This window comes from Methylobacterium sp. yr668 (assembly GCF_900116245.1).
Lineage (GTDB): Bacteria > Pseudomonadota > Alphaproteobacteria > Rhizobiales > Beijerinckiaceae > Methylobacterium.
This window is the reverse complement of sequence record NZ_FOZY01000009.1, coordinates 1-56458: the sequence shown is the minus strand read 5'-3', so window position 1 is coordinate 56458 and position 56458 is coordinate 1. Positions and strand designations below refer to the sequence as shown.

Sequence of the window (56458 nt, the reverse complement as noted above, 5' to 3'; positions counted from 1 at the left end):
TCGACACAGCCAGGGTCGCTACCGGAACGGCGGCATGGAGTGGTCTAGAGACGATCTGCTTCTACCACAGATTGGGCCATCCTGCTGGTTCGGCGTCGGGAGCCGATCAACGCGTTGCTTCTCCCGCGCAGTAGAAGGCTCGGGGATTCTCCGAAGATGGTCCGGTCTGTGCTTGCCCGTGCTGGCCACCCGATCGTGCCGGTTTCTGTCGTCGCTGGACGCGGACAGACGACGGGATCGCCCCAGTGGAAGGGCGGCGCCCCTTCTTGTTCCACCCCGGTTCCCCCATGCCCGAATGCCTCGTCTTCCGCGTGCCCGCGCAGCATCCCGCCGACGTCTCCGAGGTGATGGGCCTCGTCGCCTCCGGGGCGGTGGACGCGACCGAGATCGTCGCGATCTTCGGCAAGACCGAGGGCAACGGCTGCGTGAATGACTTCACCCGGCAGCTCGCGGTGATGGCTCTGGAGACGGCGCTCGCCACCGCCCTCGGCTGTACGGCGGCGGAGGTCGGAGCGCGGATCGCCCTCGTCATGTCCGGCGGCACCGAAGGCGGGCTGTCGCCGCACTTCCTCGTCCTCGCCCGGCGTGAAGGCCCCGCGGTGCCGGAGGGCAAGGCGCTCGCCATCGGCACGGCCTTCACCCAGGAGTTCCGGGCGGAGGAGATCGGCCGGATGGCGCAGGTCGAGGCGACTGCGGCGGCGGTCGGCCGGGCCATGGCAGAGGCGGGGCTCACCGATCCCGCGGACGTGCATTTCGTGCAGGTGAAGTGCCCGCTCCTGACGAGCGCTCGGATCGCCGAGGCGGCCGCCCGGGGCCACGGCGTCGCCACACACGACACCTACGCCTCGATGGGCTTATCCCGCGGCGCCTCGGCGCTCGGCATCGCGCTCGCCCTCGGAGAGGTCGACCGCGAACATCTCGCGGATTCCGCCATCGGCACCCGACGCGATCTCTTCTCCGGCCGCGCCAGTTGCTCGGCGGGGATCGAGCTGATGCGCAACGAGATCATCGTGCTCGGCAACGCCCAGGGCTGGACCGGCCCGCTCGCCATCGCCCACCGGGTCATGGACGACGGCATCGACCTGTCCGCGATTCGGCGGGTGCTCACCGACCTCGGCTTCCTGGAGGCGGGGCAGTTGCCGCCTCCTGAGGCGGAGCGCGTGATCGCTCTGCTCGCCAAAGCGGAGCCCTCCCATGACGGCCTGATCCGGGGACGGCGCCACATCATGAACGATGACAGCGACATCAACGCCACCCGGCACGCCCGCGCCCTGGTCGGCGGCGTGGCCGCCGCGGCGATCGGCCGGACGGACCTCTTCGTCTCCGGCGGCGCTGAGCATCAGGGGCCGGATGGCGGCGGCCCGGTAGCGGTCATCGCCCGCGTGAGGGACTGAAGCCGGGGACGGGGAAGCAGAAGTGCGTCCGCATTGCCGAGAGTCAGGGACAAAGCGGTTCGACCTGTGCCCTGCACCGGCCCTCTGCAACCGCCGGTTGGTGAAAATCAGGCTGCGAGAGTGGGCGCAAGGCCGCAACAGCGAAATCGGCCTGCGCATCAAAGAGCGATGAGGAACAGGCCAAGCCACGGGGACACGGCAGGAGCCATTTCGCCGCGAATTTTTCCCAAGAGAAGCTAGGCAGGCCGCCAGATGCAGCCAAGCGCTTGATTTTATTGGCGCGCCCTACGGGAATCGAACCCGTGTTTTCGCCGTGAAAGGGCGACGTCCTGGACCGCTAGACGAAGGGCGCTCTGGCTGGGCCGGGGTTCTATAGTCGGACCGGAGACGCCCGGCAACCGTCCAGGCGCGGCACAGGTGCCACAGGTCCCGAGTTTGCAGGTCCTGAGGTCACAGACCCTTACTCTGTCGGTCCTGGGTTTGACCGCGCACCGGGTTGGGGCGATGGAGAGCCATGCCCCAGCCCACCCCTCGCATGACCCTCGTCCTCGGCGGGGCGCGGTCCGGCAAGAGCGCCTACGCGGAGGGGCTGATCGAAGCCTGCCCCGGCCCGTGGCTCTATCTCGCCACCGCCCAGGCCTTCGACGACGAGATGGTCGACCGCATCGCCCAGCACCGCGCGCGGCGCGGCGGCGCCTGGCGCACCCGCGACGTGCCGCTCGCGCTGCCGGAGGCGGTCGCCGAGGCCGAGGGACCGGCCCTGGTCGACTGCCTCACGCTCTGGCTCACCAACCTGATCCTGGCGGAGGCCGACGTGGCGGAGGCGACGGCGCGGCTCCTCGCCGCCTGCGCCGACGTCCCGGGCCCGCTCGTGCTGGTCGGCAACGAGGTCGGGCTCGGGATCGTCCCCGACAACGCCCTCGCCCGGCGATTCCGCGACGCCGCCGGCCGCCTCCACCAGCAGCTCGCCGCGCGGGCCGACCAGGTCGTCCTGACCGTGGCCGGCCTGCCGCTGGTCGTGAAGCCGCGAACCTCTGAGACAGGAGCCTCCGCATGAGCGACGACGCCGCGCGCCACCGCGAGAAGATGGAGAAGCGCAAGGCCGTCCAGGACGCCGAGGTCGCGGGCAAAACCCTCGAGAAGGGCCTGCTCCTCGTCCATACCGGCCCCGGCAAGGGCAAGAGCACGGCGGCTCTGGGGCTGATGCTGCGGGCGCTCGGCCGCGGCTGGCGGGTCGGCATGGTGCAGTTCATCAAGGGCGGCTGGGACACCGGCGAGCGCCACGCCGTGGCGGCCTTCGGCGAGAGGGTCGTGTGGCACACCCTCGGGGAGGGCTTCACCTGGGAGACCCAGGACAAGGCGCGCGACATCGCCGCCTGCCGCCACGCCTGGACAGTCGCCGAGGGCCTGATGGCCGATCCCGCGATCCGCCTGCTCGTCCTCGACGAGCTCAACATCGCGCTGCGCTACGACTATCTCGACCTCGACGCGGTGCTGGCCGCCCTGCGCGCGCGCCGGCCGGACCTGCACGTCGTCGTCACCGGCCGCAACGCCAAGCCCGCCCTGATCGAGGCCGCCGACCTCGTCACCGAGATGGGCAGCGTCAAGCACCACTTCGCCGCCGGCGTGAAGGCACAGGAAGGGATCGAGTTCTGAGCCCGCCGCGCGCGAAGGCGCCCAGGAAGGCCCTGATGATCCAGGGCACCGGCTCCGACGTCGGCAAGTCCCTGATCGTGGCGGGGCTGGCGCGCGCCTTCACGGAGCGGGGCCTGAGGGTCCGGCCGTTCAAGCCGCAGAACATGTCGAACAACGCCGCCGTCACCGCCGACGGCGGCGAGATCGGCCGGGCGCAGGCGCTCCAGGCCCGGGCCGCCCGGGTGGCGCCCTCCGTGCACATGAACCCGGTCCTGCTGAAGCCGCAGAGCGAGGTCGGCTCTCAGGTGGTCGTGCAGGGCCGGATGGTCGCCACCGTGAAGGCGCGCGACTACCAGGCCTGGAAGCCCCGGCTGATGTCCGCCGTCCTCGACAGCTTCTCCCAGCTCGCGGACGAGGCCGACTTGGTTCTGGTCGAAGGCGCGGGCTCGGCGTCGGAAATAAACCTGCGCGCGGGCGACATCGCCAATATGGGCTTCGCCCGGGCCACCGACACGCCGGTGGTGCTGGTCGGCGACATCGACCGGGGCGGGGTGATCGCGAGCCTCGTCGGCACGAAGGCGGTGATCGACCCGGCGGACGCCGCGATGGTCGCCGGCTTCCTCGTCAACCGGTTCCGCGGCGATCCGAGCCTGTTCGCCGACGGGATGCGGCTGATCGCCGAGCGGACCGGCTGGCCGGCGCTCGGCCTCGTGCCGCACTTCCCCGACGCCGCGCGCCTGCCGGCCGAGGACGTGCTGGGCCTCGCCGGCTCGGACTCGCGCGGGGCCGGCTCCGTCACGGTGGCGGTGCCGGTGCTGCCGCGCATCGCCAATTTCGACGATCTCGACCCGCTGCGGGCGGAGCCGAACGTGTCGGTGGTGCTGGTCCGGCCCGGAACGCCGATCCCCGCCGGGGCCGCCCTCGTGCTGCTGCCGGGGTCGAAGACCACGATCGACGACCTGGAGGCTTTCCGCCGAGAGGGCTGGGACGTCGACCTGCGCGCCCATGTCCGCCGGGGCGGACGGGTGCTCGGCCTGTGCGGCGGCTACCAGATGCTGGGCCACAGCCTCGCCGACCCGCACGGGATCGAGGGGGCGCCCCGGACGGTGCCGGGCCTCGGGCTCCTCGCCGTCGACACCGTGATGACGCCGGAGAAGCGCCTCGCCGCCGTCACCGGCACGAGCCTGCCCGACGGCGTGCCGTTCGCCGGCTACGAGATGCATATCGGCGCGACGGAGGGCCCCGACGCGGACCGGCCGCTGCTGCGCCTCGCCGACGGGCGCCCGGACGGGGCGGTCTCGGCGGACGGGCGCGTGGCCGGGACCTACGTGCACGGCCTCTTCGCGCAGGATGCCCAGCGGGCGGCCTGGCTCGCGCGCCTCGGCACCGTCTCGGAGGGCACCGGCTACGAGGCCGGGGTCGAGGCGGCGCTGGACGGCCTCGCGCGACACATCGCGGCCCATGTTGACTGCGACCGCCTCCTGGCGCTTGCCCGGTAGGCGGGGCGCGGGCCAGGGATTACTCTGTGTTATGCCGGCCCCGCCACGAAGGGCCGCACGCCCCCGGAGGAACGCCCCATGCCGCCCACGCCGTCCCCCGCCGGGGAGGATCTCGCCGCGAGCACCGTCCGGACCGTGACCCTGCGGCTCATGCCGCTCCTCGGCCTGCTCTACCTGATCGCCTATATCGACCGGCAGAACGTCTCCTACGCCAAGCTGGAGATGGTCGGCAGCCTCGGCCTCTCCGAGACCGCATACGGGCTCGGGGCCTCGCTGTTCTTTCTCGGCTACTTCCTGTTCGAGGTGCCGGCCAACGTCTTCCTGGAGCGGGTCGGCGCGCGGATCTGGTTCGCCCGGATCATGATCACCTGGGGGATCGTCACCGTCCTGCTGGGCTTCACCCAGGGCACGGCGATGTTCTACGTGCTGCGCTTCCTGCTCGGCGCCGCCGAGGCCGGCTTCTTCCCCGGCGTGCTGTTCGCGCTGACCCTGTGGTTCCCGCAAGCGCACCGGGCGCGGATGATCGGCTGGTTCATGATCGCCAGCGCCATCGCCAACGCGGTCGGTGCGGCGATCGGCGGCGCGCTGCTGGGCCTCGATGGGCTCCTCGGCCTCCAGGGCTGGCAGTGGGTGTTCCTGGCCACCGGCGCGCCGGCGATCCTCATGGCCGCGGTGGTGCTGTTCGTCCTGCCGGACGGCCCCGAGACCGCCCCCTGGCTGTCGCAGGCCCAGCGCGACTGGCTCGCCCGCACGCTCCGGGCCGAGCGCGAGGACGGCGGCCACGTCGACCACGGCAACCCGTTCGCGGCGCTCCTCGACCGGCGGGTGCTGATGCTCGCCGGGGTCTACGTCTCCCTGCCGCTCGCCGCCTACGGCCTGGGCTACTGGCTCCCCACCGTGGTCAAGGGCTTCGGCGTCTCGAACCTCACCAACGGCTTCCTCAACATCATCCCGTGGCTCGCCACGGCCTTCGCCCTGTGGTGGGTGCCGCGCCACGCCGCCCGCACGGGGGCGCAGGGCAACGCCCTGACCTGGCACGTGGTCGGGCCGGCGCTGGTCGGGGCGGCGGGCCTCGCGCTCTCCGTCGTCCTGCCGGGCAACGCCGTGAAGTTCGCCTGCCTGTGCGTGGCTGCGGCCGGGACCTTCGCCGCCCAGCCGGTCTTCTGGTCGATGCCCGGGACGTTCCTGCGCGGTGCCTCGGCGGCCGCCGGGATCGCGGCGATCAATTCGGTCGGCAATCTCGGCGGCTTCGTCGCCCAGAACGCCGTACCGTTCATCCGCGACCAGACCCAGAGCGACCTCGTGCCGATGCTGTTCCTGGCCGCCTGCCTCGCCGTGGGGGCCGGCCTCATGTTCGTGGTGCTCTCTGCCCTGCGCCGCGACGCGGCGCGGCGGGCGATGCCGACGGCCGCGAGACCGGCCTGAACACGGTCCGGATTCGTGCGTTATCCTTCCTCAGGCCGGCACGACCGGCAGGATGATGCAGACCCGCAAGCCCGCGGGCCATCGTCGAGGAGGGCACCGCGATGAGTCAGGGATTTCCGCTCATGATCCTCGCCTTCGGGACGCTCGGCGGCATCTGGTTCCTGGCCGCCGCGGCCCGGAAGCAGGTCGCCGACGCGAAGGGGAGCCCGGAGCGCTCCAGCGTGATCCACCACCACGGCGGCGAGCCGCGCCCGAACATGCAGGGCACCGAGCACTAGGAGAGCCGGGCACCGGGGCGGCCGCTCCCGCGGCGCAGCTGTCAGCCGGCGGCGATCCGCCGGCAATGGTCGAGGGCGGCGCCGATCAGGTTGTCGCTCGCCTCGGGCGTGCGGAATGCCGAGTGCGCCGACAGGGTGACGCTGGGCAGGTGCGCCAGCGGGTGATCCGGCGGCAGGGGCTCGACGGTGAACACGTCGAGCCCGGCCCGCGCCACGTGGCCGGTGCGCAGGGCCGCGACCAGGGCGTCCTCGTCGAGCACCGCCCCGCGGGCGGTGTTGATCAGCATCGCGCCGGGCTTCATCGCGGCGATCCGCGCGGCCGACAGGAAGCCGCGCGTCGCGTCGGTCAGGAGCAGGTGGAGCGAGACCACGTCGCTCTCGGCGAGCAGGCGGTCGAGCGGGACGAAGTCGACGCCGGGATGGGTCTTCGGGGTCCGGTTCCAGGCGAGCACCCGCATGCCCGCGCCCCGGCAGAGGCGCGCCATCTCGGCCGCGATCCCGCCGAACCCGACGAGGCCGACGGTCTTGCCGGTGAGCTGGATCCCCTCGGTGCGCAGCCAGGATCCGGCGCGCATCGCCCGGTCCATCTCGGGCAGGCCGCGGGCGGCGGCCCACATCAGCGCGAAGGCGCACTCGGCGACCGCCGTGTCGCCGTAGCCCTTGATGGTGTGGACGGTGACGCCGAGGGCGTCCCGGAGCGCCTCCGGGTCCATGTAGCTGCGGGCGCCGGTGCCGAGGAACACGACGTGCTTCAGGCCCGCGCAGGCCCGGGCCACGTCGAGGGGGAGGGCGGTGTGGTCGATCACCGCGGTCTCGGCGCCGTCGAGGATCGCGGGCAGGTCCTGCGGCGCGATTCCGGGATCCGCGTGGATCGCGAAGGGCGGATCGTCCGGCCGCAGCAGCCGCCGGGCCACCGCCGCCAGGGTCTCGCTGGCATCCACGAACACGGCACGCATCGGCGTCTCCCTCATCCTGCCCCGTCCGGCCACGATGCGTCCGGTGCGCGGGCCGTGCCAAGGCCCGATCGGGAATTGCCGCCGTCTCTGCGAGCGGAGCGAAGCGATCCCGTCGGCGCCACGATCTCAGAGGTCGCGCGGCCCTGGCGCGCTTCGCTCCGCTCGCGAGGACGGCTCAGCCGGTGAGCGACAGGCAGAGCGCGAGGAGCGCCAGCACGAGCCCGCCCTGCAGCCAGCAGGCGGTGCGGTAGAGGGCCAGCGCCCGGGCGATGTCGTCGGCCGTGGCGGCGTCCCGGCCGTCGCCCATATGGGCGTCCGGGACGAGGGTGCCGTCGTAGACCCGCGGCCCCGCGAGCCGCAGGCCGAGCGCCCCCGCCATGGCGGATTCGGGCCAGCCGGCATTGGGCGAGCGGTGCCGGCGCGCGTCCCGGGCCATGGCCCGGAGCGCCCCGCGCGCGTCGGCGCCGCGCAGGGCCGCCGCCCCGGCGATCAGCAGGCCCGCGAGCCGGGAGGCCGGCAGGTTCACGCCGTCGTCGAGCCGGGCCGCCGCCCAGCCGAAGGCGGCGTAGCGCGGGCTGCGGTGGCCGATCATGCTGTCGGCGGTGTTGACCGCCTTGTAGAGGGCACCCCCCGGCAGGCCGAGGCAGCCGATCCAGAAGGCCGGCGCCACGATCCCGTCGGAGAAGTTCTCCGCTAGGCTCTCGATCGCGGCCCGGCAGACAGCCGCCTCGTCGAGGCGGTCGGGGTCGCGCCCCACGATCATCGCCACGGCCCGGCGCCCGGCCTCCAGGCCGCCCGCGCGCAGGGCCGTCTCCACGGCGGCGACGTGCTGGTGCAGGCTGCGCTGCGCCGGCAGGCTCGCGCCGAGCAGGCCGAGGAGGAGCAGAGCGGGGAGGGGGCCGGCGAGCCCCGCCAGCGCCGTGACGGCGAGGGCGGCCGAGCCGACCGCGGCGAGGAGCAGCGCCAGCGCGGCGCAGCCGGCGACCCGCCGCCGGCGCGCCGAGCCGCGGTTGAGGCCGCGCTCCAGGGCGGCGATCAGCCGGCCGATCCAGGTGACAGGGTGACCGGCCGCCCTGTAGAGCGCGTCGGGATAGCCGGCCGCCGCCTCGATCCCGAGGGCGACGGCGAGGACGGCGAGCGTGTCGGCGAACGTACCGGGCAGATGGACCATTCGGTGTGGAGCGTTCCCGCGCGTGAGGCCGCCCCGATCGCGCATGGCGGCGATCTCGGCGGGCTCCGACAAGCCTTTCCCGACGCGCCGGAGCCCTGGCTCGACCTCTCGACGGGGATCAACCCGGTCCCCTATCCCGTGCCCGCGCTGGAGGCCAGCGCCTGGGCGCGCCTGCCCGAGGCCGCCGAGGTCCGCGCGCTCCGGGAGGCCGCCGCCGCGGCCTACGGCGCGCCGGACGCCGACCACGTCGTGCCCGCGCCCGGCACGCAGGTCCTGATCGAGACCCTGCCCCGGCTCCTGGCCCCGACCCGGGTCGCGGTTCTCGGGCCGACCTACGCCGAGCACGCCGCCGCCTGGGCGCGGGCCGGGCACGCGGTGGCGGAGGTCTCGAGCGTCGACGCCCTCGGCGCGGCCCGGGTGGCGGTGATCGTCGATCCCAACAACCCGGACGGGCGGACCCATCCCCTGGCCGAGCGCCGGGCGCTCGCCGCGGCGCTCGGCCGGCGCGGCGGCCTGCTGGTCGCCGACGAGGCCTTCGCCGACCTCGAGCCGGTGGAGAGCCTGTGCCCGCACGTCTCCGCACCGGACTCGGGGCCCGGCACCGTGGTGCTGCGCTCCTTCGGCAAGACCTACGGGCTCGCCGGCCTGCGCCTCGGCTTCGCGGTCGCCGAGCCCGGCACGGCGGCCCGGATCGCCGCGGCGCTCGGACCCTGGGCGGTGTCGGGCCCGGCCCTGGCGATCGGGCGCGCGGCCCTGTCGGACGCGGGCTGGCGCGCTGAGGCCGCCCGCGCCCGGGCCGCGGATGCGGGCCGCCTCGACCGGATGATCGCCCGGGCCGGAGGCCGGACCGTCGGCGGCACCTGCCTGTTCCGGACCGCCGATTTCCCCGACGGGCCGGACCTCTACCGGCGGCTCGCGGCGTCCGGGATCGCGGTGCGGCGCTTCGCCGGGCGCCCGGAGCGCCTGCGCTTCGGACTTCCGCCCGACAGGGTGGGCTGGTGCCGGCTGTCGCGGGTGCTCAGGTAGCCCGGGCCCCCGGTGGGTGCGGGTCGCGGGCCGCCACGAGCACGGCCAGCGCCGAGAAGGCGAGGCCGACCGCGCAGACGCCCGGCCAGCCCACGAGCAGGAAGGCCTGCGAACCGGCATAGGCGCCGAGCGCCCCGAACACGAACAGGGTCGTGAACAGCACGGTGTTGATGCGGCCCCGCGCGCCCGGAACCAGCGCGTAGGCGCGGGTCTGGTTGGCGATGAGCGCGCCGTTCATGCCGATGTCGATGAGCAGCACGCCGAGCGCCACCGCGGCGAGCGACCACGTGCCCCCCGCCCAGAGCACCACGAAGGACAGCGCGACCAGCAGGCTGCCGCCGAGGACGACGGGCTTCGCCCCCCGCCGGTCAGTGAAGCGGCCCGAGATCGGCGCCACGAAGGCCCCGCAGACGCCGATCACGCCGAACAGCCCGGCCCCGGCGGCGGTGAGGCCGAAGGGCGGCGCCTCGACCAGCAGGGCCAGGGTCGCCCAGAAGGCGTTGAAGCCGGCGAACAGCAGCGCCTGCGACAGGCTCGCCGTGCGCAGCACCGGCTGCGTGCGGGCGAGGTGGAGGATCGACAGCATCAGGGCGCGGTAGCGCAGCGGGTGCGTCTGCACCGTGTGGGGGAGGGTGGCCCGCGCGATGCCCGCCATGGCGAGCGCCACCACGGACGCGACGAGGAAGACGGGCCGCCAGCCGAGATGCGCCCCCAGGAAGCCGCTCGCCGTGCGGGCGAGCAGGATGCCGGTGAGGAGCCCGGTCATGACCTGGCCGACGATCCGCCCGCGGCTCGCGTCCGGGGCGAGCTCGGCCGCGAACGGGACCGCCTGCTGGGCCGCGCAGGACAGCACGCCGACCACCAGATGGGCGAGCGCGAGGCAGGCGAGGTTCGGCGCGAGGCCCACGGCGAGCAGGGCCAGGGCGAGGCCGAGGCACTGCCCTACGATCAGGGCGCGGCGCGGCAGGGCGTCGCCGAGCGGCACGAGCCCGACGATGCCGAGCCCGTAGCCGACCAGGGCCGTGGTCGGCACCCACAGGGCGGCGCGGTCGCCGAACTCGGCCACGATCAGGCCGAGCAGCGGCTGGTTGTAGTAGATGTTGGCCACGGCCCCGCCGGCGATCAGCGTCAGGCCGAGCCGGGCCTTCGCGTCGAGGGGTGCGGTCACGGCCGGGTCGGGGGCAGGCGGGTGGGCCGCCGCGGGAGAGCCATGGTCGGGTCCGTGTCGGGAGGGCGATCGGAGCGGCGAGCGATACGGGCGGAGCGCGCCGCCGGGCAAGCTGCGGCGATGCATCCCTGCCGGGACGCCCCGGGCCCCTTCACCGGAGCCGGCGGCGCACCATATGCAACAGACGCAGCCGGCGCCGCCCCCATGCCAGCGGGCGCCGCGACCGATGCGCCGGGCGCCGGGCCTCGCGAGGTTTACGGACCGGACTACGAACGAGAGGGCGGTTTCGTTCCGTGCGAACGGCGCCGGGGCCGCCGCAGCAGGGAGTACGGGATGCCGAACTACCGCGTCGACTTCGCCAAGGAGATCCTCGGGGTGCCGTTCACAATCGGCTCGGTCGCGATCGCGCGGGCCCGCGATCCCGAGCGCGCCCGCCGCGCCGCGGAGCTGCGCTTCGCCCGCCAGCACGGCGTCGGCGACTGGCGCGAGCGGGCGGACCTCGCCACCGTGGCCGAGCGGCTCTGACGGCCGGCCGGATCCACCGCACCACCCCCGTCACACGATGGTCGTGCCGCGCCCGCACACGGGGAGCCCCGTGGGGAGCCCCGCGTCGGCGACCGGTCAAGCTCTGGTCGCGGCGGCCGCGGCGCCGTAGAATGGCGGGCGGATCGGGACGCCCGCCGGCGTCCGGATCCGGTTCCGCCCGCGCCCGACCGACGAGCCGGCGTCGCGGGACCGGACACGTCTCGAATCCGGGTCGACAGGGGTCAGTGCGAAGGTCATGGCGGCGATCTCCTTCTTCGGCGACCTGCTTCAGACCATCAGCGAGCGCGGCCGCGACCTGATCGGGATCGGGCGCGGCGACATCGCGTCCCGGGCGAGTGCCGGCGACCTCGTCAAGCTCTGCGAGGACCTGATCTCCCGGCGCGGCGAGGCCTCCGGGGTGGCGCTGGCCCGCCTGATCCTCGACCGCTACGCGAGCTTCGGCCAGGCGGAGCGCCACGCCTTCCTGCGGGCTATCGCCCTCGACTTCGACGCGGACCACGCCGCCGTCGACGAGGCCATCGCCGCCTACCGCGCCGCCCCCTCCCGCGCCCGCTTGGGCAGCCTGCACGAGGCCGCCGAGCCGCGCAGCCAGGAGCTGATTCGCCGCCTCAACCTCGCCCGCGGCGGCACGCTCAGCCTCGTGCGGATGCGCGAGGACCTGTTCGACCTGCGCCAGGCCCTGCGCGCCGGCGACGAGGCCGACCCCGCCCTGATGGACGCCGTCGACAGCCTCGACTGCGACTTCGAGCACCTGTTCGCGTCGTGGTTCAACCGCGGCTTCCTCGTGCTGCGCCACATCGACTGGACGACGCCGGCGCACATCCTGGAGAAGATCATCCGCTACGAGGCGGTCCATGCCATTTCCGGCTGGGACGACCTGCGCGCCCGCATCGAGCCGCCGGACCGGCGCTGCTTCGCGTTCTTCCACCCGGCGCTCGCCGACGAGCCGCTGATCTTCGTCGAGGTCGCGCTCACCGACCAGATCGCCCCGGCGATCGCCCCGATCCTGTCGCAGGAGCGCAAGCCGCTGCAGCCGCAGGCGGCCACCACGGCGGTGTTCTACTCGATCTCGAACTGCCAGAAGGGCCTCGCCGGCGTCACCTTCGGCAACTTCCTGATCAAGCAGGTGGTCGAGGACCTGACCCGCGAGGTCCCCACGCTCAAGACCTTCGTGACGCTCTCGCCGGTGCCGGGCTTCGCCGCGTGGCTGGCGCGGGAGCGCCGGGCCGACAGCCCGCAGGGCCTGCTGCCCGAGGATGTCGAGACCCTGCGGGCGCTGGACGACCCGGCCTGGCCGGCCGACAAGGCCCGGGCCGAGACGGTGCGCCGGGCGCTGATCCCGGCGGCGGCCGCCTATTTCCTGCGCGCCAAGAACGAGCGCGGGCGCCCCCTCGATCCGGTGGCCCGGTTCCATCTCGGCAACGGCGCGCGCCTCGACCGGATCAACTTCCTGGGCGACACCTCCAAGAAGGGGCTGGCCCAGTCCCACGGGCTGATGGTCAACTACCTCTACGACCTCGCCGCCATCGAGCGGAACCACGAGACCTACGCCAATCTCGGCACCGTGGTGGCGGCTCCGGCGGTGACTCGGGAGCTGCGCGCCAAGCTGCCGCCGCCCCGGGCCGTGGTGCTCGCCGAGGCGTAGGCGTCGCGACTCACCGGACCGCGCGGACGACGCGCCGCCGGAAAGGGCTCGCCGAGGGGGCCTCCGGGCGGCTATGGGTGCGCGCGACCCATAGCCCGTGATAGCCCAGCCTCACGATGACGAACCACCTCTTCTCCCTGGTGCGGGACGGCGCCGCCGATCCCGCCAAGACCGTGATCGAGACGCCGGACGGGCGCCGCTACGCGTACGCGGACCTGATCGCCCGCTCCGGCGCCTACGCGGCGGCCCTGCGGGCGGCGGGCGTCGCACCCGGCGACCGGGTGGCCGTGCAGGTCGAGAAGAGCCCCGAGGTGATCTTCCTGTATCTCGGCGCGGTCCGGGCCGGCGCCGTGTTCCTGCCGCTCAACACCGCCTACACCCCGGCGGAGATCGGCTACTTCCTCGGCGACGCCGAGCCGACCGTGTTCGTCTGCGACCCGGGCCGGCGCGACGCGCTCGCCGAGGCCGCCGCCGGCGTCCGACAGGTCTGGACCCTCGACGCGGCGGGCGGCGGCAGCGCCGCGGAGGCCGCTGACCGGGCCGCCGATGCGGGGGCCGCCTTCGCGGACGTGCCCCGCGGTCCGGAGGATCTCGCGGCGATCCTCTACACCTCGGGCACGACCGGGCGCTCCAAGGGCGCCATGCTGACCCACGACAACCTCGCGTCGAATGCCCGGACGCTGGTCGCGTACTGGCGCTTCACCGCCGACGACGTGCTGATCCACGCCCTGCCGGTGTTCCACACCCACGGCCTGTTCGTGGCGACCAACACGGTGCTGGCGAGCGGCGGCTCCATGCTGTTCCTGCCCCGGCTCGACCCGAAGCTGATCCTGAGCCTGATGCCGCGGGCGACCGCCCTAATGGGCGTCCCGACCTTCTACACCCGGCTCCTCAAGGAGCCGGGCCTGACGCCGGAGGCGGCCCGGGGCATGCGCCTGTTCGTGTCGGGCTCGGCGCCGCTGCTCGCCGAGACGCACCGGGAATGGCAGGCCCGCACGGGTCACGCCATCCTCGAGCGCTACGGCATGACCGAGACCAACATGAGCACCTCGAACCCCTACGCGGGGGACCGGGTCGCCGGCACGGTGGGCTTCCCCCTGCCGGGCGTGTCCCTGCGGGTGGTCGATCCCGAGACCGGCGCGGCCCTCGGGCCCGACGCGGTCGGCATGATCGAGGTGAAGGGCCCGAACGTGTTCCAGGGCTACTGGCGCATGCCCGAGAAGACCGCCGCCGAGTTCCGGGCCGACGGGTTCTTCATCACCGGCGACCTCGGCAAGGTCGACGGCCGGGGCTACGTCCACATCGTCGGGCGCGGCAAGGACCTGATCATCTCGGGGGGCTTCAACGTCTACCCGAAGGAGGTCGAGACCGAGATCGACGCCCTGCCGGGCGTGGTCGAATCCGCCGTGATCGGCCTGGCGCACCCGGATTTCGGCGAGGCCGTCACCGCCGTGGTGGTGGGCGGCGCCGGCTGCCCGGACGAGGCCGGCGTGCAGGCCGCCCTGGAGGGGCGCCTCGCCCGGTTCAAGTGCCCCAAGCGCGTCCTGTTCGTGGACGAGCTGCCGCGCAACACGATGGGCAAGGTCCAGAAGAATCTGCTCCGCGAGGCGCATGCGGGGCTGTACCGGGACTGACGCGCCGTCCTGTCAGAAGGGTCGACGGAGCGAGGATCCGGCCACCGCGTCGCTGCGAGCGGAGCAATCCAGGCGGCGCCACGCTGCTCGACGTCGCGCAACTCCGGGGCACGTCGCCTCGCCCGGGATGACGGCGCCGAGGCCCCCACGGAGGGGCCCCGGCCACCGAATCAGAGATTGTGCTGCGTGCGCTCGCCAGCGGGCGGCGTGTGGCTCTCCGGATCGACCACCTTGCGGGCGGCGGCGTTGAGGTTGTCCGGGTCGAGGGCGGTCTGGACGAACTCGCGGCCGATATTGGTCACCTCGCGGGCGTAGCGCAGGCCCTGGTCGCGGACCTCGTCGGCCCAGGGACCGATGCTCCGGTCCTCCTGGCGGGTGCGCGGCAGCAGCGCGCCGAGGAGCAGGCCCGCGGCCACGCCGACGACGCCGACGAGGAGCGGGTTGTCGTCCACGAAGCGCTCGACGGCGGTGCGCCCGCGGTTGATCCCCTCGATCCCCTGGTTGGTCAGGTCGTCCAGCGCCCGCATGTTGCGGCGATGGAGGGCGCCGGCCCGCTCCCGGGCCTCGTCGTAGGCCGCGGTGGCGCGGTCGCGCGCCTGATCGGCCGCCCCGCCGAGGCGGTCGTTGATGTCGTCGGCGAGGCCCGAGACAGTGCGGCGCGCCTGCCCGGCGAACTCGGTGGCCCGGTCGCCCGCCGCCCGGATGCCGTCCTTCGCGGCCGAAGCGGCGTCCTGGGCTGCGTCCTGGGCAGTGTCACGGGCGGCGTCGTGCGAGCCCGTCGCCGCGCCGGGCCGGAGCGGGTCGTGCAGGCCGCGCGGATCCGGCCGGAGGGTGAAGTCGCCCGCGGCGGTGCCGGGCGCGCCCGGGTCGCCGAGGCCGGCCGGATCCGGCCGCAGGCTCTTGTCGTCGGCGCCGTGCGGCATCCCCGCCGCGGCGGCGAGCTGCTCGGGGGTGCTGGAGGGGATACCCGGCTTGTCGGTCATGGCGCTGTCCTCAGATGTCGGTCTCGCCGGCCCGCCTTCGGCGCCGGTCTGCCCGGTCGTCCGGCCGGGCGGCACGGTGTCTCGTCCCGGACCCGGCCGGACCCGGACGGGTCCGGTCCTCAGATCTCGGTCGTGTCCAGCGGATCGCGGGCCGGGCGGACCGTCGGGCGGTCGGGGTCGTAGCCGCGGGCCGCGCCGGTGTTCAGGGTGGGCACGCGCTCGGCCGAGACCTCGGTGCGGCGGCGCTGGGCGTCGCGGGCCATCCGGTTGAACAGCAGGCCGACGCCCGCCGCGATCAGCAGCACCGGCACGGGATTGCGGCGCACCGCCTCCAGGGCCGAATCGTAGGTCGTGTTCAGCGCCGGCACCCGCCGGGCATTGCCCAGCATCTCGTCCACGAGATTCGGCACCGAGAGCCGGCCCTGGATGCGGTCGATCGTGTCGTCGAGCCGGGCGCGGCTCTCCTCGATCTCCTTCTCGAGGTCGTTCATCGTACTCATCCGGACACGCGCTCCGAGAGGGCTTGGGCATCCTGGCGGACCTGGCGCGTCGTGCGCTTCGGGGCCAGGGTCGAGAGGGAGAGGACGCTGCGCGCCCACAGGGCCATCCCGAGGGCGAGGAGCAGCAGAACGCCGCCGACGATCAGGGCCGAGAGCCACTCGGAGCCCACGATGGTGGCGAGCCACTTCACGAAGGCGCCGATCAGGACCAGCAGGGCGACCACGGCGAACACCGCCGAGCCGACCATGCAGGCGAGGCCGACGATGAGCTGGCGGACGTTGCCGGCCATCTCGGCCCGGAACAGCGCGATCTCCTTGCGGGCGAGCTCGTTGGTCTCCCGCAGGGCGTCGCCGATCAGGCTCTGGATGCTGGAGGGGCCCGTGGCTGGGCCCGTGGAGGAACCCGTGGAGGGGCCCGCCTGGCGCGGGTCGGAGCCGTAGGTCATGGCGTCAGGCCCGGAAGCTGTCGCGGGCGTCGCCGTCCGGCGCCTCCGGCGGCAGGCTGGACGACTTGATGAAGCGGGCGGCGATCAGGCCGGCCACGAAGGTCCCCACAGCGACCGCCACCGGCGCGCGCCGGGCGAAGGACTCGGCCTCGCTGTAGAACTCGCCGAGGCTGCGGCGCTCGATCGAGGAGCCGAGCTGCTCCAGCCCGTCCGCGGCGCTGTCGAAGAAGGCGCGGACATTCGGCTTGTCGCCGAGATCGCGGCCGGAATTGCGGATCGTCTGCGCCAGGTCGTGGACCGATTGCGCGGCGTCGCTCTTGCGCTGCTCGACGTAGCTCTGCGCCTGCAGCCGGGCCGCGTCGAGCAGACCGCGCCCGCGCTCGGCCGCCACGTCGGCGAGCCCCTCGACGTCGCCCTGGAGGGCCCGCCACTGCGCGCGCTCCTCCGCGGCGGTGTGGGGCGCGTCGTGCGGCGCGGCGTGCGGCCCCTCGCGGTGCGGATCCGCGATCGGATCCGCGGGGGTGCCTTGCGGTAACTCGTTGCCGGCCATCTCGAAAACACTCCTCGCGGCGCGGGGACGGGGCCGCTCGCGGCGACCGCGGGCCCCGCGATGGCTGAGTAACCGACTCGGCTGTCGCGGGTTCCGGTCCCTGTGCGCCCTTCCGATGCGTGCGCGGGGTCCAGCGCGACGGGCGGCACCGCTCACGCGCCGTTCAGGCAAGATCTGCCAGAACCGCCACGCTTGTACAACGCTCGCATGGGGCGCCCGACCGGGGCGCCCGACCGGGGCGCCCGACCGGGGCGCCCGACCGGGACGGAGCGGCCGCCCTGTCCCGGAACGGCAGGGCCTCGACTTGACCCGCGCCCGGCTTCACGCTTGGGTTGCGGGACGACCGACAAAGGATCGCGCAGGGCCTCCGCGCGTTCTGACATAATAGTGACGTCCCGATGCAGGCGCGGCGAGATCCTCGACCCGACCCGCGCCCCTGATCCGGAGCCGACCCGCGTGGCACGCCTTGTGATCGTATCGAACCGCGTCGCCGTCCCGGAGGAGGGCGGCAAGGCGGTGGCGGCGGGCGGCCTCGCCGTCGCGGTCAAGGAGGCCTTCACGGCCTACGAAGGTCTGTGGTTCGGCTGGAGCGGCACCATCACGGACGAGCCGTCCGAGGAGCCGACGCTGATCGACCGGGGCCGGGTCCAGTACGCCGTCGTCGACCTCTCGCCGCAGGATCACCTGGAATACTACGCCGGCTTCGCGAATCGCGCCCTGTGGCCGATCATGCATTACCGGCTCGGGCTCGGCGCCTTCTCGCGCTCGGACTATGCCGGCTACAGCCGCGTGAACCGGACCTTCGCGCGGGCGCTGGCCAAGCTGGTCGAGCCCGACGACATCATCTGGGTCCACGATTACCACCTGCTGCCGCTCGCCGCCGAGCTGCGCGGACTCGGGCTCGACAACCCGATCGGCTACTTCCACCACATCCCCTGGCCCGCCGCCGACGTGTTCAACTCGCTGCCGGCGAGCGGCGAGCTCCTGCGCGCCATCGTCGACTACGACCTGATCGGCCTGCAGACCGAGGCGGACGTCCAGAACCTGCAGCGCAACCTCGTCGATACCCAGCGGGCGATCCCGCTCGGCGGCGGCTCGCTGATGGTCGACGGCCGCCGGACCCGGATCCGCGCCTTCCCGATCGGCATCGACGTCGCGGGCTTCAAGGAGGCCGCCGAGAAGGCCAATTCCAACAAGGTCGTGCGCGAGACCATCGCGGGCCTGCGCACCCGCAAGCTGCTGATCGGCGTCGACCGGCTCGACTATTCCAAGGGCGTGCCCGAGCGGATGGAGGCGGTGGAGAGCTTCTTCGCCTCGAATCCCGACCAGCGCGGCAACGTCACCTACATCCAGATCACGCCGAAATCCCGCAGCGAGGTGCCGGAATACGAGCAGCTCGCCCGCGAGGTGAACGAGAAGGTCGGCGAGATCAACGGCTCGCTCGGCGACCCGGCCTGGACGCCGATCCAGTACATCACCAAGGCCTATCCGCGGCCCGTGCTGGCCGGCCTCTACCGGGCCGCCCGGGTCGGGCTCGTCACGCCGATGCGCGACGGCATGAACCTCGTCGCCAAGGAGTACGTCGTCGCCCAGAGCGAGGACGATCCGGGGGTGCTGGTCCTGTCGAAATTCGCCGGCGCCGCCCGGCAGCTGCCCGAGGCGCTGCTGATCAACCCCTACGACCGGTTCGAGGTCGCCGAGGCGATCCGCGCGGCCCTCTACATGCCGAAGGCCGAGCGGCTGGCGCGCTGGAAGCCGATGGTCGAGCGCATGACCCGCGAGGACGTCGACTGGTGGGCGCGCAACTTCCTGGCGGAGCTCGAGAACTTCCGCACGGTCGAGCGCGAGCCGCCCACCGCCGCCGCGGCCGCCGAATAGCCGGCGCCTCCCGCTGCTCCCGCCCGCCGCCATCCGTGTGACCGGACGCCCCGCATGATCGCCGTCGACGACGGGGTGCCGGCACCGCTCGGCGCCCATTTCGACGGGCGCGGCGTCAACTTCGCCCTGTTCTCCGAGCACGCCACCGCGGTCGACATCTGCCTGTTCGAGCCGGGGGAGCGGCACGAGACCCGCACGGTGCGGCTGCCCTGCCGGACCGACGACGTCTGGCACGGCTACCTGCGCGGCGTGCTGCCGGGCCAGCTCTACGGCTACCGGGTGCACGGCCCCTGGGACCCGGCGGCGGGCCACCGGTTCAACGCCTCGAAGCTCGTCCTCGACCCCTACGCGCGGGAGATCCGCGGCCGGATCCGCTGGCACGACGCGCTCTACGGCCACCGCCGGGGCGGCGGGCGCGAGGACCGGATCGACCGGCGCGACAGCGCGGTCTACATGCCGCGCTGCGTGGTCACCGCGCCGGAGGTGCCCGACCTCGCCCTCAACCCGGTCCGCCGGCCGCTCGCCGAGACGGTGGTGTACGAGGCGCACGTCAAGGCGCTGACCCGCACCCATCCCGACATTCCCGAGGCGGAGCGCGGCACCTACGGGGCGCTCGCCCACCCGGCGATCATCGAGCACCTCGTCAAGCTCGGCGTCACCGCCCTGGAGCTGCTGCCGATCCAGGCCTTCGCGGACGACCGCTTCCTGGTGGAGAAGGGGCTCGTCAATTTCTGGGGCTATCAGCCCCTGGGCTACTTCGCCCCGGAGCCGCGCTACCTGGGGGAGGGCGGCCTCGGCGGCCTGAAGGCGGCGATCCGGGAGCTGAACGCCGCCGGGATCGAGACCTGGCTCGACGTGGTCTACAACCACACCGCCGAGGGCGACCATACCGGCCCGACCCTGTCGTTCCGCGGCATCGACAACGCCAGCTACTACAAGCTCGACCCCGCCGACCCGCGCCGCAACCGCGACTGCACCGGCTGCGGCAACACCTTCGACGCGAGCCACCCGCGGGTGATGCAGCTCGTGCTCGATTCGCTGCGCCACTGGGTCACCGCCTACGGCATCGCGGGCTTCCGCTTCGACCTCGCCTCGAGCCTCGGGCGCGCGCCCTTCGCCTTCACCCCGCAGGCGGCGTTCTTCCAGGCCGTGGCGCAGGACCCAGTGCTGGCGCGGGTCAAGATGGTGGCCGAGCCGTGGGATGTCGGGGAGGGCGGCTACCAGCTCGGCGGCTACCCGCGCGGCTGGAGCGAGTGGAACGACAAGTTCCGCGACGCCGCCCGGGGCTTCTGGAAGGGCGATTCCGCCACGCTCGCCAAGGTCACGCAGGGGCTGACCGGCTCGCGCGAGGTGTTCGCCCCGTCCGGGCGCTCGCCGCTGGCCAGCGTCAACTTCATCGCCAGCCACGACGGCTACACGCTCGCCGACACGGTGTCGTACGAGGAGAAGCACAACGAGGCCAACGGCGAGGACAACCGCGACGGCCATAACCACAACGTCAGCCGCAACTACGGCGTCGAGGGCGACACCGACGACGCGGCGATCCTGGCGCTCCGCGCCCGCCAGAAGCGCAACATGCTGGCGACGGTGATGCTGGCCCAGGGCGTCCCGATGCTGCTCATGGGCGACGAGCGCTCCCGCAGCCAGGGCGGCAACAACAACGCCTACGCCCAGGACAACCCGACGAGCTGGATGGACTGGAGCGTCGATCCGGATCCGGCCCTCACGGACTTCGTGGCCAACCTGCTGGCCCTGCGCCGGGCCCAACCGGCCCTGCGGCGGCGGCGCTTCTTCACGGGCGCGCTGATCGACCCCGACGAGCCCCTGCGCGACGTGCACTGGCTCTCCCCCGAGGGCATCGAGATGGAGGTCCGGCACTGGTCCGACGACGGGCTCCAGGTGTTCGGCATGCAGATCGGCAACGACGGCGACCCGGGCGAGCGCCTGCTGATGCTGTTCAATGCCGGGGCGGAGGCCGTCAGCTTCCGCCTCGCCCCGGTGATCGGCGGCCCGTGGACGCCGGCCTTCGACACGGGCGAGCCCGCGGGCGCCCGCGCCCCCGGCGCGCCGGCGATCGCGGCCGGGACCGCCGTGCCGCTGCCGGGCCGCACGGTCCTGGTGCTCACCGCGCCGGGCACCGAGACCGGCAACCGGGGCGGCTGGGTGCCGGGCCGGTAGGGGCGGGGCGCCTCAGGACCGGCCAGAATCGGCCGGACGGCGCCGTCAGTCGAACAGGCTGGAGACGCTGGATTCGGTCGCGGTCCGGCCGATCGCCTCGCCGAGCAGCGGCGCGATCGTCGCCACCCGGATGTTGCGGGCGAGCTTGACGGCCTGCGTCGGCTGGATCGAGTCGGTGATCACCAGCTCCTTCATCCGCGAGGCGGCGATGCGCGAGACCGCGCCGCCCGACAGCACGCCGTGCGTGATGTAGGCCGAGACGTCCTTGGCACCGGCGTTGAGCAGGGCCTCGGCGGCGTTGACCAGGGTGCCGCCCGAATCGACGATGTCGTCCACGAGGATGCAGGAGCGGCCCTCGACCTCGCCGATGATGTTCATCACCTCGGACTCGCCGGGGCGCTCGCGGCGCTTGTCGACGATGGCCAGCGGGCAGTCGATCCGCTTGGCGATGGCGCGCGCCCGGACCACGCCGCCGACGTCCGGCGAGACCACCATCCGGTCGGCGCTCGGCAGCCGCTCCTTGATGTCGCGCACCATCACGGGGGCGGCGAACAGGTTGTCGGTGGGGATGTCGAAGAAGCCCTGGATCTGGCCGGCGTGGAGGTCGAGGGTCAGGACGCGGTCGGCGCCGGCCTCCGTGATCAGGTTCGCCACCAGCTTGGCCGAGATCGGGGTGCGGCCGGAGGTGCGCCGGTCCTGCCGCGCGTAGCCGAAATACGGGATCACCGCCGTGATGCGCCGGGCCGAGGACCGGCGCGCGGCGTCGATCATGATCAGCAGCTCCATCAGGTGGTCGTTCGCCGGGAACGAGGTCGACTGGACGATGAACACGTCCTCGCCGCGCACGTTCTCCTGGAGCTCGACGAAGATCTCCATGTCGGCGAAGCGCCGGACCATGCACTTGGCGAGCGGCAATTCGAGATAGGCCGCGATCGCCTCGGCCAGGGGCCGGCTGGCATTCCCGGCGATGATCTTGATCGAGGATTTCATGGGCGGCCGCTCGCTCGCGGCCGGACCTCCCGCCGCTCTTGTTCAGACCGGTCTCCCGAGGAGCCGGAACGATCCGATGACGGGCGAGGCTCTTAGCAGCGGGCCGGAAGTGTCACAATGCCTTCACGGCCGCGCCCTCACCGCGCTCTTACCCCGCTCTCACCGCGGACGCGCGCGGCGGACCCGGCCCCGGACCCGGGTTCGGATCCCCGCGCGCCCGGTCCCCTCAGGGGGCCGGCGGCTCCAGCAGCCGGTGCAGGTGCACCACGAAGTAGCGCGTCTGCGCGCTGTCGACGGTGGCCTGGGCCTTGGCCCGCCACGCGGCCTGGGCGGTGGCGTAGTCCGGGAAGATGCCGACGATGTCGAGGTCCTTGATGTCCCGGAACCGGACCCCGTCGAGATCCTGCAATTCACCGCCGAAGACCAAGTGCAGTCTCTGGTCGCTGTCGATTTCCGTCGTCATGGCCCGTCCTCCGTTCCTGCGCGGCGCTCGCAAATGGCGGGCCCGCGGTCAAGCCTGAACATCCGCAGGCGAGCCCCCAATCCGCCGCAGGTCTGCGGCGGCCGGGCGAGGGGGCCGGCCGGGGGGCTGAGCGTAGCGGCGCGGTGGATGCGCAACACCGGACGCGCCGTGCTACGAGCGGCCCATGACACGCCGCCTCCTCCCCGACGCCGTCCTCGTCGCGCTGGCCCTCGGCCTCGGCGCGGCGCCGGTCCAGGCCCAGCAGGCGCCCCGCGCGCCCCGCCCCGACAGGAGCGTCCCGGACCGGCGGGCCGGGCCGCCGGTGATCGGCTGCCCGTCGCTGGCCAATTACCGCATGCTGATGCGCGACGGTGCGGCGGCGGCCGCGGCGCACTTGGCCGACCCCAAGGCGGACCATCTCGGCTGCGCGGCGCTGGCGCGCACGGACCTCGCCGGCATCGTCGACAAGGTGACGCTGGGCGGCGCGAGCTACGACTGCGCCGCCGTGCGCGGCACCACGGCCTGCCACTGGATCGCGCCCGGGACGATTCCCGAAGGCCCCGCACCGGCCAAGCGCTGACGGTCGGCCGCGCGGCCCGCGCTCAGCGCAGGTGGCCGCTGGCGCGCAGGTCCCGCTCGACGGCGTCGTGGAGGGCCTGGAGGGGATTGTCGTTGATGGCGGCGGGCGGGTGCAGCGGCGCCATCGGGGCGGGCCGCGCGTCGAGCCCCGGCAGGATCGTGGCCTCGGCGCCCGGCCGACGCGGGGGAAGTCCCACGGGAAGGCGCACGGGCCGGCGCGCCGCGAGGGTTCGCAGCGCCTCGCGGGCGCCGGGCGGGAGGAGCGTGACGAGTCTGTCCAGCATGGCCGGCCTCAGCGCGCGCGGCCGGCCGCGGCCGGCGGGAACGGGACGGTGGCGGCGGATCGGTTCTTCACGCGGGCACCCGTGCGGGATCGATCGCGGGAAACGAGCCGGCACCCCCACAGTTCCGATGAAGCAGTATCGCGAATTTAATCGTACGTGTCGCCTGAATATCGGCGAACACTGGTTCATCGGTTTCGATTGTCTGAAGCGTGGCGGAAGCGGATGGGAATCGAACCCACCGTACGCTGTTGGCGTACCACTGGTTTTGAAGACCAGGAGGGCCACCAGACCCCGTTCGCCTCCGCGACCGGGGGTACGGGCGGGGCGGGGCGCGGTCAAGGCCGCCCGCGTGCGGCGGATCGCGCCGCCGATCCGCCGCCCGGACGCCCGGATTCGTATTAATTCCGCCACACTGTTGTGGCCCTGCACCAGTCATGCCGTTCCTGAGACGCTCACGGACAGAGGAAGGCCCCGCGTCGGTCCCCGAGAGGGGTGCCGACGGGGCGGGCCAGGACGCGGTCCAGCAGGACGCGGGCCAGCAGGACGCTGTCCAGCCGGCCGCGGATCAGCGGGACGCGGGCACGCCCGCGGGCCCCGAGGCGTCCCAGCCGTCCGGCACGCCTCTGGCGGAATCGCTGCGGCCGGGCCCGCGCGGTCCCGGCTGGATCGGCGCCGCCATGGTGATCACCGCCCTGGTCTCGGCGCTCGCGACCTTCCTGATCCTGGCCGGGGTGATCCGGGTGACGCCGACGCCGGCCTACGGCGTGACGCTGCTGGCCATCAACGCCGCCCTGGTGCTCGGCCTCGCGGTCATCATCGCCTGGGAGGCGCGGGTCTTCCTGCACGCCCGCAAGGCCAACGCCGCGGTGGCGCGCCTGCACACCCGCATCGTCGGCCTGTTCTCGCTGATCGCGATCCTGCCGACGATCCTGCTCGCCGTGGTCGCCTCGGTGACGATCGACCGGGGCCTGTCGCTCGGCTTCACCGACCGGGTCCGGGACGTGGTGCTGAAATCCGTGGAGGTGGCCGACGCCTACCAGGAGAACCAGTGCCAGAGCCTCGCCCGCGAGATCCGCATCCTCGCCGACGACCTCACCCGGGCCCGGCCGAACTTCGACGTGAACCGGGACTGGTTCCAGACCTTCCTGACCACCCGGGCGACCAATCTCGGCCTGCCGGTGGCGCAGATCATGCGCGGCCCCACCGAGGTGGTGGCCCGGGCCAAGATCGACGTCCTGAAGACGAACCGCCTGCCCTCGGCGGCGGCCTTCGAGGACGCGGCGAACTCCGCCGATCCGATCTGCCTCCTGCCCACCGAGGGCCGGGTCTTCGCCGCGCTGCTGCGCATGCCGGCCTACGACGACGCCGTGCTGATGGTGCAGCGGGAGGTGAGCCAGCTCGCCATCGAGTTCCCGGGCGTGTCCCGGGCGGCGGCGGCCGAGTACCTCACCTACGATTCGCTGCGCCGCTCGATCCAGATCACCTTCGCGTCGGTGTTCCTGCTGATCGCGCTGATCGCGCTGCTCTCGGCCGTCTGGTTCGGCATGAACTTCGCCAACCGGTTCGTGGCGCCGATCCGGCGGCTGATCAACGCCGCCGACCAGGTGGCGTCGGGCAATTTCTACGCCCAGGTGCCGACCAAGAAGACCAGCGGCGACCTCGCCCACCTGGGCGAGAGCTTCAACAAGATGACCCAGGAGCTGCGCCGCCAGCACGCCGGCCTGATCGCCGCGAGCGACCTGATCGACACCCGCCGCCGCTTCACCGAGGCCGTGCTGTCGGGGGTCTCGCCCGGGGTGATCGGCCTCGACGCGGCGGGCTTCGTCACCATCGCCAACCCCGCCGCCGAGCGGATGCTCGACCTCGCGAGCGACGCCCTGGTCGGCGAGCCGCTGGCCCGCGCGGTGCCGGAGCTCGCGCCGGTGCTGGCCGAGAGCGAGGCGCGCCCGCGCAGCCTGCAGCAGCAGCAGGTCCAGCTCACCCGGTCCCGGGGCGAGCGCACCATCACGGTGCGGGTCACGAGCGAGCAGGCGCAGGGGGCGTCCCGCGGCTCGGTGGTGACGCTCGACGACATCACCGACCTCGTCCAGGCGCAGCGCAGCTCCGCCTGGGGCGACGTGGCGCGCCGCATCGCCCACGAGATCAAGAACCCGCTGACCCCGATCCAGCTCTCCGCCGAGCGGATCCGGCGCAAGTACGGGAAGGTCATCACCGCCGACAAGGAGGTGTTCGACCAGTGCACCGCCACGATCGTGCGCCAGGTGGACGAGATCAAGCGCATGGTCGACGAGTTCTCGGCCTTCGCGCGGATGCCGAAGCCCGCCATCGCGCCGAACGACCTCACCGAGATCGCCAAGCAGAACCTGTTCATGATGCGGGTCGCGCACCCGGACATCGACTTCGCGTTCTCGGCCCAGGGCGGCGCGGGCAGTGCGGAGAAGATCGTGGCGGCCTTCGACATCCGGCTGCTCAGCCAGGTGATCACCAACATCCTCAAGAACGCCGTCGAGGCGGTGGCCGAGGTGCCGGAGGCCGAGCTCGGCAAGGGCAAGATCAGCCTGAACCTCGCCGTCGAGGACGGGTTCGCGGTGATCGCCGTCACCGACAACGGCAAGGGATTCCCGGCCGAGGGGCGCCAGCGCCTGCTCGAGCCCTACATGACCACCCGCGAGGGTGGAACCGGGCTGGGGCTTGCTATCGTCAGCAAGGTGCTCGAGGAGCACGGCGGCGGGATCGAGCTGAACGACAATCCCGCCGGCCGCGGCGGCCAGGTCCGGATGCGGGTCCCGCGCGAGCACGGGCCCGAGCCGGCGGCGGCGGCCCCTGAGACCAGTCCCGTCACGACAGAGGAGAAGGGCGCCGCGCCGACGGCCCCCCGGATCGCGGAGATGCACGTATGAGCGCCGATATCCTGATCGTCGACGACGAGGCCGACATCCGCGACCTCGTCGCCGGGATCCTGGACGACGAGGGCCACCGCTGCCGCACGGCCGGCGGCTCGGACGAGGCGCTCGCCGCCATCGAGGCGCGCCGGCCGCACCTCGTCTTCCTCGACATCTGGCTGCAGGGCTCCCGGCTCGACGGCCTGCAGGTGCTCGACCTGATCAAGGCCGCGAACCCCGACCTGCCGGTGGTGATGATCTCGGGCCACGGCAACATCGAGACCGCGGTCTCGGCCATCAAGGCGGGCGCCTACGACTTCATCGAGAAGCCGTTCAAGGCCGACCGGCTGATCCTGGTGGCCGAGCGGGCGCTGGAGGCCTCCCGGCTCCGGCGCGAGGTCCGCGACCTGACGGCGCGCTCCGGCGCCACCAACCGCATCGTCGGCACGTCGCTCGCCATCAACCAGCTGCGCCAGACCCTCGACCGGGTGGCGCCGACGAACGCCCGGGTGATGATCACCGGGGCGCTGGGCGCCGGCAAGGAGCTCGCGGCGCGCAGCCTGCACAAGGCCTCGGCCCGCTCGAACGGCCCGTTCGTGCTCCTCAACGCGGCGGCGATCCTGCCCGAGACCATGGAGGCCGAGCTGTTCGGGGTCGAGGGCGAGAGCGGCCGGCGGGTCGGCGCCCTGGAGGAGGCCCACGGCGGCACCCTCTACCTCGACGAGGTCGCCGACATGCCGCGGGAGACCCAGAACCGGATCCTGCGCGTCCTCGTCGACCAGAACTTCCAGCGGGTCGGCGGCACGACGCGGGTCCACGTCGATGTCCGCATCATCTCCTCGTCCTCCCGGGACCTTCAGGAGGAGATCGCCGCCGGCCGCTTCCGCGAGGACCTGTTCCACCGCCTGTCGGTGGTGCCGATCCGGGTCCCGGCCCTGTCGGAGCGCCGGGAGGACGTGCCCGAGCTGATCCAGTTCTTCATGGACAACATCTCGTCCCAGACCGGCCTGCCCAAGCGCCGGATCGCCGAGGACGCCATGGCGGTGCTGCAGTCGCACAACTGGCCGGGGAACGTGCGCCAGCTCAAGAACAACGTCGAGCGGCTGATGATCCTGACCCAGGCCGACCCGGAGCAGGAGGTCACCTCGGAGATGCTGCCCTCCGAGATCGGCGCCCTGGTGCCGACGACGCCGGGCGGCGCGGGCGGCGAGAAGCTGATGAGCCTCGCGCTCCGGGAGGCCCGCGAGATCTTCGAGCGCGAGTACCTCGTGGCGCAGATCGCGCGGTTCTCGGGCAACATCTCGCGCACCGCCGAGTTCATCGGCATGGAGCGCTCGGCCCTGCACCGCAAGTTGAAGTCCCTCGGCATCGGCCCGTGAGGCCGCGGCGCCGGGGCGCGCGTTGAGGGCGGGGCCGATCCGTCACGGATCGGCTGGAACGGGGGTTGCTTGCACCCACGCTTTCACGTCGTCATGGTGTTGGTATACACGGCCCTGGACCGGATGATCGGACGATCCGGCCCGCGGCATACTCCTCCCGGACCGAGCGAGCCGGGACAACAAGAAGGCCAAGAAGATGGCGGGCGAACGCGCACAGAACCTTCAGGACACCTTTCTCAACCATGTCCGCAAGAACAAGATTCCGCTGACCATCTTCCTCGTCAACGGCGTCAAGCTGCAGGGCGTGGTGACGTGGTTCGACAATTTCTGCGTGCTGCTGCGCCGGGACGGGCACTCGCAGCTGGTCTACAAGCACGCGATCTCCACGATCATGCCGGGCCACCCGGTGCAGCTGTTCGAGCCGGACGAGACCGCCGAGAAGGCGTGAGGGCCGGCGGCCCCGGCGCCTAGCGGGCCGGAAGCCGGGGATCGGGCGGGTCGGAGGCCCGATGCGCCGCGCGGGCGACGCCGCGCGACCGGCGCGGCCGCGGCGGGGGAGGGCGGATACCCCGCCCGCCGACGGATATCTGTGCCCGTTCGCGGCCGGCATCTTGGCCCGGCCCGCCCGCATCCCCATTCTGACACTCCGACCTCTCCAACGAAGCCGTCGCCCGGGGCGGCGGCGCCGAAGGCCGTATGACCGAAACGCTGACGTCCGGCGAAGCCCGCCTCCAGGCGCAGGCCGCCCCCGAGGGCGAGATCGCCGCGGCGACCCACACCCTGGTGATCGGCCCCTACCTCGCCCGCGGCGCGGCGGGGGCCGGCCCCGGACCGGCCGCGCCGTCGCGCTCCGTGGAGGCCCGCCTCGACGAGGCGACCGGGCTCGCCGCCGCGATCGAGCTCGACGTGGTCGAGAGCCTCGCCGTCAGCCTGCCGCGGATCCGGCCCTCCACCTATCTCGGCAAGGGCCGGGTCGAGGAGATCGCCGGCCTGATCCGCGCCCGCGAGATCGGCCTCGTCGTGATGGACTGCGCCCTGTCGCCGGTGCAGCAGCGCAACCTCGAGAAGGCCTGGGGCGCCAAGGTCATCGACCGCACCGGCCTGATCCTGGAGATCTTCGGGCGCCGCGCCTCCACGCGCGAGGGCACGCTGCAGGTCGAGCACGCCCACCTCGCCTACCAGAAGTCCCGCCTCGTCCGCTCCTGGACCCACCTGGAGCGCCAGCGCGGCGGCTTCGGCTTCCTAGGTGGCCCCGGCGAGACCCAGATCGAGGCCGACCGGCGCATGATCCAGGAGCGCATGACCCGGATCGAGCGCGACCTCGACGCGGTGGTGCGCACCCGCGGCCTGCACCGGCAGAGCCGGGCCCGGGTGCCGTACCCGATCGTCGCGCTCGTCGGCTACACGAACGCCGGGAAGTCGAGCCTGTTCAACGCCCTGACCCGGGCCGAGGTCACCGCCAAGGACATGCTGTTCGCGACCCTCGACCCCACCGCCCGGGCGACCAAGCTGCCCCACGGCGAGACCGTGATCCTGTCGGACACGGTGGGCTTCATCTCCGACCTGCCGACGCCCCTGATCGCGGCCTTCCGGGCGACGCTCGAGGACGCCATCGAGGCCGACGTGCTGCTCCACGTGCGCGACGTCGCCCACGTCGATTCCGAGGCCCAGGCCGAGGATGTCGGCGAGGTCCTGCGCGAGCTCGGCATCGAGACCAGCACCGACCGGATCATCGAGGTCTGGAACAAGGCCGACCTGCTCGACGACGACGAGCGCGCGCGGCTCCTGAACCTCAGCGGCCAGGCCAGGGCCCGCAACGACCGCGACAGCGCCGCGCCGGTCCTGGTCTCGGCGGTGACCGGGGAGGGGCTCGCCGCGCTGTCGGCCCGGATCGAGGCGCGGATCGGGCGCAACCGCGCGAGCTTCGCGGTGGCGCTGCCGCCGGAGGACGGGGCGGCGCTGAACTGGCTCTACGAGAACGCCGAGATCCTCGACCGCCGGTCGGAGGCCGACGGCACTCTGCATCTCGCGATCCGGATCGCCCCCGAGAAGGAGCCGCGCTTCCTCAACCGCTTCGCGGCGGCCCGGCGCCTCGGCCGGGGCGGTTGATGGCCTCGGGCAGCGCCGGCAACCCGACGCTCTCCGCGCTGCGGCCCGCGCGGGCTCCTGCCGAGGGCCGGGCGGATCCCGGATCGGACGACGAGGCGGTTTTGCGGACCATGCAGGCCGGCGGCGGCCTGCGCCTGCTCGGCCTCCGGGTGGTGATCGTGCTGGTGCTGCTGATGGCGGCCCAGGCCTATGACGGCTCTCTGCACGCCCTGAGCCACTGGTTCATCCTCGGCCTGTACGGCCTCGGCACGATCTGGTTCGGGCTGCGGGAGCGGGGCGGCGGCCCCGCGGCCACCGTCTACAGCTGGGCCGGCACCGGCCTCAATGCCGGGCTCGCCGTCTACGTGATCATCGAGCACATGCTGGCCGGGGGCGGGGCGGGGCTCGGCGCCGACGCGGTGAGCCGCCTGCCCGCCTTCCTGCTCCTGCTCCAGACCGGCCTGAGCATGCGGGTGGCGCAGACCCTGCTATTCTGCGGGCTCGTCACCGTCTGCTGGAGCGCGGCCTTCCTGGTCGGCCTGATCCATCCGGACCTGTTCCCGAACGCCGACACCTTCCCGACCGCGCAGCTCACCGGGCTCGCCACCTTCATGGCGGCGGGCCTCCTGGTGGTCGACGGCATGGTCCGCCTGCGCGCCGCGGTGGTGCGGGCCCTGCGCATGGAGCACGAGCGGACCCAGCTCGCCCGCTTCGTGCCCGACACGGTCGCCCTCGACCTCGCCGCCGACGACGGCGATTCCGGCCTCGGCATCCACCGGCGCCACGCCTGCCTGATGATCCTCGACATCCGCGGCTTCTCGCGGCTCTCCCGCGAGCACCCGCCCGAGGCCATGGTGACGGCCCTGCTGGGGGTCCGGGCGGCGGCCCAGGCGGCGGTGGCGGAGCAGGGCGGCCTCGTCGACAAGTATATCGGCGACGCGGTGCTGGTGCAGTTCGTCGTCGGCCATCCCGACGTCCAGGCGCGCGCGGCGCTCGCCTGCGCCCTGTCGATCCGCGACCGGATCGCCGCGCTCAACGCGGCCCGCGCCCGGGAGAATCTGTTCCCCCTGCGGGTCGTGGTCGCCCTGCACGCGGGCGACCTGCTGGTCGGGGTCTTCGACGACGGCGTGCGGGCCGAGTACACGGTGCTGGGCCCGGCGATGAACGCCCTGGCGCGGATCGAGACCCAGGCCAAGGCGGCCGAGATCGAGATCGCCGCGTCGGGAGACTTCCTGGACCTGCTCGGCGGCGTGCTCCCGGCCGGGATCCGGGCCGTGCCGGTGCCGGACGCCGCCCTGCCGGAGCACCTCACCCTGTCGGCGATCGCGGTGGCGCCCGGCGCCTGAGACGGATTCCCGGGGGGATCCCGGCGGCGTCTCGGCGGTCTCCCGGCGCCGCAGGGCGCCGGGATCGCGAGGATCGAGGCTGGCGCGCGCGGCGTCTTCTGCTACGCCCGCCGTGTTGCGAGCCCACCGTGCGTGGGCGTGGTGCCACGAGGACGCGATGCAGGGATCGACGCTGGGATCGAAGCCGGGCTCCAAGCCGGGCTCCAAGCCGGGATCGAGGTCGGGATCGAAGCCGGGACCGGGCTGGCTGGGGCGGCTCGCCCTGGGCGTCCTGGCGGCCCTGGCCGCCGCCGGGCCGGCGCGGGCGCAGGAGAAGCCGGCCGCGAAGGCGCTCCCGCCCCTCGTCTTCACCGGCATCCCCGACCAGGACGAGAGCCGGCTGGTCGAGCGCTTCGGCAAGGTCGCCGCCTATCTGGAGGCCGAGCTCGGCGTGCCGGTGCGCTACATCCCGGTGAAGAGCTACCCGGCGGCGGTCACCGCCTTCACCAACGGGCAGGTGCAGCTCGCGTGGTTCGGCGGCTTCACCGGCGTCCAGGCGCGCAAGGCCGTGCCGGGCTCCCAGGCGATCGCGCAGGGCGCCGAGGACGCGGCGTTCAAGACCTATCTCATCGCCAACGCCGCCACCGGGCTGAAGCCGGAGAAGGATTTCCCGAAGGCCGTCGCGGGCAGGACCTTCACGTTCGGCGCCCGCGCCTCGACCTCCGGGCGGCTGATGCCCGAGTACTTCGTCCGGCAGGCCTTCCCGGGGAAGACCCCGGAGCAGGTCTTCGCCCGGGTCGGCTTCTCGGGCGACCACACCCGGACGATCCAGCTGGTCCAGTCCGGCGCCTTCGCGGTCGGCGCCGTCGACTACTCGGTCTGGGACCTCGACTCGAAGGCCGGCAAGGTCGACCCGAAGGCCGTCTCGGTGATCTGGGAGAGCCCAACCTTCCCCGATTACCAGTGGACCGTGCGGGGCGACGTGGAGCAGACCTACGGCGCCGGCTTCACCGACAGGCTGCGGGCCGCGCTGACCGGCATCGCCAACCCGGCGATCCTGGAGCCGTTCGGGCGCTCGAAGTTCATCCCCGTGACCAACGCGGCCTACGAGCCCCTCGTCGAGGTCGGACGCTCCACCGGCCTCCTGGACTGACGCGCGTGTCGCGCGGCGCGGCAGCCGGCGAGGAGTCGGGCGAGGAGTCGGGCGCGGGGTCCGGCGCGGCCATCGTCCTGGCGAACGCCTCCGCGGCCTATGACGGGCGCCCGGTTCTGTCGGGCCTCGACCTGACCGTGCGGGCGGGCGAGCGGGTCGCGCTCATGGGGCGCTCGGGGGCCGGCAAGTCGACCCTGATCGGCCTGATCCACGGGCAGGCCCCCGGGCGGGTGGCCCTGGTGCCGCAGGCGGCCGCCCTGGTGCGGCCGCTCTCGGTGTTCCACAACGTCTACATGGGCCGCCTCGACCGGCGCTCGACCCTGCACAACCTGCGCACCCTGGTCCGGCCGGCGCGGGCCGACGTCGCCGCCGTGGCGGCGGTCCTCGACCGGGTCGGGCTCGCGGACCGGCTCTGGGACCGGGCCGGGGAGCTCTCCGGCGGCCAGCAGCAGCGCGTCTCGGTGGCCCGCGCCCTCTACAACGGACGGCCGATCCTGGTGGCGGACGAGCCGGTCTCGGCGCTGGACCGCCAGCAGGGCGGCCGGATCCTCACCGAGCTGGCCCGCGGGCACGAGACCCTGATCCTGGCGCTCCACGACGTGGCCCTGGCCCTCGCCCACACCGACCGGATCGTGGTGCTGGAGGCCGGCCGGATCGTCCTCGACGCGCCCTCGGCCGGCCTCGACCCGGCGCGGCTCAGCCCGTTCTACGAGGCCGCCTGATGGGCGCTCTCGCCGGCAAGGCCGGGTTCCTGCCGCGGCCGGGCTACGCGGCGGTGAGCCGCTGGTTCCTGGCGGCGGCGCTCGCCGGCCTGCTGGTCGCCGACCTGCAGGTCACGACCCTCCACCCCTTCGCCGACCTCGCCCGGCTGCTGGGCGGCCTGATCCGGCCCGATTTTCTCGCGGTCGAGGGCTGGAGCGTCCTCTACACCGTGGCCTTCGCGATGCTCGGCGTCGGGCTCGGGGCCGGGACGGGGCTGCTGCTCGCCGTCCCCTTCGCCCGCTCGCGCGCCGTCCGGCTCGCCTGCGCGGGCCTGCGCGCCGTCCACGAGCTGTTCTGGGCGCTGCTGCTGATGCAGGTCTTCGGCCTGTCGGCGACCACCGGCGTCCTCGCCATCGCGCTGCCCTACGCGGGCATCTGCGCCAAGGTCTACGCCGAGTTGATCGAGGAGGCCGACCTCGCGGCGCTCCGCGTCCTGCCCGCGGGCACCGGCGCGGTCTCAGCCTTCCTGTACGCGCGCCTGCCCGAAGTGGCCGGACGGATGCGCGACTACACCCTCTATCGCCTCGAATGCGGCCTGCGCTCCAGCCTCGTGCTGGGCTTCATCGGCCTGCCGACCATGGGCTTCGCCTTCGAATCCGCCTTCCGCCAGGGCCGCTACGCCGAGGCCGGGGCGCTGCTCCTGATCTTCTACGCGCTGATCGGCACGCGCCGGCTCTGGGTGCGCGCCCGGACCCTGCCGTTCCTCCTCGTCGGCGCCGTGCTGGCGCTGCCGCCGACCGTCGGCAGCGCGGCGATCGGCCCGAGCCTCGCCCGCTTCCTCGGCCACGACGTCGTGCCGGCCCCGCTCCGGGGCGCGCCGCTCGCCGAGCCCGAGACCTGGGCGCGGCTCTGGTCGTGGCTGCGCCCGATCCTGACCGAGCAGGTCCTGCCCGGGACCGCCCAGACCCTGATCCTGGCGCAGATCGCCCTGGCCGCCACCGCCCTCGGGGCCCTCGTCCTGTTCCCGCTGACCGCGCGGCGCTTCGCCGGGCCGATCGGGCGGCCGCTGGGGCGGGCGCTCCTCGTGGTGGTGCGCTCCACGCCGGAATACATGCTGGCCTACGTCGCCCTGCAGCTGCTCGGCCCCTCGATGCTGCCGGCGATCCTGGCGCTGGCCCTGCACAATGCCGGCATCGTCGCCTACCTGATGGGCCGCCACGCCGACGCGATCCCCTACCGGGCGGACGCGCCGCGGGGCCTCGACCTCTACGCCTACGAGACCGTGCCGCGGCTCTACGGGCAGTTCCTGGCCTACCTGCTCTACCGCTGGGAGCTGATCCTGCGGGAGAGCGCGATCTTCGGCATCCTGGGGGTCACGACCTTGGGCTTCTATGTCGACGCCGCGATCTCGGAATTGCGCCTCGACGTGGCCCTGGTGCTGATCGCCGCCACCGCGCTGGTGACGATGGCGGTCGACGCGTTCTCGCGGGCGCTCCGCCGGTCCCTGCGGATCGACACCCTGCCGACCCGGCTCTCCGGGCCGCAGCCGATCACCGGGGCGGAGGCTGCGGACGGCTGATCGGAGCGCCGCCGTCGTTGCGAGCGGAGCGGAGCAATCCAGCAGCGCCACGCCCGCCGATGTCGCGCTGCCCTGGATCGCCTCGCTGCGCTCGCGATGACGGGGCTGGTCACCATGCTGCGGGCGGCCGCTAACAAGAACCGCCCGGACCGCCTCACCACTTGTAGCTGACCTTCGCCAGCACCCGCCGGGCGTCGCCGTAGAAGCACGACACGTTCGACTGGCAGGAGGCGACGTAGCGCCGGTCGGCGAGGTTCGAGGCGTTCACCTGGAAGCGCCAGTTCTCGTAATCGTAGTGCACCTGCGCGTCGAACAGCACGTAGTCGGGCACCCGCAGGGTGTTGGCCACGTCCGCGAAGGAGCTGCCGACGTAGCGCACGCCGCCGCCGAAGCCGAAGCCGCGCCACGGCCCGAGCGGGATGGTGTAGTCGGCGAACAGCGAGGCCAGGGTCTGGGGGATGTTGACCGGCGTCTTGCCGACCCGCACCGGATCGGCATCCCGCTCGGTGGTGAAGTCGAACTTGGTGAAGGACGCCACGAGGTTGAGGCCGTCGGCGACGTTGGCGACGAGCTGCGCCTCGAAGCCGGTGGAGCGCACCGCGCCGACCTGCGTCTGGAAGATCGTGTTCACCGGGTTGGGGGTGAGCACGTTGCTGCGGTGGATGTCGAAGCCCGCCAGCGTCAGGAAGTAGCCCTGGCCGGGCGGCTCGAACTTGACGCCGCCCTCGACCTGGTCGCCGGTATCGGGCCTGAAGGTGCGGTTGTTGATGTCCACGCCGATCTGGGGCTGGAACGAGGTCGCGTACATGATGTAGGGCGCGAGGCCGAAGTCGAAGTTGTAGATCGCCGCCGCCCGGTAGGTGAAGGCGCTGTCGTTGCGGCCGTTGGTGTTGGCGGGCGTCAGGCGGTCGTAGACGGTGTTCTGGACGAAGTCCTGGCGGCCGCCGAGGATCAGGGTCAGCTCCGGCGTGAGCTTGATCTGGTCCTGGAAGTAGAGGCCGACCTGCTGGAACGAGTTGGCGTTGATCAGGTAGGGCGAGGCCGAGACCGCCTGCGGGCCGTAAGCGGGCGCGAGGATGTTGAGGTCGGGGCCGGGGAAGCCCGAGGCCTGGTTGTCGTGGATCTGGAAGTTCCGGTACTCCACGCCCATCAGGAAGTCGTGGCGGAAGAAGCCGTCGAAGAACTTGGCCTCGGCCTGCGTGTCGACGTCGAGCTGCGCGATCTTGGCGGAATCCCGGAACAGGTAGCGGCCGAGCTGGGTCTGGAGCGGGTCGGTGTAGCCGAGCTGGCCGATATAGGAATTCTGGAAGCTCTGCGTGTAGCCGTAGCGGGCGTTCTGGCGCACCGCCCAGGTGTCGTCGAAGACGTGCTCGAACTCGTAGCCGATGAAGGCCTGGTCGCGCCGGAAGGTGTTGAAGCCGGCATCGCCCACGTTGAGCGAGCGCGGGATGCGCAGGCCGAGCACGGTCGGCCGGGCCGTGCCGTAATAGGGCAGGAAGTTCGCCGTCACGGCCGTGTTGTCGTGCTGGAAGCTCGACAGGACCGTGAACTTGGTCGACCCGTCCGGCTTATAGGTGAAGGCCGGGGCGATGTAGTAGCTGTCGTCCGGCGCGCCCTGGACCTGCGTGCCGCCGTTGCGGGCGTAGCCGGTCAGGCGGCCGAACCAGTGGCCCTCGGCGTCGGCCGGGCCGCCGACGTCGAAGGCGGCGTAGCGCTGGTCGAAGGAGCCGCCGCCGACCTCGACGAGCCCGAACGGGGTCTCGGTCGGGCGCTTGCTGATCTGGTTGATCAGGCCGCCGGGATTGCCGGCGCCGAACAGCACCGCGGAGGGGCCGCGCAGCACCTCGATGCGCTCCAGCCCGAACGTGTTCACGCGGCTGTAGGCGAAGCCGTAGTTCAGGAGCTGCAGGCCGTTGAGGTAGAGGCCGTAATCGCTGACCACGAAGCCGCGGAGCTGGAAGAAGTCGAGGCGCGTGTCGGCGCCGAAGGTGCCCGCGTAGGTGCCGGCGACGTACTGGGTCGCCTGGGTGAGGGTCTGGGCGTTCTGGGTGTCGAGCTGTTTGCGGCCCACGACGCTGATCGATTGCGGCGTCTCGATCAGCGGGGTGTTGGTCTTGGTCGCGGTCGCCGAGCGCCGGGCCACGTAGCCGTCGATCGGGCCGGTCGGGCTCTCCGCGCCGCGCACGGGTGCGCCGGCCGGGGCCCCGGAGGCCGGGCCGCCGCCCTGGCCGGTGACGCTCAGCTCCTCGAGCTGCACGCTGCCGCCGGCGGTCGGGCCGGCGCCGCCGCGGCGCGACGCGTCCTGGGCGAGGCTCGGCGCGGCCTGCGCCAGCACGGCGAGTGAGGCCCCGGCGAGCAGGGCGCGCAGGGTGACGCCGGGGAGGGGGGGGACGGCTCTCATGGTCTCTTGCCGGATGCGACGCTGCGGGCAGCCGACCGCGCGCGCCGGGGGCCACCCCGGCGTCTCGGCCGCGCTGTTTAGAATTGTGATAAAGTACTGTAAAACTTGATCTTTCTCCATCCGGACTACGGGCAGCCGGACGCGGCCGCAAGCGGCCTTCACGCGGAAGGCGACGCCTGTTGCCGTAGCGACACGTATCGGTGGTGCGGCGGGGGGCGGTCCCGCGGAGCTACTTCACCCGGTCCGCGAGCCAGCCGGCCAGGACGTCCGCGACGGCGTCGCTGTTCGTCTCCAGCATCATCATGTGGCCGTTGCCGTGGAGGCCGCGGTCGGCCAGCCGGACCACGTCCGGCCTGGCGCCGGCCTGGGTCAGGAACGCGACGGTGCAGTCGTCGTAGGTCGCGTGGAAGGAGGCCTCCGCGGTCACCACCACGGCCGGCACCTTGGCGAGGTTCGGCAGGGACCGGACGGGCTCGCCCTGCAGCCAGCAGCGGATCCGCCCGTCCGCGGCCCTGTCGGACTTGGATTCGGACCCCTTGGCCGCCTGCGCCACCGTCAGGTCCTCGGGCGCCCGGACCGGCGGGTCGAAGGTCAGCGGCATGCGGGTCAGCCCGTAGGCGCGGGCGCGCCCGTCGCCGGTCTTCTCCCAGAACTCCTTGCCGCCGCGGAACTGCACGTCGAAGAAGGGCGGGCCATTGGGCTCGACGGCGACATGGGCCTTCACGAGGTCCGGCCGCGCGTCCGAGGCCGCCCAGCCGAACAGGGCCGCCTGACCGTGGGTGAGCAGGATCGCCGGCCCGATCCTGTCCAGCAGCGCCACCAGGGCCGGGTCGACCCATTCCTCGGTCTGCTGGCTGTTGGCGAGGAACGGGACCTGGCTGGCGAAGAATTGGTCGAAGGCGGCGTTGCCCTGCACGCCGGCCCCGCCCGGCCAGCGGGTGTGGAGCTTGGCCTGCGGGTAGAGGTCGTAGACCTCGGGCGCCGTGTGGGTGCGCTCCAGGCTGCGGGTGCCGAGCCGGTCGTAGGGGCCGTAGACCTCCGGGTTGGTGCCCGAGCGCCCGCGCCCGACCTGATCGACCACGTAGACCTGGTAGCCCTTCTCGACGAAGCGCTGCACCCAGCCCGGGCGGCCGTCCGCGGTGGCGAGGTAGTTCACGCCGGTCTGGGCGAGGCCGTGGACCATCACCACCGGGTAGGGCTGCGTGACCCGGGCCGGGGTGCGCGACTGCACGAACATCTGGCCGACCATCACGGTCTTGTCGCCGAGCTTCTGGTAGCGGCCGCCGATGTAGAAGTAGCCGGCGCGGGTCACCGGCTCGGCCGGGCCCGGCTCCGCCGCCGGCGCTCCCGGCGCGGCGGGGGCGTTCGGAGGCGTCGTGGGCAGGGGCGCGGGCTGGGCCGGGACCGGCCCCTGCGCCCGGGCGGGGCCCGCGACAGGCCCGGCTCCCAGCACAGTTCCCAGTCCGGCGGCCAGGATCAGCCCCTGAGCGGCGCGCAGCGCCGCGCGGGTGCCGTTCGCGGTGCCGTTCGCGGTGCCGTTCGCGATGCCGCCCGCGATGCCGCTGCCGGCCATGCCGTCTCTCCCGGATGCGCGCCGCTCCGCGCCGGCGCTTATTGCGGGAAACGCAACGTTCCACCAGCCAGGAAAGCTGCACGGTCCCGCGCGATCATCCCCGGCCGGACGAAGCGTCGCGGCGACCGGGATCGCGGCCGAGCCCGGCCCTCCGCGCATGCCAGGCGCGACCGCGGCGGCGCTGGCGCGGCGCGGGCGGCGCGCCCACCTTGGGGAGGCACCGGCGCCACAGCGGCGCCCCCCGCCCGGATCGCCCGCGGCGGGGCGAAGCCAAGGACTCCCGCCGTGGATCCCGAAACCGTCAAGACCCTGGTCTCCGCCGCCCTGGTCGCGTCGATCACCCTGTTCAGCCTCGTGTCGCTCCAGGCGTTCGTCGCCCAGATCCTGGCCGACCTCCGCGACGCCGGGTCCGCCCCGAAGCCCGTGCCGGTGCCGGTGCGCGTCGACCGCCGGGATCCGCCGCAGGCCTGACCGGCCCGCCGCTCCGATCGACGGGTGCCGGGCCGGGCGCGGATCAGGCCCCGTCCTGCCGGGCCCGCTCGCGCAGGATGAACTTCTGCACCTTGCCGGTGGAGGTCTTCGGCAGCTCGCCGAAGACCACGTGGCGGGGGAGCTTGTAGGAGGCCAGCCGCCCCCGGCACCACTGGATCAGCTCGTCGGCCGTGGGGGTCGCGCCGGCTTTGAGCTCGACGAAGGCGCAGGGCGTCTCGCCCCACTTCGCGTCGGGCTTGGCCACCACCGCGGCCGCGGCCACTGCCGGGTGCTTGAACAGGGCGTCCTCGACCTCGATCGACGAGATGTTCTCGCCGCCCGAGATGATGATGTCCTTCGAGCGGTCCTTGAGCTGCACGTAGCCGTCCGGGTGCTTCACCCCGAGGTCGCCCGTGCGGAACCAGCCGCCCTTGAAGGCGGCCTGCGTAGCCGCCGGGTTCTTGAGGTAGCCGCGCATCACCACGTTGCCGCGCATCATCACCTCGCCGATCGTCGCCCCGTCGGCGGGCACCGACTCCAGCGTCTCCGGGTCGCGCACGTCGAGGGCCTCGAGCACCGGGTAGCGCACGCCCTGGCGGGCCTTCCGGGCTGCCCGCTGGTCGGCCGCCAGCGCGTCCCAGTCGGCGTGCCAGGCGTTGACCACCGCCGGGCCGTAGCTCTCGGTCAGGCCGTACAGGTGGGTCACGTCGAACCCGGCCTCCGACATGCCGGCCAGCACCGCCTCCGGCGGCGGGGCCGCGGCGGTGAAGAAGGCGACGCGCCGGGGCAGGTCGCGGCGCTCGGCATCGGGGGCGTTGATCAGCATCTGCATGACGATCGGCGCGCCGCAGAGATGCGTGACCCCGTGCTCGGCCATCAGCCGGTACATCGTCTCGGCCCGCACCTGCCGCAGGCAGACATGGGTCCCGGCCACGATCGACAGGGTCCAGGGGAAGCACCAGCCGTTGCAGTGGAACATCGGCAGGGTCCAGAGATAGACCGGGTGCTGGCCGAGGCCGCCCGTGATGACGTTGCCGAGGGCCAGCAGCGCCGCCCCGCGATGGTGGTAGACCACGCCCTTCGGGTCGCCGGTGGTGCCCGACGTATAGTTCAGGGTGATCGCGTCCCACTCGTCGTCCGGCAGCCGCCAGTCGTGCTCCGGGTCGCCGCCGGCCAGGAAGGCCTCGTAGTCGGTCGCGCCCAGGCGGGCGCCCGGGCCGTCGTACTCGGGATCGTCGACGTCGATCACGAAGGGCTTGGGCTCCAGCCCCTCCAGGGCCCCGGCGGCCGTCCGGGAGAACTCGCGGTCGGTGATCAGCACCTTGGCCTCGCCGTGCTGCAGGCAGAAGCGGATCGCGTCGGCGTCGAGGCGGGTGTTGAGGGTGTTGAGCACCGCCCCGGTCATCGGCACGCCATAGTGGCACTCGATCATCTCGGGGGTGTTGGCGAGCAGCGCCGCCACGGTGTCGCCGCGGCCGATCCCGCGCGCCGCCAGCGCCGAGGCGAGGCGGCGGGCCCGGGCGTAGACCTCCCGGTAGGGCCGCCGCAGGGGGCCGTGGACCACCGCGACGTGGTCGGGAAACACCCGCGCGGCCCGGTCCAGGTAGAGCAGGGGCGTCAGCGGCTGGTGGTTGGCCGGGACGCGGTCGAGGTCGCGGTCGTAGATCGTGTCGCGGGCCATCCCCGTCCTCCCGGCAAAGTGTTGCCGGGACAGTAGCTTGCCGGAACGGGCGCGATCAATCGGTCCGGCGGGGCTTCCGCGCCCCGTCGCGCGCTCAATGGCGCGGCTCGTCCTCGGGTTCGGGCAGGAAGCGGGCGAGCTCGAAGCCGATCTCGATCATCAGGTGCTCGATCCGGTCGGTCAGCGACGGCCGGTGCAGGGCGCGGGCGAGGTCGCGCAGGGCGATGACGTGCTCGGCCATCCGGTTCACCACCCGCTCGCTCTGCACGAGGTTCGCGGCCTGCTCCTCGGTGCGGTCGATGGCGATGCCGCGCCCGCGGGTCGCCCCGCCGGCGGGGTCGCGCTCGATCCGGCCGCGCATCAGCAGCGTGCGGATCCCGGTGCGGGTGTCCTTCGTGCGGAACTCCGCCTCGACGGGACCGCCGGTCTCGGCCACCGCGTGGAGATAGCTCTCGATCCGGACGCGGTCCTCGGGATGGGTGCGGTCGAGGAAGGCCTCCAGGGACACGCCGGCGGCGGCCGCCTCGGGGTCCAGGCCGAGCAGATCCGCGAGCGGGGCCGAGAGCGCCAGCTGCCCCGCCCAGTAATCGTGGGCCCAGGTGCCCACGACGCCGGAGGCCTCCAGAATGGATTGCGGGATCGGGGCTTCGGACATGCCATTCCTCGATGGGGCGATCCTTGTCTTTAAACTTGAGGTTTTCACCCCCACCAAGCTCCTCGTCTCACCCGCGCTCACGCTACGGTATCCGGGCGTCGCTGGAAAGGCTGTTAACCCTCTATATGCCAAGAATCTTAACTTGAAGTTTAGACTGCTGTCCTGCTGCCGCACTGGGCGGGGATATCCGCGAGGGACCGTTGTCTTAACGGCTCGTTAACCATGTCGACCCCAACCTATGCCCCGACATCCTTGGGTCACAGGATCGCGGCACGCCGCGAATCCCATACCTGAGGTTGGCACAGACGGCGCGGCGACCGGCAGTTGCGGGCGCCCGGACGGATGCATGGGGCCTTCTGGAGGACGCCCGGGATGAAAGCGATCACCTTCGTCACGCAGAAGGGCGGCAGCGGCAAGAGCACGCTGTGCATCTCCCTGGCGGTGGCCGCCCGGGAGGCGGGCCACACGGTCTGCATCCTGGAGATGGACCGGCAGGCCACGATCTCCGACTGGCTGGACCACCGCACGGCCGACGGTCCCGAGGTGGCGCAGATCGACGCCACCCAGATCGACGCCGTGATGGAGCGCCTGCGCGACTCCGCCTACGACTACGTGTTCATCGACACGCCCGGCGTCGATTCCACCGGCACCCTCTCGGCGATCCGCGCCGCGGATCTGTGCATCATCCCGTGCCGGCCGACCCCCGCGGACCTGCGGGCGTTCAAGCCGACCCTGGCCGCCGTCTACCGGCTGGAGAAGAAGTTCGCCTTCGTGCTGAACCAGACCCCGCCGCGCTCCTACCGGGTCCGCGACGCCGCGGACGGGCTCGCGGTGCTCGGCATCCTGCCCGACGTGAACATCGTCGCCCGCACCGACCACCAGGACGCGATCGGCCTCGGCCAGGGCGTCACCGAGTTCAACCCCAAGGGCCAGGCCGCCGGCGAGGTCCGCCGCCTCTGGTCGTGGATCGAGCGCCGCACGCAGTCCCTGAGGACGGGCCAGCATGTCCAAGCCGCCTAAGCTCAGCCTCGCGGCGATCGTGGCCTCGGCGAGCCCGCCGGCCCGGCCCCAGGCGGCCCGGCCGCAGGGCGCCGAGATCGTGTCGCTCACCCTCGCGCCCCCGGCGCCGAAGCAGGCGGCCACGCTCAAGCAGCGCGCCCGCCAGATGTCGGTCTACCTGGAGCCGCCGGTCTACGACCAGCTGCGCGACCTCGCCTACGCCGAGCGGACCAAGATGCACGCGCTGATGCTGGAAGGCCTCGACCTGCTGTTCAAGCAGCGCGGCGCCCAGTCGATCGGGCAGCTCACCGACACGCAGTCCCGCTGAGGCCGGACCGGGCTCGAACCCGGGGCGGCGCGGCCGCTCCGGAGCGTGCCGCTGCTGCGCGCGGCGCCTTCCGGCCCTCCGGGACCGCGGCGCCGCGGAGGGCCGGCGCGGATCAAGCGGCCCGCGGCCTCCGCACCGACTCGGTCCCGAGCCATCGCGATCCTGGCCCCGCTCCCACACGGAAAAGTGGAGCGCCGCGCCCGGGGGCGGTCGGACGGGCGCGCCAGTAAGAATTTGAAAAATCCGTTCCCGAACAAGATGTTGCCCGTCGATCCGCGCGCAATGCTCGAGAACCGACCGGCCGCGCGGCCCGCTTCCTGAACCCGGCCGCAGCCCATCGTTCAGGCTTCCTTTACGCGACCGCTACAAATCTGGGTGGACCGATCGCGGCCCCGTGCACGCGGCCGGCTCCGGTCCGGTCGGGCCCCGCTCACGCGTAGAGTTTGGTGAACCCCACGATGGTGCGCACGACGCTTCCCCGGCCGGCGCGCCTCGCCCTGCGGCTCATCGCCGTCTCGGGCGTGGCCCTGGCCACGGCCAACTGCGCGACCTCGCCCCAGCAGAAGCTCGCCGCCGGGAACGGGATCGACCCGAAATACGGGGTGAAGGCGAGCCCGCGCCTCTACAACGAGGGCGACGTGATCCCGAAGGGCGGCGGGCGCCGCTACACCGGCAAGCCCTACGTGGTGGCCGGGCAGACCTACGTGCCGAAGGAGAATCCGAGCGGCTACGTCCGCGAGGGGCTCGCCTCCTGGTACGGCTCGGCCTTCCACGGCCGCATGACCGCCAACGGCGAGGTCTTCGACCGCCACTCGATCGCCGCCGCCCACCCGACCCTGCCGCTGCCGAGCTACGCCCGGGTGACGAACCTCGAGAACGGCTACTCGATGCTGGTGCGCGTCAACGACCGCGGCCCCTACCATGCCGGCCGGGTCATGGACGTGTCGGAGGATGCGGCCGAAGCGCTGGGCTTCCACCGGAGGGGCACCGCGCGGGTGCGCGTCGAGTATGTCGGCAAGGCCTCGGTGGCCGGCAGCGACGACCGCAAGCTCCTCGCGAGCCTGCGCACCGACGGGCGGCCGGCCGGCCGCTCGACCGTGATGATGGCCGATCTCGGCCCGACGGAGGACACCGAGCGCTACACGCGCTCAGCCCCGGCTCTGGCCTTCAGGCCCGCCCAGGAGGCGGAGGAGAGCGGGACGGAGGCCGGGACGGCGGCCGGGAAGGCGCCCGCCGAGGCCCCGGCCGCCCGGCCCGAGCGGACGGCGCCGGTGCGCGCGCCGATCGTGCTGGCCTCGGCCGCCGTGACGGTCCCGGCGGCCGTGCAGCCCACCGCCCCGCGGGTGCGCGAGTTCCGGCCCGCCCCCGTGCCGGCCGTCGCCGCCAGGGGCGGCCTCGGGGCCGGGACCCTGAAGGTCGCGGGTCTCAACCCGGCCCACACCCCTGGCCTCGCCCCGGCCGCGCCGCCGGCGCACGGTCATGCCGCCGGGAAGGCCGGCCCGAAGGCCGGCCCGGCCCTCGCCGAGGTCCATCGCCGGGCGGTCCCGGCGCCCGGGACCGTGAAGCTCGCCAAGGCGTCGTCGGGCCCGTCCTCCGCGCCGCACGGCGCGTCCCCGGCCGCGATGCCCGCCGCGATGCCGGCCTCGGCCAAGCTCGCCATGGCGCGCCTCGCCGCGGTGCCGGCCAGGGCGTCGGCCACGAAGGCCGGTGCGCCGGCCGCGAACGGCTCCGCGACCACCTCTGCCAAGACCGCCCCCAAGGCCCCCGCCGCCAAGGGGCCGGCCACCAAGACCGCCGGCAAGGCGGGACACGCCCGCCTCGCCGGGATCTACTGACGGCGGCGCCCGGGCCGACCCGCGGCCGCCCGACGGGTCCGGCGGCCCATGTGGCGGTCGATGTGGCGGCCGATGTGGCGGCCGATGCGGCATTTCGCATTCGATCCGGCGCCGAAACCGTAATATGGTCACGCTTGTTATTGGGATACGGGCGGGACGCTTCCGGCCCGACGGCAGGCGCGGGACGGAACGGTGATGCGCAGACCCCTTCTCACCCTTCTCGCGGCCGCCTGCGCGCTGGGCGCCGGCCTCGCCGCCGCCGCCGCGCAGACTTTCCAGACCGCGGCCCCGCACGCGATCCTGATCGACGCCGATTCCGGCTCGGTCCTGTTCGAGAAGGCCGCCGACGAGCGGTTCTCGCCGGCCAGCATGGCCAAGCTCATGACCACCGACATCGTGTTCGAGGCGCTGAAATCCGGCCGCCTGTCGATGGACACGGAGTTCACCGTCACCGAGGACGCGTGGAAGCGCGGCGGGGCCGGGGGCGGCGGCTCGTCGATGTTCGCGCAGGTGAACAGCCGCATCAAGATGGCGGACCTGCTGCGCGGCCTGATCGTGCAGTCGGGCAACGACGCGGCCATCACCATCGCGGAGAACATGGCCGGCTCCGAGGAGGCCTTCGCCGGGCTGATGAACCAGCGCGCCAAGGAGATCGGGCTGACGAACTCGACCTTCCGCAACGCCACCGGCTACTCGGCGCCCGACCAGAAGGTCACGGCCCGGGACATGGCGAAGCTCGCGCTGCACATCATCGACACCTACCCGGACTACTACAAGATCTTCGCCGAGAAGGAGTTCACCTGGAACAAGATCCGCCAGCAGAACCGCAACCCGCTGCTCGCCCTCGACATCGGCGCGGACGGGCTCAAGACCGGCTACCTGGAGGAATCCGGCTACGCGCTCACCGGCTCGGCGGTGCAGAACGGCCAGCGGCTCGTGCTGGTGGTCTCGGGGCTCAAGACCGCCCGGGACCGCGCCTCCGAGTCGCGCAAGCTGATGGAGTGGGGCTTCCGCGCCTTCGAGCCCCGGCAGGTCTTCGCGCCGGGCGAGACCGTGGCCGAGGCCTCGGTGTTCGGCGGCCAGTCGGGCTCGGTGCCGCTGGTGGCGAAGAAGCCCGTGCGGGTGCTGCTGCCGCGGGGCTCCAGCGACCGGGTCAGCGCCAGGGCGATCTATACCGGGCCGCTCATCGCCCCGGTGGAGGAGGGCCAGCGGGTCGGGATCCTGCGCGTCCAGCGCGGCGACACCGTCGCCCTCGACCAGCCGCTCTTCGCCGGCGCCGCGGTGGAGCCCGGCACCCTGTCGCAGCGGGCGATGGACGCGGCGCTGGAATTCGGCACCGGCCTCGTCCGCAAGGCCTTCGACCGGGCCGGCAAGGGAACCGACAAGGGAACCGACAAGGGCGGGGACAAGGGTGCTGCCGGGGCGGCCAACCCGTCGTGACGGCGCGCGCGTGACCGGGCCGCTGTCCGGGGATCCCGCCGGGGCGGGCGGCACCTTCATCACCGTCGAGGGCGGGGAGGGGGCCGGCAAGTCGACCCAGATCGCCCGCCTCGCCGCGACCCTGCGCGCGCGCTCGGGGCGGCCCGTCTGCGTGACGCGCGAGCCCGGCGGCTCGCCGCGGGCGGAGGAGATCCGCACGGCGCTGCTCGACGGCGTCGCCAAGCCCTACGGCCCCTTCGCGGAGGCCCTGCTGTTCAGCGCCGCCCGGATCGACCATCTCGACCGGCTGATCCGCCCGGCGCTCCGCCGGGGCGAGACCGTGCTGTGCGACCGGTTCATCGACTCGACCCGGGCCTACCAGGGCGCCGCCGGGGGCCTCGATCCCGGGCTCGTGGACGCCCTGGAGCGGGTCGTCGTCGGCCCGACCCGGCCCGATCTCACCCTGATCCTCGACCTCGCCCCCGAGTCCGGCCTCGCCCGCGCGGCCGGGCGCGGCGCCCGGACGGGGCAGGGGGCCGACCGGTTCGAGGCCGAGGCCCTCGACTTCCACGTCCGGCTGCGGGAGGCCTTCCTGGCGATCGCCCGGGCGGAACCGGGGCGCTGCGCGGTGATCGACGCGTCCCGCGATCCCGACGCGGTCGAGGCGGCGATCCGCGCCGCCGTCGCGTCCCGGCTGCCGGCGCTCCTGCCCGACCGGCCGGCGGGGGCGGGCCGGAGCGGCGACGCCGCGTGAGCGGCCGTACGGGCGGGGCCGGTCCCGGCCCGACCGGTCCCATCCTGGCCGGCGGCCGTGTAAGCAGTCGCGCGGGCGCGCCGCCCAGATCGGAGGCCGCCGGCCCGCGCCGTGAGACCCACTCCATGAAGCCCGCCCGTGAAGCCCGCCCCGTGAGACCCGCCCCGTGAAGCCCACCGACCGCGCCGCCGACGACGTCGAGCCCGGGGACCTCGCCGGGATCCCGCGCCCGCGCGAGACCCTCGGGCTCGTCGGCCACGCGGCCGCGGCCGACGCCTTCGCGGCCGCCATCGCGGCGGGGCGCCTGCACCACGCGTGGCTGATCGGCGGCGCCCCCGGCATCGGCAAGGCGACCCTGGCCTACCGGGTCGCCCGGCGCCTGCTCGCCTACCCGGGGGGCGGGGGCCCGGCGGGCCTCGCCGTGCCGGCGGGCGACGCCGTCCTCGGCAAGGTGGCGGGCCTGTCGCACCCGAACCTCGTGGTCCTGCGCCGCCACCGGAGCGCCGGCGCCAAGACGCTGCCGACCAAGATCTCGGTCGACGCCGTGCGCCGCGCCCTCGACCTGTTCGCCTCGACGGCCGCGGATTCGGGCTGGCGCGTCTGCATCCTCGACAGCGCCGAGGACCTGAACGCCAACGCCGCCAACGCGCTGCTGAAGGTGCTGGAGGAGCCGCCGCCCCGCGCGCTGTTCCTGATCCTGTCCCACCAGCCCGGCCGGCTGCTGCCGACCATCCGCTCCCGCTGCCGGGCGCTGATGCTGCGCCCCCTCCCGGCCGAGGACGTCGCCCGGGTGGTGCGCGGCCTGCCCGAGCCCTTCGCGCAGCCCGACGAGACCGCCCTGGCCCGGGCACTGGCCCAGTGCGAGGGCTCGGTCGCCCGCGCGCTCGCGATGCTCGATCCGGTCACCGCCGGCCTCGTGGCCGAGATCGAGACCCTGCTGGCGCGGGCGCGCACGCCCGACTGGGGCCGGGTGCTCAAGCTCGCCGAGACCCTGGCGGGCCGCGACGCCGAGGCGCGGTTCGAGGCCGCCCAGGACGCGGTGCTGCGCTTCGTCTCGGCCGAGATCGACCGGCGCCGGGATGAGCCCCCCGCCCGCCTCGCGGCCTTGGTGGAGGTCGCCGACCGGTTCGGCCGCGCCGCCCGGGAGGCGGCGATCTACAACCTCGACCGGCGCCCGGTCGTGCTGTCGCTGTTCGGGGATCTCGCGGCGGTGGCTTAGGGCCCGGCGGGCACCCGTCCCCGTATCCGACATCGGGATCCGGCCCGCCGCCGGCGTGGAACCGTCCGGCGCCGGCGCCGTTGTCCGCGCGATGACAGCATACTGTCATTCTGACAACATCCTGCCGTCAGGACGTGCCCCATGGAGCCCGACCCGCCTCGGACAGCCCGCGACCGCGACCGGACCCGGCACGCCCTGTCGGACCTCGTGGTCGCGGTGTTCCGCCTCAACGGCGACCTGCTCGCGGCCGGCGACACGCTGGTGCAGGATCTCGGGCTCACCAGCGCCCGCTGGCAGGTGCTGGGGGCCATCGCCCTCGCGCCGGCGCCGCTGCCCGTCGCCCACATCGCCCGCAACATGGGCCTCGCCCGCCAGTCGGTGCAGCGCCTCGTCGGCGAGATGCGGGCCGACGGGCTGATCCGGCTCGCGCCCAACCCCCACCACCGCCGCGCGCCCCTCGTCGCCATGACCCCGCGGGGCGCGGGGGCCTATCGGCAGGCGATGGCGCGCAACGCCCTCTGGTCGGACGGGCTCACCGAGGGCCTCGCGCCCGAGGCCGTCGAGGCCGCCGCCGCGCTGCTGCAGGGCCTGCAGCGGCGGATCGGCGCCTCCCACGCCGCCATCGCGTCCATCGCCGCGGAGGCCCGGCAGGAGACCCCGCACGAGACCCCGCACGAGACCCCGCACGAGACCCCGCACGAGACCCCGCACGAGACCCCGCACGAGACCCCGCACGAGACCCGACAGGAAAGCCGACAGGAGACCGACCGATGACCGACGCCCACGCCGCCCCGGGCTACGACGCCGACGTGATCGTCGTCGGCGCGGGCCCCGTCGGCCTGACCGCGGGCTGCGCCCTGCGCCATCACGGCGTGTCGTGCCTGATCCTGGAGCAGCGCGCGGAGGTCAGGGCGTACTCGCGGGCCAACAATCTCTGGGCCCGCCCGCAGGAGTTGCTCGCCGGCATCGGCCTGCGCGACGCCCTGGCGGAGAACGCCTACGCGGTCCGCACCATCAACTTCTTCGTCGACGGCGCGCCGACGACGCCGATCCCCATCGCCGACGTCGCCAGCCCCTATCCCGACGTCCTGTACAGCGGGCAGGACGTGATCGAGCGGACCTTGATCGACGCGTTCGAGGCCCGCGGCGGTCGGCTGGACCGGGGCTGCACGGTGACCGGCATCGACCAGGACGCGGCGGGCGTCACCGTGACCCTCCGGCGGGGCGCGGACGGGCCGGAGACGCGGCTGCGCGCCCGCTACTGCGTGGCCGCCGACGGGGCCCGGAGCACGGTCCGCGCCCGGCTCGGCCTGGATTTCGAGCCCGAGCGGCTCGCGGGCTGCATGAACCGGCAGGTCGACGCCCGGCTGTCCTGGCGCCGCGGGTCCGAGCCGGACCAGCTCTGGTTCTTCTACTACCCGCGCGGCTTCGCCGGCATCATGCCGGTCTGGGGCGGCTACCACCGGCTGTTCTTCCTGGCCGACGACGCCGGCGTGCCGGACCGCGACCCGACGCTCGCGGAGATCCAGGCCCTCGCCCGGGAGGTCACCGGCGACGAGACCCTCACCCTGAGCGACCCGCAATGGCTCACCCACAGCCGCTTCGCCTACGGGGTCTCCCCCGGCTACGCGCGGGGCCGCGTGTTCCTGGCGGGCGATGCCGGGCACCTGTCCCTGCCGATCGGCGGCCAGGGGATGAATGCCGGCCTCCACGACGCGGTCGAGATCGCGTGGCGGCTGGCCATGACCCTGCGGGGCGAGGCGGCGCCCGCCATCCTCGACTCCTACGACGGCGAGCGCGGCGGCGAGCACGCCCGGCTGAGCGCCCAGCAGGTGCGCGGGTTCCGGTGGACCGTCTATCGCGGCCCCGTCACCGACACGGTGCTGGGGCTGGCCGCGAAGGCGCTGCCGAACCTGGGCTCCCTGCTGCAGGGGACGGACGACATGCAGCAGATGGGCGTCGCCTATCCCGGCAGCCTCCTGAACGCGGATCACCTGTCGGGCCTCGCGAACCTGACGCACCTGCTGCGGCCGGGGCCGAAGCCGGGCCAGCGCGCGCCGGACGCGCCGGTGACGCGGGACGGGGTGCGCACGCGCCTGTTCCCGTTCCTCTACAACCCGGACGGATGGACGACGGGCTGGGCGCTCCTGTGCTTCGACGGACGGTCGCCGGAGGCGGCGCCCTTCCTTCTGGAGGCGGTCCAGGCCGTGGCGCCCTGGCCCTGGCTGCGTCCGCGGCTCGTCCTCGCCGGCCCCCTGATCGCGGCGGAGATGCCCGTCCTGTCGGATCTGGACGGCCGGGCACACGGCGCCTACGGGCTGGAGGGCCGGCCGGCGCTCGTGCTGGTGCGCCCGGACGGGCACATCGCCTTCCGGAGCGGCGCGGACCGGACCGATCGCCTGATCGCGTATTGCCGCGCGCTCTTCGACGCGGCGGGGCGCGCGGCCGGGGAAGTGGTGCGGCCGGAGGCGGCTTGCGCCGGGTGAGGGCGGCGGGGGCCGCGACGTCGGAGCCGTGCCCCGGGGCACGGCACCGCCCCTCGTCCCGGCGCCGCGTCCCGGCCGCCCGCGACCGGCACCGGAGTCGCGGCGTCTCACGGATCCGGCCGGCTGCCGGACAGGCGCAAGATCGCGGCTTCCCTGTAGGCGCGGGGCGACAGGCCGTGGCGGTCCTTGAAGCGCCGGGCGAAATGGGCCTGGGTCGCGAAGCCGCACTCGTAGGCCACGACGCCGATCGGGCGGTGCAGGCTGACCGGATCGGAGAGGCGCCTGGCCGCCGCCGCGAGGCGGCGCTCCCAGATCCAGTCGGAGATGTGCTGGCCGCGCTCGTGGAACAGTTCCTGGAGCCGGCGCAGGGACACGCCCATCGCGGCGGCGAGCCGGGGCGGATCGAGGGTCTGGTCGCCGAGATTCGCCTCGACATGGGCCTTGGCGCGCTGGACCACGACGCTGCCGTGCAGGGAATGCGGCACCTCCCGGGCCATCCGATCCGCGAGCGCGGCCACGATCAGATCCACGCCGATGGTCGCCATGCGCTCCGCCGCCTCGGGGGAGAGTTGCCGGTTCACCCGGAGCAGATCCCCGAAGAAGGTCGTCACCAGGCGGGTCGTGGCCGATCCGGCGGGCATCGTCAGGGCCGCGAACAGCCGGGCCGGTCCGAGCAGGCTCTCGAGGCGCTCCCGCGGCAGGGCCATGACCAGGGTCTGGCCATCCGTGCGCGCGTCCAGCACGCCCGGGTGATGGTCGATGACGGTGAGGTCTCCCGTCCCCTGCACCGCCTCGCGGCCGTGCTGCTGAAAGGTGGACGCGCCGACGAGACGGAAGTTCAAGCGGATCAGCCCGTCAGGCCGGCGCCGGACCGTATCGGCGGTGATCGTGGTCGTGAGGGCGCTCTGGGTGATCCGGCTGAAGGTCAGCGGGCCGACGGCGCCGATCTCGATCTCGCCCGCGAACGGCCCGTCGGCGCGCCGGCGCTGCTCGATCGGCCCGATCCGTTCGGCGACGACCTCCTGCCAGAGCTTGAAGCGCGTCCGGGGATGTGTCCCGGCCGTCGAGAAGACCCGGCGCTCAGGCCGCTCGGAGAGGCGCCGGCGCGCGGCCTCCGGAGAACCCGTCCGTTGCGCGGAGCCGGATGCCCCGGAGCGTGACCTGAAGACAAGACATCAACGAAAGATAGATCACATCGCCCCCATATTCGATCGACCAATTCAGCAATAATCGACTTATTGTCTCTGTTATTCGCAATATATCGAACCGTGTACGGCCATAAGTCCGATCTCTATATACATTTCGTCGACAAAGACCCCGCAATACCGATTCGAATCGCTCATATGTCACGCTCCTGCGTCCCTCAAGCTCCGAGAATAACTTAGCGAGCGGATCTGCGTCCGCTGGCGCTCGGCATTCCGGGCCGATGTGACGTCGATGGCAGCCGTGCGTGGTGCACCGATCCGGCGGCGCGACGGAACGCCGGCAGGGCTCGGCCCATGTGACGGTGCCCGCGGCCGATGAGTCTTCGGCACCGACGTCCTTGCGAGCGGAGCGAAGCGAGCCAGCAGCGCGACCTTGCCGATGTTGCGCCGCCCTGGCTCGCTTCGCTGCGCTCGCGATGACGGAGAGGTGCGCGTCGACCGCAGCGCGCGGCTCAGCTTCCCTTGACAATGTTCCTATTTTGTGCTTCCTGACCGCACCTGTCCGCGGCGGCCCGGGAGCGATCCCGGGGCGTCCTTCGGGGGCCCGCCCGGTGGCTGACCGTTCGGGTCCGGGGACGGGGCGGCGCCCGCGTCGGTGGCTCTCAGCCGCCATCGCCCCGGGCGACGGACCGGTGCGGGGCGTGCCTCGGATGCGGGCGTGAGACCGGGCGGCACTGTGCCCGGCGGGGTGAGGAAATGCCCCCGCGCCGACCCGCCTCTGGGCCGACCCTGAGCGACCTGCGGACCCGCCCACTACGAGGCGGGGGACGGCTGGAAGGCCACGGCGCCGATGCGGGTTCCGGAGGTGCGGGCACGGCGTGCGCGCACCGCGACCGAGACCGCTCACGGGGAGTCGCAGGACCGGGACGTCGGAGACGCCGCGACGAGACAGACGGCAGCGGCTGGGGACCATGCCCGGTCGATGCCGCGGGGCGCCGCGGGGATCGGATCCCGCGCGTACTTGGCCGACACCTGGGTTCCCGCGGCGTCCCGCGTCCCTCGTGCCGTCTCCCGGGCCATGCCCCCGGCGCCACGCGCGCGCGCGGACGATCACGCGTGTCCGGTGCCGGCCGCCGCGGAGGATCGCCGTCGCGCCCGCAGGCGGCGACGGTTGCGTCCCGGCGCCGGCCGCGCGACAACGCGGGCAGCTTCCCGCGCTCATCCGGAACACCACAGACGTGACGTCCAACGCCCCGGCGAATCCCCGAAAGACGTTCGGTCTCTCGACCGCGATCTCCTACCCCAACGGCGCGCCCCATATCGGCCACGCCTACGAGGTGATCGCCGCCGACGCGATCGCGCGCTTCCACCGGCTCGACGGCTACGACGTGCTGTTCTCCACCGGGACCGACGAGCACGGGCTCAAGATCCAGCAGGCCGCGACCCGGGCCGGCACCACCCCGCGCGCCTACGTCGACGGCACGGCCGCCCGGTTCCAGGCCATGGCCGACCGGATGGACTGCGCCTACGACCGCTTCATCCGCACCACCGAGCCCGGCCACTACGCCGCCGCCCAGGAGATCTGGCGGCGGATGGAGGCCAACGGCGACATCTACCTCGACAAGTATGCCGGCTGGTACTCGGTCCGCGACGAGGCCTACTACGACGAGTCCGAGACCCGGCTCCTGGAGGATGGCAGCCGCCGCAGCCTCGCCACCGACACGCCGGTCGAGTGGATGGAGGAGGAGAATTTCCTTTTCAGACTGTCCGCCTACCAGGACCGGCTGCTGGAACTCTACGCGGATCAGCCGGATTTCATCGGGCCGGACACGCGCCGGAACGAGGTGGCGAGCTTCGTGCGCTCCGGCCTCAAGGACCTCTCGGTCAGCCGCACCAATTTCGACTGGGGCGTGCCGGTGCCGGGGCATCCGAACCACGTGATGTACGTGTGGGTCGACGCGCTCACCAACTATCTCACCGTCACCGGCTTCCCCGACGCGGAGAACCCCCAAAAAAGATTCTGGCCGATGGACCTGCACGTGATCGGCAAGGACATCGTCCGGTTCCACGCGGTCTACTGGCCGGCCTTCCTGATGTCGGCCGGGCTGCCGCTCCCGAAGCGCGTCTTCGGCCACGGCTTCCTGCTCTCCAAGGGCGAGAAGATGTCGAAGTCGCTGGGCAACGTCCTCGACCCGTTCGAGCTCGCCGACACCTACGGGGTCGACCCGGTGCGCTACTTCGTGCTGCGCGAGGTGCCGTTCGGCGGCGACGGCAGCTACAGCCACGAGGCGATCATCGGCCGGATCAACGCCGATCTCGCCAACGATCTCGGCAACCTCGCCCAGCGCTCGCTCACGATGGTCGCCAAGAACTGCGACGGCGCGGTGCCGGATCCGGGCAGCCTGGACGCGGCCGACACGGCCCTGCTGGCCCAGGCCGACGCCCTGCCGGCACGGGCCCGGACCCTCATGGGCGAGCTGGCGCTCCACACCGTCCTGGCCGAGATCTGGGCCGTGGTGGCCGAGGCCAACCGCTACTTCGCCGCCCAGGAGCCATGGAAACTGCGCAAGTCCGACCCGGCGCGGATGAACGCGGTGCTCTACACGACGCTGGAATCCCTGCGCGTCTTCGGCATCCTGACCCAGCCCTTCGTGCCGGGGGCGGCGGCCAAGCTCCTCGACCTGCTGGCGGTGCCGGCCGACCGGCGCGGCCTCGCCGATGTGGGGGAGGGGGGCCGGCTCGTGCCCGGCACGGCGCTCCCCGCCCCCGCGCCGATCTTCCCGCGCTTCGAGCGCCCCGAGACTCCGTCCGCCTGAAGGACCTTGCCGCTTGAAGGACCCTGCCGCCCGACGGCCCCGAGACCCGATGCTCATCGACAGCCACTGCCATCTCGACTTCCCGGACTTCGCCGCCGACCTCCCGGGCGTGATCGCCCGCGCCAAGGCCGCGGGCGTCGCCGGCATGCTCACGATCGCCACCCGGGTCGCCAAGGCCGACACCTACCGGGCGATCGCCAAGGCCCATCCCGAGGTTTGGCACACGGTCGGCACCCATCCCCACGGGGCCGCCGAGGAGCCGGACGTCGCCGCCGAGACGATCGCGGGCCTCGCCCAGGCCAGCCCGCGCTGCGTCGGGATCGGCGAGGCCGGCCTCGACTACCACTACGCCGACGCCGCCCCCGAGGCCGTGCAGGAGCGGGTGCTGCGCGCCCACATCGCGGCGGCCCGGCTCTCCGGCCTGCCGCTCGTGATCCACGCCCGGGACGCCGACGACCACATGGAGCGGGTGCTTGCCGACGAGATGGGCCGGGCGCCGTTCCGGGCGGTGCTGCACTGCTTCTCGTCGGGGCGGCGGCTGGCGGAGGCCGGGGTGGAGCTGGGGCTGTACGTGTCCTTCTCGGGCATCGTCACGTTCCGGCGCTCGCACGACCTGCGCGACATCGCCAGGGCCGTGCCCCTCGACCGGATCCTGGTGGAGACCGACGCGCCGTTCCTGGCCCCCGAGCCCCACCGGGGACGGACCAACGAGCCGGCCTACACGGCCGACACCGCCCGGTCGCTGGCCGGGACCCTGGGGCTGACCGCCGAGGACTTCGCCCGGACCACGACGGCGAATTTCTTCACCTTGTTCGACAAGGCCGCCGGAACGCGCCCGGGCGCTGCGTGACGAGTCGGAGCGGGAGATCCGGATGGCGAGCCTGACCCTGCGCATCCTCGGTTGCGGCTCGTCCGGCGGGGTGCCGCGGGTCGGCAGCGGCTGGGGCGCCTGCGACCCGGCGGAGCCGCGCAACCGCCGGCGGCGCTGCTCGATCCTGGTGGAGCGCGCGTCGGGGGCGGGGCGGACCACGCTCCTGGTCGACACCTCTCCGGACCTGCGCGAGCAGCTCATCGACGCCGGCGTGACGCGCCTCGACGGGGTGCTCTACACCCACGCCCACGCCGACCACACCCACGGGATCGACGACCTGCGCCCGCTGGTGATCGCCATGCGGGCCCGCATCCCGGTCTACGCCGATGCCCTGACGCGGTCGCTGCTCACGGCCCGGTTCGGCTACTGCTTCGAGACGCCCCCCGGGAGCGCCTACCCGCCGATCCTCGACCTGCGCGACCTCGCCGCCGGCCGCGACCTGACCCTAGAGGGGGAGGGGGGGGCGATCACCGTGGAATCGCTCCCGGTGGAGCACGGCAACGAGGCGGCCCTGGGCTTCCGCTTCGGCGCGGCCGCCTACATGCCCGACGTCAGCCTGATCCCGGAGGCGAGCCTCGCCCGGCTCCGCGGTCTCGACCTGCTGATCATCGACGCCCTGCGGGACACCCCGCACCCGACCCACTTCTCGGTCTCGGACGCCCTCGCGCTGATCGAGTCGGTGCAGCCACGCCGCGCGGTCCTGACCAACCTGCACACGGATCTCGACTTCGGCGCCCTCGCGGCACGCCTGCCGGAGGGCATCGTGCCCGCCTATGACGGCATGACCCTGAGCCTCGAGGCCTGAGCACGCTCAACGGGAGGGCGAATCGGGCGTCACACGCCTGTCGTCCGCGGAGTCCAAGAAAATCGGCTTCCCGGCCAACAAGCCTGTTGACGGCCGGGAACCGTGGATCTATACCCCGGCTCATCGGCGCCGGCCGCGGAAGTGGACCGGGCGCTGAGCCATCTTCTGACAAGCGGCGGGATTGGCCGGCGGGATTGCCGGGCGGTCTTCTGTTTGCCTCTGATGAGCCTCGGGCGACTGAGGCGTTCTTTGACAAGTTGGATTGAGGAAGGGAGACGCGGGCGGCGTTTGTCCTTGCGGCTGGGTCTTGGGATCTGGCGTGAGTAGACTTGTGCCGATCTGTTGTTCTTCTTTCTGAGCTCACCGACGGGTGTTCTGGCGCTGTGAAGCGTCTGGCACTTGGTCGATGTGAGGCTCCGTCTGAGAATATACGTGATCGGCCAGATCAATCTCTTCAACGTGAGAGTTTGATCCTGGCTCAGAGCGAACGCTGGCGGCAGGCTTAACACATGCAAGTCGAGCGGGCCCTTCGGGGTCAGCGGCGGACGGGTGAGTAACGCGTGGGAACGTGCCTTCTGGTTCGGAATAACCCTGGGAAACTAGGGCTAATACCGGATACGCCCTTTTGGGGAAAGGTTTACTGCCGGAAGATCGGCCCGCGTCT

The 56458-nt window shown here is 73.0% G+C and carries 48 protein-coding genes, 2 tRNA genes, 1 rRNA gene and 1 pseudogene; 34 read left to right on the top strand and 18 right to left on the bottom strand.

What is annotated here, in order from left to right; genetic code table 11:
- The first annotated feature begins 287 nt into the window (after window positions 1-287).
- Complete coding sequence (locus tag BM419_RS13730) at window positions 288-1394, top strand: cyanuric acid amidohydrolase (RefSeq protein WP_026605312.1); 1107 nt, start codon at window positions 288-290, stop codon at window positions 1392-1394.
- 276 nt (window positions 1395-1670) lie between these two features.
- On the opposite strand, the gene BM419_RS13725 is transcribed toward BM419_RS13730, so the two are convergent.
- Window positions 1671-1746: transfer RNA gene (locus tag BM419_RS13725), tRNA-Glu, on the bottom strand.
- Between the two features lie 162 nt (window positions 1747-1908).
- Here BM419_RS13725 and cobU point away from each other — a divergent pair.
- From cobU to BM419_RS32385, 5 genes are all read left to right on the top strand, one after another.
- Window positions 1909-2451, top strand: coding sequence for a bifunctional adenosylcobinamide kinase/adenosylcobinamide-phosphate guanylyltransferase (gene cobU, locus BM419_RS13720; protein ID WP_170855258.1), 543 nt, complete (start codon window positions 1909-1911; stop codon window positions 2449-2451).
- On the top strand, window positions 2448-3050 hold the full coding sequence (gene cobO, locus BM419_RS13715) for a cob(I)yrinic acid a,c-diamide adenosyltransferase (protein WP_091683156.1): 603 nt from the start codon (window positions 2448-2450) through the stop codon (window positions 3048-3050). The genes cobU and cobO overlap by 4 nt, the downstream gene beginning before the upstream one ends.
- A gap of 35 nt (window positions 3051-3085) precedes the next feature.
- Window positions 3086-4528 (top strand): cobyric acid synthase, encoded by a 1443-nt coding sequence (locus BM419_RS13710; RefSeq protein WP_091683155.1) that lies wholly within the window; start codon window positions 3086-3088, stop codon window positions 4526-4528.
- 78 nt (window positions 4529-4606) lie between these two features.
- The gene (locus BM419_RS13705) at window positions 4607-5953 is read left to right on the top strand and encodes an MFS transporter (protein ID WP_091683153.1); all 1347 of its coding nucleotides are present in this window, start codon (window positions 4607-4609) and stop codon (window positions 5951-5953) included.
- A 101-nt stretch (window positions 5954-6054) separates the two neighbouring features.
- On the top strand, window positions 6055-6231 hold the full coding sequence (locus BM419_RS32385) for a hypothetical protein (protein WP_010687019.1): 177 nt from the start codon (window positions 6055-6057) through the stop codon (window positions 6229-6231).
- Window positions 6232-6272: 41 nt separating this feature from the next.
- On the opposite strand, the gene BM419_RS13700 is transcribed toward BM419_RS32385, so the two are convergent.
- Window positions 6273-7187 carry an NAD(P)-dependent oxidoreductase gene (locus tag BM419_RS13700; protein ID WP_056524660.1) on the bottom strand — a complete coding sequence of 305 codons (915 nt, stop codon included), beginning with the start codon at window positions 7185-7187 and terminating at the stop codon, window positions 6273-6275.
- Between the two features lie 175 nt (window positions 7188-7362).
- Entirely contained in the window at window positions 7363-8358 is a 996-nt protein-coding gene (cbiB, locus tag BM419_RS13695) for an adenosylcobinamide-phosphate synthase CbiB (protein WP_091683168.1), read from the bottom strand.
- Between cbiB and cobD the strand changes: the two genes are divergently transcribed.
- Window positions 8350-9384 (top strand): threonine-phosphate decarboxylase CobD, encoded by a 1035-nt coding sequence (gene cobD / locus BM419_RS13690; RefSeq protein WP_091683170.1) that lies wholly within the window; start codon window positions 8350-8352, stop codon window positions 9382-9384. The two genes, cbiB and cobD, sit on opposite strands and share 9 nt — an antisense overlap.
- On the opposite strand, the gene BM419_RS13685 is transcribed toward cobD, so the two are convergent.
- A complete protein-coding gene (locus tag BM419_RS13685) occupies window positions 9377-10552 on the bottom strand; it encodes an MFS transporter (RefSeq protein WP_091683150.1) in 1176 nt (391 codons plus the stop codon). The genes cobD and BM419_RS13685 overlap by 8 nt on opposite strands.
- Window positions 10553-10885: 333 nt before the next feature.
- Here BM419_RS13685 and BM419_RS13680 point away from each other — a divergent pair, with 333 nt between their 5' ends.
- The 3 genes from BM419_RS13680 (at window position 10886) to BM419_RS13670 (ending at window position 14377) form a co-directional block, all read left to right on the top strand.
- A complete protein-coding gene (locus tag BM419_RS13680) occupies window positions 10886-11077 on the top strand; it encodes a hypothetical protein (protein WP_012318462.1) in 192 nt (63 codons plus the stop codon).
- 256 nt (window positions 11078-11333) lie between these two features.
- Window positions 11334-12743 (top strand): malonyl-CoA decarboxylase, encoded by a 1410-nt coding sequence (locus BM419_RS13675; protein ID WP_091683148.1) that lies wholly within the window; start codon window positions 11334-11336, stop codon window positions 12741-12743.
- Window positions 12744-12859: 116 nt separating this feature from the next.
- On the top strand, window positions 12860-14377 hold the full coding sequence (locus BM419_RS13670) for a malonate--CoA ligase (protein ID WP_020095582.1): 1518 nt from the start codon (window positions 12860-12862) through the stop codon (window positions 14375-14377).
- 170 nt (window positions 14378-14547) lie between these two features.
- On the opposite strand, the gene BM419_RS13665 is transcribed toward BM419_RS13670, so the two are convergent.
- From BM419_RS13665 to BM419_RS13650, 4 genes are all read right to left on the bottom strand, one after another.
- Entirely contained in the window at window positions 14548-15360 is an 813-nt protein-coding gene (locus BM419_RS13665) for a hypothetical protein (RefSeq protein WP_091683147.1), read from the bottom strand.
- Window positions 15361-15479: 119 nt separating this feature from the next.
- Window positions 15480-15851 carry a DUF3618 domain-containing protein gene (locus BM419_RS13660; RefSeq protein WP_020095580.1) on the bottom strand — a complete coding sequence of 124 codons (372 nt, stop codon included), beginning with the start codon at window positions 15849-15851 and terminating at the stop codon, window positions 15480-15482.
- A gap of 5 nt (window positions 15852-15856) precedes the next feature.
- Window positions 15857-16306, bottom strand: coding sequence for a phage holin family protein (locus tag BM419_RS13655; protein ID WP_170855257.1), 450 nt, complete (start codon window positions 16304-16306; stop codon window positions 15857-15859).
- A 4-nt stretch (window positions 16307-16310) separates the two neighbouring features.
- A complete protein-coding gene (locus BM419_RS13650; protein ID WP_082557795.1) occupies window positions 16311-16856 on the bottom strand; it encodes a hypothetical protein in 546 nt (181 codons plus the stop codon).
- 456 nt (window positions 16857-17312) lie between these two features.
- Here BM419_RS13650 and BM419_RS13645 point away from each other — a divergent pair, with 456 nt between their 5' ends.
- Entirely contained in the window at window positions 17313-18734 is a 1422-nt protein-coding gene (locus BM419_RS13645) for an alpha,alpha-trehalose-phosphate synthase (UDP-forming) (protein WP_042672419.1), read from the top strand.
- 54 nt (window positions 18735-18788) lie between these two features.
- Window positions 18789-20912, top strand: coding sequence for a glycogen debranching protein GlgX (gene glgX, locus BM419_RS13640; RefSeq protein WP_091683145.1), 2124 nt, complete (start codon window positions 18789-18791; stop codon window positions 20910-20912).
- A gap of 45 nt (window positions 20913-20957) precedes the next feature.
- On the opposite strand, the gene BM419_RS13635 is transcribed toward glgX, so the two are convergent.
- The gene (locus BM419_RS13635; protein ID WP_012318471.1) at window positions 20958-21902 is read right to left on the bottom strand and encodes a ribose-phosphate pyrophosphokinase; all 945 of its coding nucleotides are present in this window, start codon (window positions 21900-21902) and stop codon (window positions 20958-20960) included.
- A 226-nt stretch (window positions 21903-22128) separates the two neighbouring features.
- Complete coding sequence (locus BM419_RS13630; protein WP_091926752.1) at window positions 22129-22365, bottom strand: DUF4170 domain-containing protein; 237 nt, start codon at window positions 22363-22365, stop codon at window positions 22129-22131.
- Between the two features lie 184 nt (window positions 22366-22549).
- Here BM419_RS13630 and BM419_RS13625 point away from each other — a divergent pair, with 184 nt between their 5' ends.
- The gene (locus tag BM419_RS13625; protein ID WP_056524642.1) at window positions 22550-22945 is read left to right on the top strand and encodes a hypothetical protein; all 396 of its coding nucleotides are present in this window, start codon (window positions 22550-22552) and stop codon (window positions 22943-22945) included.
- Window positions 22946-22967: 22 nt separating this feature from the next.
- Here the strand turns inward: BM419_RS13625 and BM419_RS13620 are convergent, their stop codons facing one another.
- Together BM419_RS13620 and BM419_RS13615 are read right to left on the bottom strand one after the other, a co-directional pair.
- On the bottom strand, window positions 22968-23228 hold the full coding sequence (locus tag BM419_RS13620) for a hypothetical protein (protein ID WP_091683143.1): 261 nt from the start codon (window positions 23226-23228) through the stop codon (window positions 22968-22970).
- A 210-nt stretch (window positions 23229-23438) separates the two neighbouring features.
- Window positions 23439-23531, bottom strand: a tRNA-Sec gene (locus BM419_RS13615).
- 131 nt (window positions 23532-23662) lie between these two features.
- On the opposite strand from BM419_RS13615, the gene BM419_RS13610 reads away from it, so the two are divergent.
- From BM419_RS13610 to BM419_RS13575, 8 genes are all read left to right on the top strand, one after another.
- Window positions 23663-26128: a sensor histidine kinase NtrY-like gene (locus BM419_RS13610; RefSeq protein WP_091683142.1), complete on the top strand. Its 2466-nt coding sequence runs from the start codon at window positions 23663-23665 to the stop codon at window positions 26126-26128.
- Window positions 26125-27489 carry a nitrogen assimilation response regulator NtrX gene (locus BM419_RS13605; RefSeq protein ID WP_020095571.1) on the top strand — a complete coding sequence of 455 codons (1365 nt, stop codon included), beginning with the start codon at window positions 26125-26127 and terminating at the stop codon, window positions 27487-27489. Before BM419_RS13610 ends, BM419_RS13605 begins: the two co-directional genes overlap by 4 nt.
- Before the next feature lie 196 nt (window positions 27490-27685).
- Complete coding sequence (gene hfq / locus BM419_RS13600) at window positions 27686-27937, top strand: RNA chaperone Hfq (protein ID WP_007563033.1); 252 nt, start codon at window positions 27686-27688, stop codon at window positions 27935-27937.
- Between the two features lie 248 nt (window positions 27938-28185).
- Window positions 28186-29598: a GTPase HflX gene (hflX, locus tag BM419_RS13595; protein ID WP_020095570.1), complete on the top strand. Its 1413-nt coding sequence runs from the start codon at window positions 28186-28188 to the stop codon at window positions 29596-29598.
- The gene (locus BM419_RS13590; protein WP_020095569.1) at window positions 29598-30923 is read left to right on the top strand and encodes an adenylate/guanylate cyclase domain-containing protein; all 1326 of its coding nucleotides are present in this window, start codon (window positions 29598-29600) and stop codon (window positions 30921-30923) included. The genes hflX and BM419_RS13590 overlap by 1 nt, the downstream gene beginning before the upstream one ends.
- Before the next feature lie 157 nt (window positions 30924-31080).
- Complete coding sequence (locus BM419_RS13585; RefSeq protein ID WP_020095568.1) at window positions 31081-32055, top strand: putative selenate ABC transporter substrate-binding protein; 975 nt, start codon at window positions 31081-31083, stop codon at window positions 32053-32055.
- Between the two features lie 5 nt (window positions 32056-32060).
- Window positions 32061-32777, top strand: a complete 717-nt coding sequence (locus BM419_RS13580; RefSeq protein WP_020095567.1) for an ATP-binding cassette domain-containing protein — start codon at window positions 32061-32063, stop codon at window positions 32775-32777.
- Entirely contained in the window at window positions 32777-34336 is a 1560-nt protein-coding gene (locus BM419_RS13575; protein ID WP_020095566.1) for a PhnE/PtxC family ABC transporter permease, read from the top strand. The genes BM419_RS13580 and BM419_RS13575 overlap by 1 nt, the downstream gene beginning before the upstream one ends.
- 154 nt (window positions 34337-34490) lie before the next feature.
- On the opposite strand, the gene BM419_RS13570 is transcribed toward BM419_RS13575, so the two are convergent.
- Together BM419_RS13570 and BM419_RS13565 are read right to left on the bottom strand one after the other, a co-directional pair.
- Window positions 34491-36737, bottom strand: coding sequence for a TonB-dependent siderophore receptor (locus BM419_RS13570; RefSeq protein ID WP_020095565.1), 2247 nt, complete (start codon window positions 36735-36737; stop codon window positions 34491-34493).
- 229 nt (window positions 36738-36966) lie between these two features.
- Window positions 36967-38310 carry an alpha/beta hydrolase gene (locus tag BM419_RS13565; protein ID WP_020095564.1) on the bottom strand — a complete coding sequence of 448 codons (1344 nt, stop codon included), beginning with the start codon at window positions 38308-38310 and terminating at the stop codon, window positions 36967-36969.
- Between the two features lie 285 nt (window positions 38311-38595).
- Here BM419_RS13565 and BM419_RS13560 point away from each other — a divergent pair, with 285 nt between their 5' ends.
- Window positions 38596-38781, top strand: a complete 186-nt coding sequence (locus tag BM419_RS13560; protein ID WP_020095563.1) for a hypothetical protein — start codon at window positions 38596-38598, stop codon at window positions 38779-38781.
- A gap of 43 nt (window positions 38782-38824) precedes the next feature.
- Here BM419_RS13560 and BM419_RS13555 read toward each other — a convergent pair whose 3' ends face one another.
- Complete coding sequence (locus BM419_RS13555; protein WP_020095562.1) at window positions 38825-40462, bottom strand: acyl-CoA synthetase; 1638 nt, start codon at window positions 40460-40462, stop codon at window positions 38825-38827.
- A 94-nt stretch (window positions 40463-40556) separates the two neighbouring features.
- On the bottom strand, window positions 40557-41117 hold the full coding sequence (locus BM419_RS13550) for a PAS domain-containing protein (protein WP_020095561.1): 561 nt from the start codon (window positions 41115-41117) through the stop codon (window positions 40557-40559).
- A gap of 372 nt (window positions 41118-41489) precedes the next feature.
- On the opposite strand from BM419_RS13550, the gene BM419_RS13545 reads away from it, so the two are divergent.
- The 8 genes from BM419_RS13545 (at window position 41490) to BM419_RS13510 (ending at window position 50157) form a co-directional block, all read left to right on the top strand.
- Window positions 41490-42137 (top strand): ParA family protein, encoded by a 648-nt coding sequence (locus BM419_RS13545; RefSeq protein WP_012318487.1) that lies wholly within the window; start codon window positions 41490-41492, stop codon window positions 42135-42137.
- Window positions 42121-42444: a ribbon-helix-helix domain-containing protein gene (locus tag BM419_RS13540; RefSeq protein ID WP_020095560.1), complete on the top strand. Its 324-nt coding sequence runs from the start codon at window positions 42121-42123 to the stop codon at window positions 42442-42444. The genes BM419_RS13545 and BM419_RS13540 overlap by 17 nt, the downstream gene beginning before the upstream one ends.
- A gap of 458 nt (window positions 42445-42902) precedes the next feature.
- Window positions 42903-44279, top strand: coding sequence for a septal ring lytic transglycosylase RlpA family protein (locus BM419_RS13535; RefSeq protein WP_020095559.1), 1377 nt, complete (start codon window positions 42903-42905; stop codon window positions 44277-44279).
- Window positions 44280-44474: 195 nt separating this feature from the next.
- Window positions 44475-45719 carry a D-alanyl-D-alanine carboxypeptidase family protein gene (locus BM419_RS13530; RefSeq protein ID WP_020095558.1) on the top strand — a complete coding sequence of 415 codons (1245 nt, stop codon included), beginning with the start codon at window positions 44475-44477 and terminating at the stop codon, window positions 45717-45719.
- A 10-nt stretch (window positions 45720-45729) separates the two neighbouring features.
- A complete protein-coding gene (tmk, locus tag BM419_RS13525) occupies window positions 45730-46452 on the top strand; it encodes a dTMP kinase (RefSeq protein ID WP_085986749.1) in 723 nt (240 codons plus the stop codon).
- A gap of 166 nt (window positions 46453-46618) precedes the next feature.
- A complete protein-coding gene (locus tag BM419_RS13520) occupies window positions 46619-47671 on the top strand; it encodes a DNA polymerase III subunit delta' (protein WP_020095556.1) in 1053 nt (350 codons plus the stop codon).
- A gap of 141 nt (window positions 47672-47812) precedes the next feature.
- Window positions 47813-48445 carry a MarR family winged helix-turn-helix transcriptional regulator gene (locus BM419_RS13515; protein WP_091926751.1) on the top strand — a complete coding sequence of 211 codons (633 nt, stop codon included), beginning with the start codon at window positions 47813-47815 and terminating at the stop codon, window positions 48443-48445.
- On the top strand, window positions 48442-50157 hold the full coding sequence (locus BM419_RS13510) for an FAD-dependent monooxygenase (RefSeq protein WP_020095554.1): 1716 nt from the start codon (window positions 48442-48444) through the stop codon (window positions 50155-50157). The genes BM419_RS13515 and BM419_RS13510 overlap by 4 nt, the downstream gene beginning before the upstream one ends.
- Before the next feature lie 107 nt (window positions 50158-50264).
- Here the strand turns inward: BM419_RS13510 and BM419_RS33375 are convergent, their stop codons facing one another.
- Both BM419_RS33375 and BM419_RS33370 read right to left on the bottom strand, forming a co-directional pair.
- Window positions 50265-50537, bottom strand: coding sequence for a helix-turn-helix domain-containing protein (locus BM419_RS33375; RefSeq protein WP_326491908.1), 273 nt, complete (start codon window positions 50535-50537; stop codon window positions 50265-50267).
- A gap of 138 nt (window positions 50538-50675) precedes the next feature.
- A pseudogene (locus tag BM419_RS33370) lies at window positions 50676-51173 on the bottom strand (AraC family transcriptional regulator); the annotation flags it as partial.
- A 1367-nt stretch (window positions 51174-52540) separates the two neighbouring features.
- Between BM419_RS33370 and metG the strand changes: the two are divergent.
- The 4 genes from metG to BM419_RS13480 all read left to right on the top strand — a co-directional run.
- Entirely contained in the window at window positions 52541-54118 is a 1578-nt protein-coding gene (gene metG / locus BM419_RS13495) for a methionine--tRNA ligase (RefSeq protein ID WP_020095552.1), read from the top strand.
- Between the two features lie 49 nt (window positions 54119-54167).
- Complete coding sequence (locus tag BM419_RS13490) at window positions 54168-54968, top strand: TatD family hydrolase (protein ID WP_020095551.1); 801 nt, start codon at window positions 54168-54170, stop codon at window positions 54966-54968.
- Between the two features lie 22 nt (window positions 54969-54990).
- On the top strand, window positions 54991-55794 hold the full coding sequence (locus BM419_RS13485) for an MBL fold metallo-hydrolase (RefSeq protein WP_020095550.1): 804 nt from the start codon (window positions 54991-54993) through the stop codon (window positions 55792-55794).
- Between the two features lie 455 nt (window positions 55795-56249).
- Window positions 56250-56458: ribosomal RNA gene (locus BM419_RS13480) — 16S ribosomal RNA — on the top strand; the annotation flags it as partial.

Excerpts from the sequence above, each read along its gene's own strand:
- BM419_RS13730 (WP_026605312.1), top strand. The coding sequence starts at position 288 with ATGCCCGAATGCCTCGTCTTCCGCGTGCCCGCGCAGCATCCCGCCGAC.
- cobU (WP_170855258.1), top strand. The coding sequence starts at position 1,909 with ATGCCCCAGCCCACCCCTCGCATGACCCTCGTCCTCGGCGGGGCGCGG.
- cobO (WP_091683156.1), top strand. The coding sequence starts at position 2,448 with ATGAGCGACGACGCCGCGCGCCACCGCGAGAAGATGGAGAAGCGCAAG.
- BM419_RS13710 (WP_091683155.1), top strand. The coding sequence starts at position 3,086 with ATGATCCAGGGCACCGGCTCCGACGTCGGCAAGTCCCTGATCGTGGCG.
- BM419_RS13705 (WP_091683153.1), top strand. The coding sequence starts at position 4,607 with ATGCCGCCCACGCCGTCCCCCGCCGGGGAGGATCTCGCCGCGAGCACC.
- BM419_RS32385 (WP_010687019.1), top strand. The coding sequence starts at position 6,055 with ATGAGTCAGGGATTTCCGCTCATGATCCTCGCCTTCGGGACGCTCGGC.
- BM419_RS13700 (WP_056524660.1), bottom strand. The coding sequence starts at position 7,187 with ATGCGTGCCGTGTTCGTGGATGCCAGCGAGACCCTGGCGGCGGTGGCC.
- cobD (WP_091683170.1), top strand. The coding sequence starts at position 8,350 with ATGGACCATTCGGTGTGGAGCGTTCCCGCGCGTGAGGCCGCCCCGATC.
- cbiB (WP_091683168.1), bottom strand. The coding sequence starts at position 8,358 with ATGGTCCATCTGCCCGGTACGTTCGCCGACACGCTCGCCGTCCTCGCC.
- BM419_RS13680 (WP_012318462.1), top strand. The coding sequence starts at position 10,886 with ATGCCGAACTACCGCGTCGACTTCGCCAAGGAGATCCTCGGGGTGCCG.
- BM419_RS13675 (WP_091683148.1), top strand. The coding sequence starts at position 11,334 with ATGGCGGCGATCTCCTTCTTCGGCGACCTGCTTCAGACCATCAGCGAG.
- BM419_RS13670 (WP_020095582.1), top strand. The coding sequence starts at position 12,860 with ATGACGAACCACCTCTTCTCCCTGGTGCGGGACGGCGCCGCCGATCCC.
- BM419_RS13665 (WP_091683147.1), bottom strand. The coding sequence starts at position 15,360 with ATGACCGACAAGCCGGGTATCCCCTCCAGCACCCCCGAGCAGCTCGCC.
- BM419_RS13660 (WP_020095580.1), bottom strand. The coding sequence starts at position 15,851 with ATGAACGACCTCGAGAAGGAGATCGAGGAGAGCCGCGCCCGGCTCGAC.
- BM419_RS13655 (WP_170855257.1), bottom strand. The coding sequence starts at position 16,306 with ATGACCTACGGCTCCGACCCGCGCCAGGCGGGCCCCTCCACGGGTTCC.
- BM419_RS13650 (WP_082557795.1), bottom strand. The coding sequence starts at position 16,856 with ATGGCCGGCAACGAGTTACCGCAAGGCACCCCCGCGGATCCGATCGCG.
- glgX (WP_091683145.1), top strand. The coding sequence starts at position 18,789 with ATGATCGCCGTCGACGACGGGGTGCCGGCACCGCTCGGCGCCCATTTC.
- BM419_RS13635 (WP_012318471.1), bottom strand. The coding sequence starts at position 21,902 with ATGAAATCCTCGATCAAGATCATCGCCGGGAATGCCAGCCGGCCCCTG.
- BM419_RS13630 (WP_091926752.1), bottom strand. The coding sequence starts at position 22,365 with ATGACGACGGAAATCGACAGCGACCAGAGACTGCACTTGGTCTTCGGC.
- BM419_RS13625 (WP_056524642.1), top strand. The coding sequence starts at position 22,550 with ATGACACGCCGCCTCCTCCCCGACGCCGTCCTCGTCGCGCTGGCCCTC.
- BM419_RS13620 (WP_091683143.1), bottom strand. The coding sequence starts at position 23,228 with ATGCTGGACAGACTCGTCACGCTCCTCCCGCCCGGCGCCCGCGAGGCG.
- BM419_RS13610 (WP_091683142.1), top strand. The coding sequence starts at position 23,663 with ATGCCGTTCCTGAGACGCTCACGGACAGAGGAAGGCCCCGCGTCGGTC.
- BM419_RS13605 (WP_020095571.1), top strand. The coding sequence starts at position 26,125 with ATGAGCGCCGATATCCTGATCGTCGACGACGAGGCCGACATCCGCGAC.
- hfq (WP_007563033.1), top strand. The coding sequence starts at position 27,686 with ATGGCGGGCGAACGCGCACAGAACCTTCAGGACACCTTTCTCAACCAT.
- hflX (WP_020095570.1), top strand. The coding sequence starts at position 28,186 with ATGACCGAAACGCTGACGTCCGGCGAAGCCCGCCTCCAGGCGCAGGCC.
- BM419_RS13590 (WP_020095569.1), top strand. The coding sequence starts at position 29,598 with ATGGCCTCGGGCAGCGCCGGCAACCCGACGCTCTCCGCGCTGCGGCCC.
- BM419_RS13585 (WP_020095568.1), top strand. The coding sequence starts at position 31,081 with ATGCAGGGATCGACGCTGGGATCGAAGCCGGGCTCCAAGCCGGGCTCC.
- BM419_RS13575 (WP_020095566.1), top strand. The coding sequence starts at position 32,777 with ATGGGCGCTCTCGCCGGCAAGGCCGGGTTCCTGCCGCGGCCGGGCTAC.
- BM419_RS13570 (WP_020095565.1), bottom strand. The coding sequence starts at position 36,737 with ATGAGAGCCGTCCCCCCCCTCCCCGGCGTCACCCTGCGCGCCCTGCTC.
- BM419_RS13565 (WP_020095564.1), bottom strand. The coding sequence starts at position 38,310 with ATGGCCGGCAGCGGCATCGCGGGCGGCATCGCGAACGGCACCGCGAAC.
- BM419_RS13555 (WP_020095562.1), bottom strand. The coding sequence starts at position 40,462 with ATGGCCCGCGACACGATCTACGACCGCGACCTCGACCGCGTCCCGGCC.
- BM419_RS13550 (WP_020095561.1), bottom strand. The coding sequence starts at position 41,117 with ATGTCCGAAGCCCCGATCCCGCAATCCATTCTGGAGGCCTCCGGCGTC.
- BM419_RS13545 (WP_012318487.1), top strand. The coding sequence starts at position 41,490 with ATGAAAGCGATCACCTTCGTCACGCAGAAGGGCGGCAGCGGCAAGAGC.
- BM419_RS13540 (WP_020095560.1), top strand. The coding sequence starts at position 42,121 with ATGTCCAAGCCGCCTAAGCTCAGCCTCGCGGCGATCGTGGCCTCGGCG.
- BM419_RS13535 (WP_020095559.1), top strand. The coding sequence starts at position 42,903 with ATGGTGCGCACGACGCTTCCCCGGCCGGCGCGCCTCGCCCTGCGGCTC.
- BM419_RS13530 (WP_020095558.1), top strand. The coding sequence starts at position 44,475 with ATGCGCAGACCCCTTCTCACCCTTCTCGCGGCCGCCTGCGCGCTGGGC.
- BM419_RS13515 (WP_091926751.1), top strand. The coding sequence starts at position 47,813 with ATGGAGCCCGACCCGCCTCGGACAGCCCGCGACCGCGACCGGACCCGG.
- BM419_RS13510 (WP_020095554.1), top strand. The coding sequence starts at position 48,442 with ATGACCGACGCCCACGCCGCCCCGGGCTACGACGCCGACGTGATCGTC.
- BM419_RS33375 (WP_326491908.1), bottom strand. The coding sequence starts at position 50,537 with ATGGGCGTGTCCCTGCGCCGGCTCCAGGAACTGTTCCACGAGCGCGGC.
- BM419_RS13490 (WP_020095551.1), top strand. The coding sequence starts at position 54,168 with ATGCTCATCGACAGCCACTGCCATCTCGACTTCCCGGACTTCGCCGCC.
- BM419_RS13485 (WP_020095550.1), top strand. The coding sequence starts at position 54,991 with ATGGCGAGCCTGACCCTGCGCATCCTCGGTTGCGGCTCGTCCGGCGGG.